This is a genomic window from Streptomyces sp. NPDC008150 (assembly GCF_042956945.1).
In the GTDB taxonomy this organism is placed as follows: Bacteria; Actinomycetota; Actinomycetes; order Streptomycetales; family Streptomycetaceae; genus Streptomyces.
Window position 1 is genome coordinate 283,249 of record NZ_JBIBHJ010000005.1, and the last position, 55,478, is coordinate 338,726.

The 55,478-nt window shown below is 73.3% G+C and carries 52 protein-coding genes and 1 pseudogene (2 of these 53 only partly in view); 17 read left to right on the forward strand and 36 right to left on the reverse strand.

Going from position 1 to position 55,478, the window contains the following annotated elements:
* The 5 genes from ACFZA0_RS15385 to ACFZA0_RS15405 all read right to left on the reverse strand — a co-directional run.
* Positions 1–406, reverse strand: partial view of an ATP/GTP-binding protein gene (locus tag ACFZA0_RS15385; RefSeq protein ID WP_391016028.1) — the 5' portion only. The gene continues 200 nt to the left of window position 1, outside the view; the window shows 406 of its 606 coding nt (coding positions 1–406); the start codon lies at positions 404–406; its stop codon lies off the left edge, out of view.
* 304 nt (positions 407–710) lie between these two features.
* Entirely contained in the window at positions 711–1,181 is a 471-nt protein-coding gene (locus ACFZA0_RS15390; protein WP_391016030.1) for a DUF742 domain-containing protein, read from the reverse strand.
* A 16-nt stretch (positions 1,182–1,197) separates the two neighbouring features.
* Positions 1,198–1,635 (reverse strand): roadblock/LC7 domain-containing protein, encoded by a 438-nt coding sequence (locus ACFZA0_RS15395; RefSeq protein ID WP_391016032.1) that lies wholly within the window; start codon positions 1,633–1,635, stop codon positions 1,198–1,200.
* Entirely contained in the window at positions 1,632–4,232 is a 2,601-nt protein-coding gene (locus ACFZA0_RS15400; protein WP_391016034.1) for a nitrate- and nitrite sensing domain-containing protein, read from the reverse strand. Before ACFZA0_RS15400 ends, ACFZA0_RS15395 begins: the two co-directional genes overlap by 4 nt.
* A complete protein-coding gene (locus tag ACFZA0_RS15405) occupies positions 4,216–5,121 on the reverse strand; it encodes an MHYT domain-containing protein (RefSeq protein WP_391016036.1) in 906 nt (301 codons plus the stop codon). The genes ACFZA0_RS15400 and ACFZA0_RS15405 overlap by 17 nt, the downstream gene beginning before the upstream one ends.
* Before the next feature lie 148 nt (positions 5,122–5,269).
* Between ACFZA0_RS15405 and ACFZA0_RS15410 the strand changes: the two genes are divergently transcribed.
* From ACFZA0_RS15410 to ACFZA0_RS15420, 3 genes are all read left to right on the forward strand, one after another.
* Positions 5,270–5,869 carry a methyltransferase domain-containing protein gene (locus tag ACFZA0_RS15410; RefSeq protein ID WP_391016038.1) on the forward strand — a complete coding sequence of 200 codons (600 nt, stop codon included), beginning with the start codon at positions 5,270–5,272 and terminating at the stop codon, positions 5,867–5,869.
* Between the two features lie 288 nt (positions 5,870–6,157).
* On the forward strand, positions 6,158–6,478 hold the full coding sequence (locus tag ACFZA0_RS15415; RefSeq protein WP_391016040.1) for a hypothetical protein: 321 nt from the start codon (positions 6,158–6,160) through the stop codon (positions 6,476–6,478).
* Between the two features lie 281 nt (positions 6,479–6,759).
* Entirely contained in the window at positions 6,760–8,007 is a 1,248-nt protein-coding gene (locus ACFZA0_RS15420) for a hypothetical protein (protein WP_391016042.1), read from the forward strand.
* A gap of 83 nt (positions 8,008–8,090) precedes the next feature.
* On the opposite strand, the gene ACFZA0_RS15425 is transcribed toward ACFZA0_RS15420, so the two are convergent.
* Together ACFZA0_RS15425 and ACFZA0_RS15430 are read right to left on the reverse strand one after the other, a co-directional pair.
* A complete protein-coding gene (locus tag ACFZA0_RS15425; protein ID WP_391016045.1) occupies positions 8,091–8,273 on the reverse strand; it encodes a hypothetical protein in 183 nt (60 codons plus the stop codon).
* A gap of 289 nt (positions 8,274–8,562) precedes the next feature.
* Complete coding sequence (locus tag ACFZA0_RS15430) at positions 8,563–9,345, reverse strand: SDR family NAD(P)-dependent oxidoreductase (RefSeq protein ID WP_391016048.1); 783 nt, start codon at positions 9,343–9,345, stop codon at positions 8,563–8,565.
* 166 nt (positions 9,346–9,511) lie between these two features.
* Here ACFZA0_RS15430 and ACFZA0_RS15435 point away from each other — a divergent pair.
* A pseudogene (locus ACFZA0_RS15435) lies at positions 9,512–10,350 on the forward strand (helix-turn-helix domain-containing protein).
* Between the two features lie 71 nt (positions 10,351–10,421).
* Here ACFZA0_RS15435 and ACFZA0_RS15440 read toward each other — a convergent pair.
* From ACFZA0_RS15440 to ACFZA0_RS15450, 3 genes are all read right to left on the reverse strand, one after another.
* Positions 10,422–10,697, reverse strand: a complete 276-nt coding sequence (locus ACFZA0_RS15440; RefSeq protein ID WP_391016559.1) for a hypothetical protein — start codon at positions 10,695–10,697, stop codon at positions 10,422–10,424.
* Between the two features lie 482 nt (positions 10,698–11,179).
* A complete protein-coding gene (locus tag ACFZA0_RS15445; protein ID WP_391016050.1) occupies positions 11,180–11,995 on the reverse strand; it encodes a nucleotidyltransferase domain-containing protein in 816 nt (271 codons plus the stop codon).
* 233 nt (positions 11,996–12,228) lie between these two features.
* Positions 12,229–13,368: a helix-turn-helix domain-containing protein gene (locus ACFZA0_RS15450; protein WP_391016052.1), complete on the reverse strand. Its 1,140-nt coding sequence runs from the start codon at positions 13,366–13,368 to the stop codon at positions 12,229–12,231.
* Positions 13,369–13,521: 153 nt separating this feature from the next.
* Between ACFZA0_RS15450 and ACFZA0_RS15455 the strand changes: the two genes are divergently transcribed.
* Positions 13,522–14,952, forward strand: a complete 1,431-nt coding sequence (locus ACFZA0_RS15455) for a DHA2 family efflux MFS transporter permease subunit (protein WP_391016054.1) — start codon at positions 13,522–13,524, stop codon at positions 14,950–14,952.
* Between the two features lie 197 nt (positions 14,953–15,149).
* Here the strand turns inward: ACFZA0_RS15455 and xylA are convergent, their stop codons facing one another.
* The gene (gene xylA / locus ACFZA0_RS15460; protein ID WP_391016056.1) at positions 15,150–16,313 is read right to left on the reverse strand and encodes a xylose isomerase; all 1,164 of its coding nucleotides are present in this window, start codon (positions 16,311–16,313) and stop codon (positions 15,150–15,152) included.
* 239 nt (positions 16,314–16,552) lie between these two features.
* Here xylA and xylB point away from each other — a divergent pair, with 239 nt between their 5' ends.
* The 6 genes from xylB to ACFZA0_RS15490 all read left to right on the forward strand — a co-directional run bounded on the left by xylB (position 16,553) and on the right by ACFZA0_RS15490 (position 27,102).
* A complete protein-coding gene (xylB, locus tag ACFZA0_RS15465) occupies positions 16,553–17,998 on the forward strand; it encodes a xylulokinase (RefSeq protein ID WP_391016059.1) in 1,446 nt (481 codons plus the stop codon).
* Positions 17,999–18,204: 206 nt separating this feature from the next.
* Positions 18,205–19,479 carry an ROK family protein gene (locus ACFZA0_RS15470; RefSeq protein WP_391016062.1) on the forward strand — a complete coding sequence of 425 codons (1,275 nt, stop codon included), beginning with the start codon at positions 18,205–18,207 and terminating at the stop codon, positions 19,477–19,479.
* A 206-nt stretch (positions 19,480–19,685) separates the two neighbouring features.
* Positions 19,686–21,026: a GAF domain-containing protein gene (locus ACFZA0_RS15475; protein ID WP_391016065.1), complete on the forward strand. Its 1,341-nt coding sequence runs from the start codon at positions 19,686–19,688 to the stop codon at positions 21,024–21,026.
* A gap of 55 nt (positions 21,027–21,081) precedes the next feature.
* Positions 21,082–22,605: an aldehyde dehydrogenase family protein gene (locus tag ACFZA0_RS15480; RefSeq protein ID WP_391016068.1), complete on the forward strand. Its 1,524-nt coding sequence runs from the start codon at positions 21,082–21,084 to the stop codon at positions 22,603–22,605.
* A 1,817-nt stretch (positions 22,606–24,422) separates the two neighbouring features.
* Positions 24,423–25,799: an alpha/beta hydrolase-fold protein gene (locus tag ACFZA0_RS15485; protein WP_391016071.1), complete on the forward strand. Its 1,377-nt coding sequence runs from the start codon at positions 24,423–24,425 to the stop codon at positions 25,797–25,799.
* A gap of 91 nt (positions 25,800–25,890) precedes the next feature.
* Entirely contained in the window at positions 25,891–27,102 is a 1,212-nt protein-coding gene (locus ACFZA0_RS15490) for an ROK family protein (RefSeq protein WP_391016073.1), read from the forward strand.
* Between the two features lie 48 nt (positions 27,103–27,150).
* Here ACFZA0_RS15490 and ACFZA0_RS15495 read toward each other — a convergent pair whose 3' ends face one another.
* The 9 genes from ACFZA0_RS15495 to ACFZA0_RS15535 all read right to left on the reverse strand — a co-directional run bounded on the left by ACFZA0_RS15495 (position 27,151) and on the right by ACFZA0_RS15535 (position 38,847).
* The gene (locus ACFZA0_RS15495) at positions 27,151–28,116 is read right to left on the reverse strand and encodes an endo alpha-1,4 polygalactosaminidase (protein ID WP_391016074.1); all 966 of its coding nucleotides are present in this window, start codon (positions 28,114–28,116) and stop codon (positions 27,151–27,153) included.
* Positions 28,113–28,775, reverse strand: a complete 663-nt coding sequence (locus ACFZA0_RS15500) for a spherulation-specific family 4 protein (protein ID WP_391016076.1) — start codon at positions 28,773–28,775, stop codon at positions 28,113–28,115. Before ACFZA0_RS15500 ends, ACFZA0_RS15495 begins: the two co-directional genes overlap by 4 nt.
* The gene (locus ACFZA0_RS15505) at positions 28,772–29,713 is read right to left on the reverse strand and encodes an NAD-dependent epimerase/dehydratase family protein (protein WP_391016079.1); all 942 of its coding nucleotides are present in this window, start codon (positions 29,711–29,713) and stop codon (positions 28,772–28,774) included. Before ACFZA0_RS15505 ends, ACFZA0_RS15500 begins: the two co-directional genes overlap by 4 nt.
* Before the next feature lie 8 nt (positions 29,714–29,721).
* Positions 29,722–30,435, reverse strand: a complete 714-nt coding sequence (locus ACFZA0_RS15510; protein WP_391016081.1) for a sugar phosphate nucleotidyltransferase — start codon at positions 30,433–30,435, stop codon at positions 29,722–29,724.
* 35 nt (positions 30,436–30,470) lie between these two features.
* A complete protein-coding gene (locus ACFZA0_RS15515) occupies positions 30,471–31,472 on the reverse strand; it encodes a GDP-mannose 4,6-dehydratase (protein ID WP_391016084.1) in 1,002 nt (333 codons plus the stop codon).
* Between the two features lie 307 nt (positions 31,473–31,779).
* Entirely contained in the window at positions 31,780–33,237 is a 1,458-nt protein-coding gene (locus ACFZA0_RS15520; protein WP_391016087.1) for a hypothetical protein, read from the reverse strand.
* The gene (gene pelF / locus ACFZA0_RS15525) at positions 33,234–34,814 is read right to left on the reverse strand and encodes a GT4 family glycosyltransferase PelF (RefSeq protein WP_391016090.1); all 1,581 of its coding nucleotides are present in this window, start codon (positions 34,812–34,814) and stop codon (positions 33,234–33,236) included. The genes ACFZA0_RS15520 and pelF overlap by 4 nt, the downstream gene beginning before the upstream one ends.
* A gap of 112 nt (positions 34,815–34,926) precedes the next feature.
* On the reverse strand, positions 34,927–37,038 hold the full coding sequence (locus ACFZA0_RS15530) for a hypothetical protein (RefSeq protein WP_391016092.1): 2,112 nt from the start codon (positions 37,036–37,038) through the stop codon (positions 34,927–34,929).
* Between the two features lie 606 nt (positions 37,039–37,644).
* Positions 37,645–38,847, reverse strand: a complete 1,203-nt coding sequence (locus tag ACFZA0_RS15535; RefSeq protein WP_391016095.1) for a cytochrome P450 — start codon at positions 38,845–38,847, stop codon at positions 37,645–37,647.
* A 432-nt stretch (positions 38,848–39,279) separates the two neighbouring features.
* Between ACFZA0_RS15535 and ACFZA0_RS15540 the strand changes: the two genes are divergently transcribed.
* The 4 genes from ACFZA0_RS15540 to ACFZA0_RS15555 all read left to right on the forward strand — a co-directional run bounded on the left by ACFZA0_RS15540 (position 39,280) and on the right by ACFZA0_RS15555 (position 42,326).
* On the forward strand, positions 39,280–40,203 hold the full coding sequence (locus ACFZA0_RS15540) for a TIGR03564 family F420-dependent LLM class oxidoreductase (protein WP_391016097.1): 924 nt from the start codon (positions 39,280–39,282) through the stop codon (positions 40,201–40,203).
* Between the two features lie 96 nt (positions 40,204–40,299).
* Positions 40,300–41,124 carry a DUF1684 domain-containing protein gene (locus ACFZA0_RS15545; RefSeq protein ID WP_391016100.1) on the forward strand — a complete coding sequence of 275 codons (825 nt, stop codon included), beginning with the start codon at positions 40,300–40,302 and terminating at the stop codon, positions 41,122–41,124.
* A gap of 363 nt (positions 41,125–41,487) precedes the next feature.
* Positions 41,488–41,859 (forward strand): phage holin family protein, encoded by a 372-nt coding sequence (locus ACFZA0_RS15550; RefSeq protein WP_391016561.1) that lies wholly within the window; start codon positions 41,488–41,490, stop codon positions 41,857–41,859.
* Complete coding sequence (locus ACFZA0_RS15555) at positions 41,856–42,326, forward strand: DUF3618 domain-containing protein (RefSeq protein WP_391016102.1); 471 nt, start codon at positions 41,856–41,858, stop codon at positions 42,324–42,326. The genes ACFZA0_RS15550 and ACFZA0_RS15555 overlap by 4 nt, the downstream gene beginning before the upstream one ends.
* A 125-nt stretch (positions 42,327–42,451) precedes the next feature.
* Here ACFZA0_RS15555 and ACFZA0_RS15560 read toward each other — a convergent pair whose 3' ends face one another.
* From ACFZA0_RS15560 to ACFZA0_RS15615, 12 genes are all read right to left on the reverse strand, one after another.
* Entirely contained in the window at positions 42,452–42,799 is a 348-nt protein-coding gene (locus ACFZA0_RS15560) for an ANTAR domain-containing protein (RefSeq protein WP_391016104.1), read from the reverse strand.
* A 276-nt stretch (positions 42,800–43,075) separates the two neighbouring features.
* The gene (locus ACFZA0_RS15565; protein WP_391016107.1) at positions 43,076–43,876 is read right to left on the reverse strand and encodes a nitrilase-related carbon-nitrogen hydrolase; all 801 of its coding nucleotides are present in this window, start codon (positions 43,874–43,876) and stop codon (positions 43,076–43,078) included.
* A gap of 118 nt (positions 43,877–43,994) precedes the next feature.
* Positions 43,995–44,288: a gas vesicle protein GvpK gene (locus tag ACFZA0_RS15570; RefSeq protein WP_391016110.1), complete on the reverse strand. Its 294-nt coding sequence runs from the start codon at positions 44,286–44,288 to the stop codon at positions 43,995–43,997.
* Positions 44,285–44,530 carry a gas vesicle protein GvpJ gene (locus ACFZA0_RS15575; RefSeq protein WP_391016113.1) on the reverse strand — a complete coding sequence of 82 codons (246 nt, stop codon included), beginning with the start codon at positions 44,528–44,530 and terminating at the stop codon, positions 44,285–44,287. Before ACFZA0_RS15575 ends, ACFZA0_RS15570 begins: the two co-directional genes overlap by 4 nt.
* The gene (locus tag ACFZA0_RS15580) at positions 44,527–45,399 is read right to left on the reverse strand and encodes a GvpL/GvpF family gas vesicle protein (RefSeq protein WP_391016115.1); all 873 of its coding nucleotides are present in this window, start codon (positions 45,397–45,399) and stop codon (positions 44,527–44,529) included. Before ACFZA0_RS15580 ends, ACFZA0_RS15575 begins: the two co-directional genes overlap by 4 nt.
* Complete coding sequence (gvpJ, locus tag ACFZA0_RS15585; RefSeq protein WP_391016118.1) at positions 45,396–45,740, reverse strand: gas vesicle protein GvpJ; 345 nt, start codon at positions 45,738–45,740, stop codon at positions 45,396–45,398. The genes ACFZA0_RS15580 and gvpJ overlap by 4 nt, the downstream gene beginning before the upstream one ends.
* 15 nt (positions 45,741–45,755) lie before the next feature.
* Positions 45,756–46,832, reverse strand: a complete 1,077-nt coding sequence (locus ACFZA0_RS15590; RefSeq protein ID WP_391016120.1) for an SRPBCC family protein — start codon at positions 46,830–46,832, stop codon at positions 45,756–45,758.
* Positions 46,833–46,838: 6 nt separating this feature from the next.
* Positions 46,839–48,446 carry a hypothetical protein gene (locus ACFZA0_RS15595; RefSeq protein WP_391016123.1) on the reverse strand — a complete coding sequence of 536 codons (1,608 nt, stop codon included), beginning with the start codon at positions 48,444–48,446 and terminating at the stop codon, positions 46,839–46,841.
* The gene (locus tag ACFZA0_RS15600) at positions 48,443–48,724 is read right to left on the reverse strand and encodes a gas vesicle protein GvpG (protein ID WP_391016125.1); all 282 of its coding nucleotides are present in this window, start codon (positions 48,722–48,724) and stop codon (positions 48,443–48,445) included. Before ACFZA0_RS15600 ends, ACFZA0_RS15595 begins: the two co-directional genes overlap by 4 nt.
* 4 nt (positions 48,725–48,728) lie before the next feature.
* A complete protein-coding gene (locus tag ACFZA0_RS15605) occupies positions 48,729–49,523 on the reverse strand; it encodes a GvpL/GvpF family gas vesicle protein (protein WP_391016127.1) in 795 nt (264 codons plus the stop codon).
* Complete coding sequence (locus ACFZA0_RS15610; RefSeq protein WP_391016563.1) at positions 49,523–50,074, reverse strand: gas vesicle protein GvpJ; 552 nt, start codon at positions 50,072–50,074, stop codon at positions 49,523–49,525. The genes ACFZA0_RS15605 and ACFZA0_RS15610 overlap by 1 nt, the downstream gene beginning before the upstream one ends.
* A gap of 46 nt (positions 50,075–50,120) precedes the next feature.
* Positions 50,121–50,447, reverse strand: coding sequence for a gas vesicle protein GvpO (locus ACFZA0_RS15615; protein ID WP_391016130.1), 327 nt, complete (start codon positions 50,445–50,447; stop codon positions 50,121–50,123).
* 188 nt (positions 50,448–50,635) lie between these two features.
* On the opposite strand from ACFZA0_RS15615, the gene ACFZA0_RS15620 reads away from it, so the two are divergent.
* A complete protein-coding gene (locus tag ACFZA0_RS15620; RefSeq protein ID WP_391016132.1) occupies positions 50,636–51,568 on the forward strand; it encodes a substrate-binding domain-containing protein in 933 nt (310 codons plus the stop codon).
* A 208-nt stretch (positions 51,569–51,776) separates the two neighbouring features.
* The gene (locus tag ACFZA0_RS15625; RefSeq protein ID WP_391016134.1) at positions 51,777–52,145 is read left to right on the forward strand and encodes a DUF779 domain-containing protein; all 369 of its coding nucleotides are present in this window, start codon (positions 51,777–51,779) and stop codon (positions 52,143–52,145) included.
* Positions 52,146–52,233: 88 nt separating this feature from the next.
* Here the strand turns inward: ACFZA0_RS15625 and ACFZA0_RS15630 are convergent, their stop codons facing one another.
* The 4 genes from ACFZA0_RS15630 to ACFZA0_RS15645 all read right to left on the reverse strand — a co-directional run.
* Positions 52,234–52,428, reverse strand: a complete 195-nt coding sequence (locus ACFZA0_RS15630) for a hypothetical protein (protein WP_391016138.1) — start codon at positions 52,426–52,428, stop codon at positions 52,234–52,236.
* Positions 52,429–52,640: 212 nt separating this feature from the next.
* Complete coding sequence (locus tag ACFZA0_RS15635) at positions 52,641–53,735, reverse strand: acyl-CoA dehydrogenase family protein (RefSeq protein WP_391016141.1); 1,095 nt, start codon at positions 53,733–53,735, stop codon at positions 52,641–52,643.
* Positions 53,732–54,928, reverse strand: a complete 1,197-nt coding sequence (locus ACFZA0_RS15640) for an acyl-CoA dehydrogenase family protein (protein ID WP_391016144.1) — start codon at positions 54,926–54,928, stop codon at positions 53,732–53,734. Before ACFZA0_RS15640 ends, ACFZA0_RS15635 begins: the two co-directional genes overlap by 4 nt.
* Positions 54,925–55,478: the 3' portion of a zinc-binding dehydrogenase gene (locus ACFZA0_RS15645; RefSeq protein WP_391016147.1), read on the reverse strand. 424 nt of this gene lie beyond the right edge of the window; 554 of the gene's 978 nt are visible here — the last part of the coding sequence; its start codon lies beyond the right edge, outside the window — the gene reads right to left on this strand; its stop codon occupies positions 54,925–54,927. Before ACFZA0_RS15645 ends, ACFZA0_RS15640 begins: the two co-directional genes overlap by 4 nt.

Sequence of the window (55,478 nt, forward strand, 5' to 3'; positions counted from 1 at the left end):
ACGGGATGCGCCGGTGCTCGAAGTAGTCCACCGCGGGGAAGCAGTCGGCGAGGCGCCGCGTGTCCGCCAGGACGACCGCTCCCAGCGCGCCCTGCGCCAGTTCGTCCCAGAGGAACCAGAAGCGGTCCTGGCCGGGCGTCCCGAAGAGGTAGAGGGACAGCCCGGAACGGATGGTGATCCGCCCGAAGTCCATGGCCACCGTGGTGGTGACCTTCCGGTCGACGCCGTCCGTGTCGTCGACGAACCGGCCCGCCTCGCTGAGCAGTTCCTCGGTGCGCAGCGGGCGGATCTCGCTGACGGCTCCGACCAGGGTGGTCTTGCCGACCCCGAAGCCGCCGGCCACGAGGATTTTCAGGGCCAGGGCGGACGTGTCGCCTTCCTCGGCGTCCACACGCTCGGAGACCATCGATCACTTCTCTCGGTCGTGTCTGCAACGGCCGGTGTCGGCCGCTGGTGCGGCGCCGGCTCACGGACGGTGCCCGTGTGCCGGGCGACGCGGTTCGCCGGGTCAGGTCAGCATCATGACGACCGGCACCGCTCCCGGCGGGCCGGGACCGCATTCCGCCGGATGTGACCGGCGCGGACCGGCCCGGACCGGTCGTGTCCGCACGGTGCGCGATTCGGGAGTGCTGCCGGACACACGTGCGCCTGTGTTCGTTTCGCGGGTCCCGCCCCGCTCCCCGGCCGCCGCATCGCGTGCGGTCGTCCGCCTACAGTGCCCGCAGCCCGTCGATCACCTCGCCCAGGATGCGTCCGTCCGGCAGCCGGGTGGGCGGCACCGGGCTGCGCACGGTGACCGTGCCGCTCTCCAGGAGGTCGCCGACCAGCACCCTGACGACACCGACGGGAAGGTCGGTACCGGCGGCGAGTTCGGCCACCGACTGCACCTCGGCGCGGCACAGTTCGACGATCGCCCGGTGTTCCGGCCCGAGCGCGGCCCCGGGCGCGAAGTCGGTGCCCGTCCCGGAACCGGCCGCTCCCGGACCGCCGGCCCGGGGCCCGCCCGTCCCGGGCCCGTCCACGACGAGTGCGACGAGCGCGATCACGTCGAACCGCGCACCCTCCGGACCGGAGCTGGTCCGCCCGCCCGTCATCGCGTACGGGCGCACGAGCGGGCCGGCCTCGCCGTCGTACCACTGGCTGCCCTGTTCGCAACGGGGCCCGGCGCTGTCCTCGGTCATGTCCGTGCCCCGCCGGTCAGCCGGCGACCGGGGGCCGGGCCACGAGGCGGGGTTCGGTGCCGAGGTGCTCACCGACGCGCCGCACCAGGCGGGCCATCTCGTAGGCGACGAGGCCCACGTCGGCCGTGACGGACGTCAGGAGGGCGAGGCAGGACCCGTCGCCCGCCGCCGCGACGAAGAGGAAGCCGTCGTCCATCTCCACCACGGTCTGGCGCACGCCGCCGGTGCCGAAGTGGCGGCCGGCGCCCTTGGCGAGACTGTGGAAGCCGGAGGCGACCGCCGACAGATGCTCGGCGTCCTCGCGCGCGAGGTCGCTGGAGGCGCCCGAGGCGAGACCGTCGCTGGACAGCACCACCGCGTGCCGTACGTCCTTCACCCGCGCCACCAGGTCGTCGAGCAGCCAGTCGAGTTCGCCCGACCGGCGGGCGGTCCGGGTGTTCGGTTCGTGGATCATGCGGGTTCTCCTTCGTCGCTCCCGCCGCCCGGCCGGGAAGCGGTGCCGCGGCCGGGCGGGCGGCCGCCTCCGCGTGCCCAGCCGGCTCGGTAGGCGGTCATGCGGTCGCGTACGGCCTCCGGTGTGCGCAGGTCGTCGTGCGGATCGTCGGGGGCGGTCTCCTTGGGGCGCGGTTCGCGCAGTTGGGGGGCGAGGTTCGCCTGGCGGACGCGGTGGGGCAGGTCCTCCGCGGTGTCGGGAAGGCCCCGGAGGGGTTCGGGGGGTTCCGACGTCCGGTGCGGGCGCAGGGCGGTGACGCCGGGCTGCGCCGCGGGCCGCTTCGGCCGCGGCGTCCGAGGTGGAGCGGCCAGCACGGACGCCGGGGCGCTGCCGGGGACGGCGCCCGGGACGGCCGTCTGCGGCGCCGCCGTCCCCACCACGCGCGCCGGGCCGAGGGACGGGGGCGGCTCCGCGCCCGCCCGCGGGTCGGGCGCCGGCGTCCGCTCCGGCGGGGCGCCGTCGTGCAGCAGGGCGGTCGGCAGCAGCACCACGGCCGTGGTGCCTCCGTACGGCGACGTCCTGAGGTGCACCTTGATGTCGCGACGGGCCGCGAGCCGGGAGACCACGAAGAGTCCCAGCCGGTCGCTGTCGAACAGGTCGAGGGTCTCGGACTCGCGGATGCGCCGGTTGGCGTCGGCGAGGGCCTCCCGGCTCATGCCGAGGCCCCGGTCCTCCACCTCGACGGCGTACCCGTTCCCTACGTGCTCGCCGGTGATGCGTACGCGCGTGTGCGGCGGGGAGAACTGCGCGGCGTTCTCGACGAGTTCGGCGAGCAGGTGGGTGAGGTCGGCCACGGCCGCGCCGACGACCGCGGCCTCGGGAAGCTCACGCACCTCCACGCGCGCGTAGTCCTCGATCTCGGAGACCGCGGCGCGCACGACGTTGGTCAGCGGGACCGGCCTGCGCCAGGCCCGGCCGGGAGCCGCGCCGGAGAGGATGATCAGGCTCTCCGCGTGGCGCCGCATCCGCGTGGTGAGGTGGTCGAGACGGAACAGGTCGCTGAGCTCGTCGGGGTCGTCGGAGCGTCGTTCCATGCTGTCCAGCAGGTTGAGCTGACGGTGCACGAGGACCTGGCTGCGGCGGGCGAGGTTCACGAAGACGCCGGAGATGCCGCCCGCGAGTTCGGCGCGTTCGGCGGCGGCGCGCAGGGCCGCGCGGTGCACGGTGGCGAGGGCCTCGGCGACCTGGCCCGTCTCGTCCTCGGCGGGCGGGCCCGCCGGTGCCTCGGCGTGGATGTCGATCTCCTCGCCCGCGCGCAGCCGGCCCATCGCGGCGGGGAGTTTGCGGCGGGCTATCTCCAGGGCGCCGTCCCGCAGGTTCACCAGTTCCACGACCAGGCCGCGCCCGATGTCCACCGAGATCACGAGGGAGGCGGCGACGGCGACGAGCCCGAACAGCACCGCCGCGCCGGACGGCGTCAGCAGGCCCCGGGTGAACGGGCCCGTCCTGCCGTGCATGCTCTGATCGGTGCCGGCGTCGATGCCCCGCATGGCGTCCTGTACGCGCGCGTGCGGCCCGTCCCAGGACGCGGTGACCGACGGGGCGAGGGCGCGGGTGCCGGGTTCCGCCGCGAGCACCTGGTTCTCCAGGCCGGTCAGCGCCGTGAACGAGCTGCTGGTGGCGAGGTCCCGCCAGGCGTCGCGTTCGTCGCCGCGCAGGTCGCCGGCGGCCGCCTCGACGAACGCGCGCCGGGCTCCCGCGGCGGCGGCGAACACCTGCCGGCGCGGCGCGTCGAAGCGGCCGGCGAGACGGGCCCCGGTGAGCGCCACGTCCTCCTGGGCCAACGCCTCGCCGGCGCGGGAGAGTTCGAGCCGCACGCGCGCGTCGGTGCCGGCGCCGGGGTCCGCCTGCGGGGTCGCCGCGGTGAGCGCGCCGACCGCGGCGAACGCGTCGGACACCGTGCGGGTGTACCGCCCGTACGCGTCGTACCAGCCCGTCCGGTGGTCGAGGACGGCCGTGCGCAGCGGGCGGAGGTCCTCCGCGCTCCTCACGAACCTGCCGAGGCGCCGGGCCGCACCGGCCGGGGTCTCGCCGCTGTCGGCCACAGTGCTGTGGCCGCCGAGCCGCAGCGCGGCCACGGCACGGTCGGTGCGGGCGGCGGTCTCCTTCAGGTCACCGGAGCGGGCCGCGGAGGGCTCCGTCGCGTACCGCACGGCGGCGGCCCGTTCGTCCTGGATCGCGGTGACCGCGTCGACGACCGGGAGCCGGATCTCCGCGTCGACCTGCTGTTCGCGGCGCAGCCGGGCGATGTCCTGTGCCGTGCTGACGGTGGCGAACGCCCACAGTGCCAGCAGCGACACGACCGGCACCATCAGGAGACAGACGACCTTGGCTCGCACGGTGCGCGGCCGCAGTCGCCACGCGCCCGTACGGGACGTCGGCGGGCGCCCGGGACGCGGGACTCGGGTGTCCGCGGGTCTCTCGTCGGCGGGTGGTCCGGCGTGCGCGCGGCGTCCCCGTACGGGCACCCGCGCGGGCGTGCCCGAGCCGTGTGCCGGGGTGGTACGCCCGTGCGCAGCCGCCGTGGCCGGCCGTGCCGCCCTAGGGGATGCGCGCATGGGCCTCTCGCCGGGACGTGGTGGGGTCGGCGTGGGCTTCGCCGGCCGCGCCGGGCATGCCGTCGGCCGGGAGGGCGGTGGCCGCTGACGGTGTGGCCGCGGAAGGTGTGGCCGCGGGCGGTGCGTCCGTGTCCGGCGGCGGCCCGTGCCGGGTGTCCGGGAGGGGCTCCGCACCGGTCGGTGACAGGGCGACGAACGCCAGGGTGAGGAAGAGGTACGAGCCCAGACCGACCGCGAGCGGGAACACGAACTGCATGGCCGTGGCGCCCGGCAGCGCGCTTCCCGACGGTGTGACGTGCACGCTCACCGCGAACATCCCGGTGTAGTGCATGCTGCTCACCGCGGCGCCCATGACGAGCGAGGCGGCCGCGACCGCGCGGGGCGAGGTGACGTACAGGCCGGCCCACAGCGCGACGGTGGCCGCGACCACGGCGACCACGACGGAGAGCACCACCAGGACGGGGTCGTAGCTCACGTCGCCGTGCAGCCGCACCGCCGCCATGCCCAGGTAGTGCATGCTCGCGATGCCGAGACCGGTGGTGAGACCGCCCAGCAGCAGGGACCGGTTGCGGTCCCGCCCGTACCCCACGGCGAACACCCCGGCGCACACGACGAGCATGGCGACAGCGAGGCTGAGCACGGTCAGCGGCACGTCGTAACGGATGGCGGTGCCGCCGACCCCGAAGCCGAGCATCGCCACGAAGTGCATCGTCCAGATACCGGTGGCGAACGCGGACGCCGCGGTGAGCAGCCAGTTGCGGCGGGCCCTCCCGGTGGCGCCCAGCGCGCGTGCGGTGCAGCGCAGGCCGAGTGCCGAACCGATGCAGGCCATGGTGTACGACAGCACGGGGGTCAGCCAGCCGAACTCGGCGTGGTCCAGGTGTCCCATGTCCGGGACGCTAGCCACGGCGGGGGCGCACGGCGGAGCGCGCTTCGAAAGGTGCCGCAATCTGACCCGTCCGTGCACCGGGGCGATCACTTCGAGGTCGAACATGCGCACCGCGGGTCGTCCTCACCGGTGAGGAATCATGCGGAACATGAGCGACGACCACACACACGTCCAGGAGTTCTTCTCGGCACGCGCCGCCGACTGGGACCGCAGGTTCCCCGACGACGGACCCGCCTACGCAGCGGCGGTGGCCTCGATGGGGCTGCGGCCGGGGGGCCACGTGCTCGACGCGGGATGCGGCACGGGCCGCGCGCTGCCGCCGCTGCGCACCGCCGTGGGCCCGGACGGGCTGGTCGTCGGCGCCGACCTCACCGAGGCGATGCTCGTCGCGGCGGCACGGGCCGGGCGCGACCGGGCGGGCCGTCTGCTGCTGACCGACGTCGCCTCGCTGCCGCTGCGGACCGCCGCACTCGACGCCGTGTTCGCGGCCGGTCTCGTGGCCCACCTCCCCCGACCCACCGAGAATCTGCGGGAGTTGGGGCGCGTGGTGCGTCCCGGTGGCACGCTGGCGCTGTTCCACCCGATCGGCCGCGCCGCGCTCGCGGCACGCCAGGGCCGCCGGCTCACCCCCGACGACCTGCGCGCCGAGCCCAACCTCCGTACGCTGCTTGCCGGTTCGGGATGGCAGATGACGTCCTACGCCGACGACCCGGACCGCTTCCTGGCGCTCGCCGTGCGCGTCGGCTGACACCGGCGCGGCGGCGGTTCACCGGCGCGGGCGGCCACGGTGCGGGACGCCGACGGCGCCGCCGGACCAGCGCGGGCGCCAGTGACGCGGGTGGCGGCGACCGGCTCGTCCGGTCCCGCCGACGGACTCGACGGGCTGCCGTGAACGGGGGCCCCGCGCGGGGCGGTTGGGGCACGGACCGCAGGCGGGACGGCCTCCCGCCCCTTATGCCACCGGCCCACCGTCTCTACGTTGAGTAGCAGTCGAGGGACTTTCGGCTACCGAGCAAAAGCAGGGAAGGTGTTTCGCATGGCCTCCGTGTTCCGCAGGCTCCGCACGTCCGTCGTCGACCTGATCGGCCCCCCGCGCCCCCGGGAGAAGCGCTCGCAAGGACCCGCACCCGCGAAACGAAGCCCGTACAACCTCTTCGAGGCGGCAGCCGCCTACGTCTCGGCGGCTGCCGAGGACGACCAGGACGGGATCGAGGAGTCGGCGTCCCGGGTGTCGCCCGAGGCGCTCTCCTTCGGAGTGCGCGAGCTCGCCTGCCGCGCGGTGCTGGCGCTGGCGCGGGAGCGCGCCCAGTCCCCGCGGACGGTGGCCCGGGAACTGCTCGGCCTGCCGACCACCTGACCCGGTGGGGCGCGGACGGGCGGGGTCAGGCCGTGCGCGGACGGGAGGAGATCTTGTGGCGACGGGGGGAAGGTGTGGGGGACGGAGAGGGCGGGCGTGGTGGGAGAGGGCGGGCGTAAGCGGGAAAGACCGCGCGAACAGGGCGCGACAGGCCATGATTTGACCCCATCCAGGCGGAAAGCCCCAGCTCCGGGACGGGTCGGGGGTCGTGACAACCCGCATCGCACGCCGTTAGGGTGCGCGCGATCGGACCAACCGGCGAGAGGGACGGGGAAACAGGGATGGCTGGGACGGAGGAGGAGACCGTCGCCGTCGCGGACGATGCGCTCTACGTACTCACCGCGGTGCTGCTGACTCCGGCGCAGTTCCCGAGCGTGCTCGGCGACGACTACCCGGAGGCGTGCGCGGCGCTGGGTCTGGGGCCGCTCGCCGACGGGTACGGCCTGGTCATCGGGCAGGACGGCGACGGCGCACGATGGACCGTGGTCATCGACGACGTGTCGCTCGTCGCCGTGGCCATCGCCTCCTGGGACTGCGGGATGGAGTACGACCTGTCGCCCGACGAACGCTCGGTCGTCGTCGCCCTGCCGGGCTGGCCGCTTCCGGTCGCCGTCGCCGCCCCCAATGTGCCCGCACCGCACGATCCCGACCCCGACGTCGCCGACGGTCCGCTGCTGTCCCCGCCGGACACCAGCACCTGGGGACCCGCGCAACGCCGCCTGGGCGCCGACGAGATCGCCCTTCAGTGGGCAGTGTGGCGCGAGCGCGTCGATGACTCGGACTTCATCACGCCGGAGACGGTCCCTGCCCCAGCCCCAGCCCCAGCCCCAGCCCCGGAGCCGGGACCCGCGGCACCAACGAAGGCGCAGGCCCAGGCGCGGAAGCAGACGGAAGCCGGGGCTGAGCCCCCGTCCGCGCCAGGTCCCGATGCTGCAACCACGCCCGACACGGCAACCGGCACGACGGCCGAACCGAGGGCGAAGACCGGCCCCGGCCCCGGAGCGGGGTCCAACGACGCGGACAAGCCTCCGGCGCAGACCGACGCCCCCGCCGCCACCGAGTCCGCCGAGTCCGCCGAGTCCGCCGAGTCCACGGACGAACCGACTCCGACAGCCGCCCCGACCCCGACCGACGAGCCGCTTAAGCGCGCCGAGCAGCCGCATGCCGATGTCGAATCCGGACCCGAGGCCGAGGTTGAGGCAGAGACCAAGCCCGCCGCAGCCGCCCCCCTCGCGGCCCGCGTGGACAGGGAGACCCGTGGCCACCTCGGCATTCGGCGCGTGCTCGCCGAGGCTCGGGCCTACGCGTCCGCTCCCCCGCCGCTCGGACGGGTCAGGTCTTCGTTCGCCCCGGGTGACGCACGCACCCTGCGGGCCGACGGGCCGGGCTGGTCGATGGTGGCCCGCACCGACGACATCGCGTTCGTACTCCTCGACGACGAGCCCGGCGAAGTACTGCCGGTCGGCCGCGGGCCCCAGCTGCCGGCTCTCCTCGAAGCCCTCGAAAGGCTTGCGGTGCGGCCGAGTTGACCGCCCCCGTGGGACGGCGGCTCACCGCGCCGCGGTGTCGGGCTCCCGTCCGCCGACCGCCAGCGCCATGGCGTCGTGGCTGCTCAGCGGCCCAGCTCCTTGCGGGTGACCCGGCGCAGCCTGCGGCGCTGCGACGGGTCGAGGGTCAGATAGGCGGCGACCGGGACACCCAGGATGATCAGGAGTGACGCCCACCAGGGCAGCCAGATCAACAGGATGAGCCCGACCGCCACACCCCCCACCGCGATCTTCGCGTTCTTCGACATCGGAGCCTCCTTCGCGGCCACTGCCGCTCTCTCTCCTGAAAACGGGCCCGCGCCCGCCGTGGTTCCGGACCGCACCCCTGACAAATCCCCGAGACACCCCCAGGATGCGCAGCCGAACCCCTACGGGTCACCTGCGGAAGGGGCACCCGCCGCGCACGCCGCTCCGCGTGCCCGGCGCGCGGAGCCTACAGGCGGCCACGGACAGTCCCAAGGGTTGCACCCCCAGGGGCGGGGGGTGCCGCCCACGCGCGTACGGGAGACTGGCACCCGCGGAGGAGCCACCCCGCGGTCAGGAACCCGCGCGGTACCGGGTCGCGAGCTCCGGGCTCTGCGCGCCGAAGGCGGCGAGGTCGGCGCGGGAGACGGCGTCGAGGAGGCTGTCGTCCTCGACGCCCGGGGCGCAGACGACCTCGCCGAGTTCCAGACCGCGCAGACCGGCCGTGACGACATCCTCGGCGGACATCCGCGGCACCGCGCTGAGGTCGAGGCCCTGCCGTTCGTGGAACTCGGTGGCGACGACCCCCGGGCACAGCACCTGCACCTTGACCCCGGTGCCTTCCAGTTCCGCGCTCAGCGTCTGGGACATGGCGACGAGGTGGGCCAGGGCGCCCGCGTAGACGGCACGCCGGGGCATCGCCGAGGCCGGTGCGGGCCCGCTGAAGGCGATCATGCCGGCGACGTTGACGATCGCGCCCTCGCCCCGTTCCTGCATGCCCGCGACGGCGGCACGGGCGAGCATCGTCGGGGCGACGACCTTGACGTGGACGAGTTCGCGCGCCTTGGCGGCGGGAAGCTCGGCGAGCGGCATGTAGTGGGCGACGCCCGCGTTGTTCACCAGCATGGTCAGGGGTTCCGAGGCGCAGATCGCCGCGACCGTGTCGATGCCCTCGTCGGTGGACAGGTCGGCCGCGACGGCCTTGACGGCGACCTCCGGATGGGCGGCGACGAACTCCGCCAGACGGTCCTCGCGCCGGCCCACCACGATCAGGTCGTGGCCCTCGGCCGCCAGCCGTTCGGCGAAGGCGCGACCGATTCCGGACGTGGCTCCCGTGACAAGTGCGAGCTTGCTCATGGCTGACTCTTCCTTCACTCACCGGAACGGGTACGCCGTACTCGCTCCGTATTGTCGACTGCCGGGTTCAACCGTCGCCCGGGACGACGCGTGCAGCCAGTCGTCCCGTCTTCCTGGGACCACTGGTACCAGGCAGGCCGGAGCGCTGCGGGGCACACTGGCCCCTATGAGTACGGCGGAGTTCGGGCAGGCGGTGCGGCGGTGGCGGGACCGGGTGCCGCCCGAGACCGCCGGGCTGCCCGCCGGGGGGCAACGGCGCGCACCCGGCCTGCGGCGCGAGGAACTGGCGTTGCTCGCCGGGATCTCCGTCGACTACGTGACCCGTCTCGAACAGGGCCGCGCGTCCAACCCGTCGGCGCAGGTCGTCGAGGCGGTCGCACGGGCACTGCGGGTGTCGACGACCGAGCGGGAGCACCTGTTCCGGCTGGCCGGCCTCGCCCCGCCCGGACCGGAGACCGTGCCCACGCACCTCACCCGAGTGTGCAGCGCCTGCTGGACCGGCTCAGCGGTACGCCCGTCGCGGTCTACGACGCCATCTGGACGCTGATGGTGGCCAACCAGCCCTTCGCGGCACTCATGGGCGACCCCTCCGGCCTGCGCGGGAACATGCGCAACGCCGTGTGGCGCACCTTCCTCCAGCCGGGTGACCGGGTCCGGTACACCGCGAAGGCACGGCTCGACCAGCAGACGGCGGTCGTCGCCGACCTGCGCAGGGCCCGGGCCCGCTATCCCGGCGACCCGCGCCTGCGGAAACTGATCGCCGAACTGCGTACGCGCAGCGAGCAGTTCGTCCGCCTGTGGGACTCCGGCGCGGTCGGCCTCCACGAGGCGGCACGCAAGACGATCGACCATCCGCAGGTGGGGGCGGTGACGCTGGACTGCGACATCCTCACGGTGGCGGGCACCGACGTGCACATCATGATCTTCACGGCCCAGCCCGGCACGACGGACGCCGAACGCCTCGCCCTGCTCACGGTCCTCGGCACACAGACGGTGGCCGGGTAACGGTCGGCGGGACCAATCACCGTGCCGTCGGCGGCACTTGTCCGTCAGGTACCGAGGTCCACCCGCCCGCGCTACTGACCGCCGCCCCCGGAAGCCGAGTTCAGCAACGACTCCAGGTCGCTCGGCAGGTCCGTCGGCAGTCCGGTCGGGAGGCCGCTCAGCAGGTCGCTGGGCAACGTGGAGGGCAGTGAAGGGAGTTCGCTCGGCAGCGTCGTGGGGATGCTCGTCGGCAGGTCGGTGGTGGGGAGTCCGCTCGGGAGGCTGAACGACGGCGTGGGCAGGCCGCTCGTCGACGTGCCGTCTCCGGGCCGCTTCGGGTCGGGCGAGTCGTCGTCGCCCCTTGCCATCAGCACGATCACCACCACCGCGACGGCGACGGCGAGTACGGCCAGTACGACGAAGAGAACCCGTCGGCCACCGCCGGACCCCCCGGGAGCCCCGGAGTCGAATCCAGGTCCACCGGGCGGCTGTTGGGGAGGCTCCGAGGGCGGCAGTCCTCCGTACGGCGGTGTCGGGGGGCCGCCGGGCGGTGGAGGACCGTAACCCTGGCTGCCTCCTCCTCCGTACGGACTGTCGGAGGGTGGCGGCCCGAAGCCGCCTCCTGCGGGCGGAGGTCCGGACTGCGGCCTGGGCGGGCGGGACGGTTCCGGCGGGATGGCCATGCCCCAAGGGTGCCGTCACCGTGCGCAAGGCGCAGCCCGTACGGGGAAGTCGGCGCCGACTCATGACAAGGACCGTGGGATTCCGCGACGTTCGGCGTCCCGTCGCCACCGCCTCTCGCCCCCTCCCCCTCCCCCACCGGCACCGCGAACTCCCGCCGGCTTGCCGTTCAGGGTTCCAGGACGCCGCACACGTCAGCCACCAGCCGGTCGGCGTCCTCGAGCACCGCGGTGAGTGCCTCCGGGGTGGTGCCGAGCGTTGCGAACAGCGCGTGGGCGCGGTCGGCGAAATCGGCCGGGGCGTCCGCCAGTTCACCTGCCGCCCTGACCGCGCCCTTCTCGTTGACGACCCAGCATCGCGCGTGTGCGTGGAGCGCGTGCACCAGTAGGCCGACCGCGCGGAAGAGGCACCCGGCGACGTAGAACGCGTCGCCGCGCGCCGCGCCCTTGCGGGCGCCCAGCAGGATGAACGGGGCCTCCCACGCCGCGTTCGCCACGAGTGCCTCGCGCAGCGGCTCCGGATAGACGCGCGTCTGTTCCCGCAGGGCTCGCAACGCACCGCCGGGGTCGGCGAGGACGCGGCCGAGGGCGACCTCGCCGGCGTACGAGTGGGAGTAGAACCCCAGGGGATGGCCGGGCTGGGTGCCGATCTCGAACCGTCCCGCCCGGCACTCGCTCCAGACGCGTCGCACCCGGTCCAGGTCACGGTAGATCCAGTCGACACGGTGGCCCTCGACGGTCAGCCAACTGCCGCCGTCGACCCACGGCCCCCAGCCGCCGGGCTCGCTGACCTCGACCGGGCCGCCGGTCACCTCCGCCGCCAGCGCGCGCAGCGCGGCGGTGTCCAGCGGGGCCCTGTAGTAGAGGCCCAGGTCGTAGTCGGAATCGGGGCTGTGCGTGCCCCGCGCCCGGCTGCCGCCCAGGCAGACACCCACGACACCGTCGACCCCGGCCAGGCGGTCCGCGATCTCCGTCAAGCGATCCATGGGCCCAGTCTGCGGATGTGAACCACGGGGGGCGACCGAATATGGCGGGGCACGGCCGCTCGGCGCGGTCATGGCCGGTCAGGATGCCGTGGTCGGCCGGCGGTGCGGCCGTGCCGGGACCCGATCCACCGGGCGGTTCCTGCGAGTTGACCGTGCCGTGCCGTGAAGGCGCCTGCCGGGCAGGGAGGTTGAGCCGACGAACGGGCACGGGCGAGCACCCGGGAAGGGCGGCGTCAGGACGCGGCGTAGGTGCCGGGAGTCTGGCCGGTGACGCGGCGGAACGTGGCGATGAACGCGCTGGGCTTGCGGTAACCCACCGCACGGGCGGTGGCGTTGACCGACGCGCCCTCGGCCAGCATCGCGACGGCGGCGCGGACACGTACGTGAGCGCGCCAGGTGGCGAAGCTGAGGCCGGTCTCGGCGCGGAACAACCGCGACAGGGTACGGACGCCGGCGTGGACGTGATCGGCCCAGGCCGTGAGTTCGCGCTGGTCGTCCGGGTGGGCGATGAGCTGCTCCGCGATCGCTCGGGCGCGCGGGTCGGTGGGCATCGTGACGTGGACGTGGTGCGCGGGCAGCGGGGTGAGCAGTTGGAACATGAGCGTCTCGGCGGCCGGACGGCTGTGGTCGTCGGGAGCGACGCGGTGCAGGTGGGTGAGGATCTCGCCCAGCAGCGATCCCACGGCGAAACAGGTGGGCCCGGTCCAGGTGATGGGGCAGCGGTCGGCGGCGAAGGTGATGGTCAGCATCTCGCCCGCGTGCAGCACGGCGCCGGCGTGCTCGACACCCCCGGGCACCCAGAGCCCGTGCCCCGGCGGGATCAGCCAGTCGCGACGGCCGACGGTCCCCATCAGCGTCGCCGTCGAACTCCACGTGAGCATCGGTTCGGGGTGCGCGTGCAGATGCAGCAGTTCGTGGTCGTGAGCGGTGTCACGGTCGACGCACAGGATGGGCGAGGCCCCCGGTTCCGCAGTCGACGACGGCTCCACCGGGGGCGCGAAGGCGGCCGCGTCCGCCGTGGCCCCCGGGCCGGACGTCTCCGCCGCACCCTTCGCGGGCCGTCCCACCGGGTTGGCCGGTTCGGGGTATCGGTTGGCCTCTACGTGCACACCGGCCAGCCTAGCTTGGGCATAACCGACCGAGGGGAGTGCGCGGCTGATGAATGACGTGATGACCGGGGCCAGGGGCCCGGCGAGGCGGTACGGGCCGACCGAGGAGACGGCCGGGGCGTGCCCGCGGGTGTCGGCCGGAGCGCTTGCGCCGGCTCTCGGCGCGCGCGGCGCCGACCGCGCGAACGCGAGGAACCGCGCGGGCAGGACGAACGGCGTGAACGTGACGAGCGGTGTGAACGCGACGAGCGGTGTGAGCGGCACGACTGCGGCGCGGGTACCGGCCACCGCGACCGGACCGGACACCGGCCGACCCGGAGCGGCCGGGCCCGAAGGGATGCGCGCGGCGCAGGCGGTGCGCGCAGCACGCGCCGTGCGCGCAGCGCGGGCGGTGCGCGCAGCGCGGGCGGTGCGGCCGTGACCGTCTCCTCCGAACCGTTCTCGCCCGCTCTGCGCCGGTCGGTCGGGGTGGTGATGATCGGCGCGACGCTGTCCTTCCTGGACTCGACGGTCGTCAACGTCGCCGTGCACACCCTCTCGGCCGACCTGCACGCCGGACTGGGGACGGTGCAGTGGGTGGTGACCGCCTACCTGCTCGCGCTCGCGGCGGTCATCCCCGTGACCGGCTGGGCGGCCCGCCGGTTCGGCGCCGCCCGGCTGTACGTCGTCGCGCTGGCGGTGTTCACCGTCGGGTCGGCGCTGTGCGCGTGCTCGCCGAGCGTGGGGACGCTGATCGCCTCACGGGTGCTGCAAGGCGTCGGCGGCGGGGCGATCATGCCGGTCGGGGCGATGATCTGGACCGCGCAGGCGTCCAAGGCGCAGATGGGGCGGGTGATGGCCCTGATCGCGGTACCGGTGGTGCTCGCCCCGACGCTCGGACCGGCCGTCGGCGGCCTGCTCGTCCAGGGCATCGGCTGGCAGGCGATCTTCTGGCTCAACGTCCCCTTCGGCGTAGTCGGTACCGCGCTCACCGTGCGCCTCCTGCCCCGGGGCCCGGCGGGGGACGCGGAACCGCTGGACGTGACCGGCCTGGTGCTGGCCTCCGCCGGGATCGTGGGCATCACGTACGGCCTGGCGGAACTCGGCACCACGGCCGGGCCGGACACGGCCGCCGCCGTTGCCCTGTCGGCCGGGTCGGCCGCACTGGCCGGCTTCGTCGTGCACGCCCTGCGGGCGAAACAGCCGCTGCTCGACCTCAGGCTGTACGGGAACCGGGCGTTCACTGCCGCGTCGGTCGCCACGTTCGCACTGGGCGCCGCGAACTTCGGCGGGATGATCCTCATGCCCCTGTACTTCCAGACGGTCCGCGGCGAGAACGTGGTCATCGCCGGGCTCCTGATCGCACCGACCGGCATCGGCGCACTGCTCGCGGCGCCGTTCACCGACCGCTACGGCGCCGGGGCAACCGCCTTCACAGGTGCGGCCGTTCTGGCGGTCGCGACCGTCCCGTTCGCGTTCCTGACCGCCACGACCTCCTACACCCTGCTGTGCCTCGTCATGGTCGTCAGGGGCATCGGGTTCGGTCTGTCGATCATCCCGGCGACGACCGCGGCCTACCGCGCCCTGCCACCGGACAAGATTCCCGACGCGACCCCACAGCTCAACGTGCTCCAGCGCGTCGGCGGCGCGATCGGCACCGCGGTGCTCATCGTCGTCCTCGACGGCCGCCTCGGCCACCGCCCCTCGCGCGCCGGGCAGGCCGGCGCGTTCGGAACGACGTTCCTGTGGGTGCTCGCGATCACGGTCGCCGCCGCCGTCCCCGCCGTCGTGCTCGCCCGCGCCGAACTCCACGCCCGCCGCCGCACCGCCGCGTCCGGGCTCGCGGAGGCCACCGGGACCGAACGCTGACCCCGACGCGGCCCCAACTCGTCGGGCACGCCTCGCCCCTCACGTCCCCGTCGACCAACCCGCGCCACCGGCGCGCGACTTGCTGTCCCGCCGCCGCACGATGAACGGCGCCGACGAGTTACGGGTGGGGCGAATGCCCGGACGGCGGCGCATCCGCCCCACCCTCAACCCCCGCTCGCAGCGGCTCCGTTGTCGTCCTAGCGGGCGCCGAGGAGGTGGTCCATGGCGAGCTGGTCGAGGTGTTCGAAGGCCATGCCGCGGGCGGCGGCGGCCTCGACGTCGAAGTCCTCGTGGGCGGTGCGGTCGGCGAGGAGGGCGGCGAGGCCGTCGGCGGCGGTGGGCCGGGCGAGTTCGTCGAGGCGGGAGGCGGTCAGCGCGGCCTGGACCTCGGGGTCGGCGCGGAAGGCTGCGGCACGGTCCTTGAGGATGAGGTAGTTGCGCATGCAGCCGGCGGCGGAGGCCCACACACCGTCCTTGTCCTCGGTGCGCGGCGGCTTGAAGTCGAAGTGCCGCGGCCCCTGGTAGCCGGCGGACTCCAGCAGGTCCACGAGCCAGAACGCGGACCGCAGGTCACCGGCGCCGAAGCGCAGGTCCTGGTCGTACTTGATGCCGGACTGGCCGTTGAGGTCGATGTGGAAGAGCTTGCCCGCCCACAGCGCCTGCGCGATGGAGTGCGTGAAGTTCAGGCCCGCCATCTGCTCGTGGCCGACCTCGGGGTTCACACCGAACAGCTCCGGGCGCTCCAGGCGCTCGATGAACGCCAGCGCGTGGCCGACGGTGGGCAGCAGGATGTCGCCGCGCGGCTCGTTCGGCTTCGGCTCGATCGCGAAGCGCAGGTCGTAGCCCTGCTCGGTGACGTACTCGGCCAGGAGGTCGAAGCCCTCCTTCATCCGGTCCAGCGCGCTGCGCACGTCCTTGGCGGCACCGGACTCCGCGCCCTCGCGCCCGCCCCAGGCGACGTAGACCGACGCGCCGAGCTCCGCGGCGAGGTCGATGTTGCGGATCGTCTTGCGCAGCGCGTAGCGGCGCACGTCCCGGTCGTTCGCGGTGAACGCGCCGTCCTTGAACACCGGGTGCGTGAACAGGTTCGTCGTCGCCATCGGCACCTTCATGCCGGTCGCGTCCAGCGCCTGGCGGAACCGCTTGACGTGCGCCTCGCGCTCGCTGTCGGAGGACCCGAACGGGATCAGGTCGTCGTCGTGGAAGGTGACACCCGCCGCGCCCAGCTCGGCCAGCCGGGTGACCGACTCCACCGGGTCCAGCGCCTCGCGGGTGGCGTCACCGAAGGGGTCCCGGCCCTGCCAGCCGACGGTCCACAGACCGAACGTGAACCTGTCCTCGGGGGTGGGCTGATAGTTCATGCCGCGGCTCCTTCGCTCGCTCCGACTATTTCGTCATGGCAGTTTACAAATTAGTATGCGACAGCATCTCTGGGAAGGGACATGACGTCTCCGACGTGATGCCGCTCCGGGCGCACGAGCCCCGGAGCGTCGAGAACACCAGGTCAGCAGTGCCGGACAACCGGCCGAAACAGCCAGGTCGACCGGCCGAGCCAGGCCGTGCAGGCCGTTTCCCGCGAGCCGCGGAAAGGGAGAACCCGATGTCAGCAGCCGAGGGTCCACTCGTCGTCGGAGTGGACTCGTCCACGCAGTCCACCAAGGCCCTGGTCGTCGACGCGGCCACCGGACGGGTCGTGGCCTCCGGTCAGGCGTCCCACACGGTCACCTCCGGCGCGGGCCGGGAGAGCGACCCCCGCCAGTGGTGGAACGCCCTGGGCGAGGCGCTGGAGCAGTGCGGTGACGCCGCGCGCGAGGCCGCCGCGGTCTCGGTCGGCGGTCAGCAGCACGGCCTGGTCACCCTGGACGCCCGCGGCGAACCGGTCCGTCCCGCCCTGCTCTGGAACGACGTGCGCTCCGCGCCGCAGGCAAGCCGGCTGGTCGAGGAGCTGGGCGGGGCGAAGGCGTGGGCCGAGCGGACCGGCAGTGTGCCGGGCGTCTCGTTCACGGTCACCAAGTGGGCCTGGCTCGCCGAGCACGAGCCCGAGGCGGTGCGCGCGACGGCCGCGGTGCGGCTGCCCCACGACTACCTCACCGAACGCCTGACCGGACAGGGCACCACCGACCGCGGCGACGCCTCGGGTACCGGCTGGTGGGCGTCCGCGACGGAGGCGTACGACGACGAGATCCTCGCCCGCGTGGGTCTCGACCCCGCGCTGCTGCCCCGCGTGGTGCGGCCCGGCGAGATCGCGGGAACCGTGCGCGACGGCCACGACCTGCCGTTCGCCAAGGGCACCCTGGTCGCCGCCGGCACCGGCGACAACGCGGCCGCCGCGCTCGGCCTCGGGCTGCGCCCCGGCACACCCGTGCTGAGCCTCGGCACGTCCGGCACCGTGTACGCGGTCTCCGAGCACCGCCCCGCCGACCCGTCCGGCACGGTGGCCGGCTTCGCCGACGCGCGCGGCGACTGGCTGCCGCTGGCCTGCACGCTGAACTGCACGCTCGCCGTGGACCGGGTCGCCGCGCTGCTCGGCCTGGACCGCGAGGCGGTGGAACCGGGCACCGCGGTCACCCTGCTGCCGTTCCTCGACGGCGAACGCACGCCGAACCTCCCGCTCGCCTCGGGCCTGCTGCACGGCCTGCGGCACGACACGACCGGCGGCCAGGTGCTCCAGGCGGCCTACGACGGTGCCGTGCACTCGCTGCTCGGCGCGCTGGACCTGGTGCTCGACGCGGACGCGGACCGCACCACGCCCCTGCTGCTGATCGGCGGCGGCGCACGCGGCACCGCGTGGCAGCAGACGGTACGGCGGCTGTCGGGCCGCCCGGTGCAGGTGCCCGTGGCCAAGGAACTGGTGGCGCTCGGCGCCGCCGCACAGGCGGCCGCCCTGCTGACCGGGGAGGACCCGGCGGCGGTGGCCCGGCGCTGGAACACCGCGGACGGCCCGGTGCTGGACGCCGTGGAACGGGACGACGCGACGCTCGCACGGATCACCGGAGTACTCTCCGACGCGGCACCGCTGCTGAACCGGGGCACCGACGCCCGCTGACGTGTGACGACGAAACCACCGCCACGGCGGTCCCGCCCCCGGCCGGGGGCGGGACCGCGGACGCCGGAGGAGGCACCAACGTCCGCACGGAAAAGGGTCGTTGACGCAACCGCGTCACCGAGCCACCCGGCGGCACCCCCGGCGGCGGAGTCGCCGACGGAGTCGAGACGGAACCACGGGCGCGCCCGCCCAGGACGGACGCAGGCATGACCGCACCACCGCACGGGGCCCGGACCCAGCCGCAGCCCCAGGGCCAACCGCAGTCCCGGCCGCAACCCCAGGGCTCCGCCACCGCCGGGCGCGCACGCTCCGACACGCAGCAGGGCATGCGGCGCCGCAATCTCGCGCGCGTCGTGCATGCCATCAGCGCGCAGGGGCCGCTGTCGCGGGCGGCGGTCGCCTCGCACATCGGGCTGACCCGCGCGGCCGTTTCGACCCTCGTCGACGAGCTCGTCCGTACGGGCCTCCTGGAGGAGCTGGGTCCCGAACACCCCGGCGCGGAACGGCAGGGCCGGGTGGGCAGGCCCGGATCGGCGCTCGCCCTCAGCGCGCACGGACCGGCCGGGATCGGCGCCGAGGTGGGCGTCGACCATCTCGCCGTGTGCGCCGTCGACCTGCGCGGCGAGGTGCGGGCGCGCGCGGTGCGGCACACCCCGAACCGCAACCGCGCCCCGGAACCCGTGGCCGCCGAACTGACCGCGCTGGTACGGCAGGTGACCGCAGAGGCCGAGCAACTGGGGTTGTGGTCGGCCGGGTTGGCCGTCGCGGTGCCCGGACTGGTCACGGGTGACAGCCGTACGGTCGTCCGCGCGCCGAACCTGGACTGGCACGACGCGGACCTCGCCGCGCTGCTGCCCGCCGGGGTGCCCCTGACCGTCGACAACGAGGCCAACTTCGGCAGCCTGGCCGAACTGTGGCTCGGCGAGGCCACGCCCCGCGACTTCCTCCACGTGTCCGCGGAGATCGGTATCGGCGCGGCGGTCGTCGTGGACGGGCGGGTCCTGCGCGGCACGCGCGGTTTCGCGGGCGAACTGGGGCACGTCCCGGTGCGGCCGGAGGGCCCCGCCTGCCCGTGCGGGGGGCGGGGCTGTCTGGAGCAGTACGCCGGCGAGGAGGCGGTGCTGCGCGCGGCGGGCCTGGAACCGGGCGCCGACCGTGTGGGGCTGCTCGCCGAACGGGCCGCCGCCGGTGACGAGAACGTACGTCGGGCCCTGCGCGACGCGGGGACCGCGCTCGGTATCGCCCTCACCGGGGCGGTCAACCTGCTCGACCCCGAGACCGTCGTCCTGGGCGGCGCGCTGGCGGCGCTCGCACCCTGGCTGCTGCCGTCCCTGGAGGCCGAGTTGGCGGGGCGGACGGCGGGGTCGGTGTGCCCGGTGTCGGTGTCCGCGCTGGGGCCCGAGGGCCCGCTGCTGGGCGCGGCGCACTCGGTGGTGCGGGCGGTGCTGGACGATCCGGCGGCGGTGGCGGAACGCGGCTGAGCCGATCCTGACGCCACGCCGACGCCCCCCGACGCCCGCGGTCGCCCGCCCGGAGGCGCGGCGCGGCGCCGCGCCGGACGGCTCCCTGTTCCCCCGGCCGCTCCCCCGCTCCCCGATTCTCGCCCCTCGTTCGAGTGACCCCCGTCGAAAAGGTTGTCGGCACCGACACCCGGAGTGACGATGTCCCCAGCCGCATGCCTGCCGCAATGCCTTTCGGGGAGGCCGAGTTGACCGAGTCGTGGGTGGCTCTGGAGCAGGGGGCCGATCCTGCCGAGCGGGTCCGGGTGCTGCGCCGGGCGCACGCCACGTTCGCCGAGGCCGGCACCGTGCCGCGCCCGGTGCGCCGGGTCGTCGCCGAGTCGTGGCGGCGTTCGGCGCGGGCGGGCGTCGGTCTCGACGGCACCGCGCGCGTGGAACTCGCGGACGGCGACCTGGGCGCGTACCGGGCCGAGCATCCGCTGGCGCGGGTGATGCCGCTGATCCGGGAACTGATGGGCGGATTCGCCTGCGACGGCGAGCACTTGGTGGCCGTGTGCGACGCGTACGGGAGACTTCTGTGGGTCGAGGGCGACCCGGCGACCCGGCGGATGGCCGGGCGCATGAACTTCGTGCCGGGAGCCCGTTGGGCGGAGACCGCGGTCGGGACGAACGCGCCCGGCACGGCGGTCGCCGTCGACCGTCCGGTGCAGGTGTTCGCGGCGGAGCACTTCGTGCGCGAGGCGCAGCCGTGGACGTGCGCGGCGGCGCCGGTGCACGATCCGCGCACCGGCCGGGTGCTCGGCGCGGTCGACATCACGGGCGGGAACGGTCTCGCGCATCCGCACAGTCTGGGTTTCGTGCAGGCCGTCGCGCGGGCCGCCGAGTCCCAACTGGCTCTGCTGCCACCGCCGTCGGGCACTCCGGCCCGGCCGGAGCTGTCCGCGCTGGGGCGCGACGAGGCGGTCCTCGTGACGGACGGCCGCAGGGTCCGGTTCAGCAGGAGGCACAGCGAGATCCTCGTGCTGCTGGCCCGGCACCCGGAAGGACTGACCGGGGACGAGCTGCTGTGCGCGCTGTACGACGACGAGTCGGTGACCCCCGTGACGCTGCGCGCCGAACTGGCCCGACTACGGCGGCACTTGGAGCCGGGAATGCTCGCGTCCCGTCCGTACCGGCTGACCGTGCCCGTCGACTCGGACGTCGGAGCCGTGGAACGCCGCCTGGAAACAGGGGCGTTGACCGCGGCCTCGGCCGCGTACGCGGGTCCGCTGCTGCCCGCGTCGCGGGCCCCCGCCGTCGTGCACCTGCGCCGGATGCTGGCGGACGGACTGCGGGCCGCGCTGATCGACCGGCACGACCCCGACCTGCTGGCGGACTGGGTGCACGCGCCGTGGGGTGCCGACGACGTGGACGCCTGGCGGGCCCTCGCCGCGCTGCGGCCGTCGTCCGGAGCCCGCGCCCGGCTGGCAGCCCTCGAAGCGGAACTGGCCGTACCGTCCACCGGCCCCGTCGGCCGCCCGTACCGCCGGACCAGCGGTGCAACGTTCCTGCAACGTGGCGGTGCCTAGCCTCGCGCCGAACGCTGTCCAACGGCGGGCAGCGCATCTCCGGGAGGCAGAGAGCATGACCCGATACACGGCGCCCGGCAGCGAGGGCGCGATCGTCTCCTACCAGGCGCGCTACGACCACTTCATCGGTGGCGAGTACGTGCCTCCGGCCCGGGGACAGTACTTCGAGAACCCGTCACCGGTGAACGGGCAGCCGTTCACCGAGGTGGCGCGCGGAACCGCCGAGGACGTGGAGCGCGCACTCGACGCCGCCCACGCGGCGGCGCCCGCGTGGGGCCGCACGTCGGTCACCGACCGCGCCAACATCCTGCTGCGCATCGCGGACCGGATGGAGGCGAACCTGGAGAAGCTGGCCGTCGCCGAGAGCTGGGAGAACGGCAAGCCGGTACGGGAGACGCTGGCCGCCGACATCCCGCTCGCCATCGACCACTTCCGCTACTTCGCGGGGGCGGTGCGCGCGCAGGAGGGCTCGATCGGCGAGGTCGACGACGACACGGTCGCCTACCACTTCCACGAGCCGCTGGGCGTCGTCGCGCAGATCATCCCGTGGAACTTCCCGATCCTGATGGCGACTTGGAAGCTGGCCCCGGCGCTCGCAGCGGGCAACGCGGTCGTCATCAAGCCGGCCGAGCAGACTCCCGCCTCCATCCACTACTGGATGAGCCTGATCGCCGACCTGCTGCCGGCGGGCGTGGTGAACATCGTCAACGGGTTCGGCGTCGAGGCGGGCAAGCCGCTGGCGTCCAGCCCGCGCGTGGCGAAGGTCGCGTTCACCGGCGAGACCACGACGGGGCGGCTGATCATGCAGTACGCCTCCGAGAACATCCGCCCGGTCACGCTGGAGCTGGGCGGCAAGTCGCCGAACATCTTCTTCGACGACGTCTGGGCGCAGGACGACGACTTCCGCGACAAGGCCCTTGAAGGGTTCACGATGTTCGCGCTCAACCAGGGCGAGGTGTGCACGTGTCCGTCGCGCGCGCTCGTCCAGCGCGGCCACTACGCCGAGTTCATGGAGGCGGCGGTCGCCCGTACCGAGCAGATCGTGCCGGGCCACCCGCTGGACACGGACACGATGATCGGCGCGCAGGCCTCCAACGACCAGCTGGAGAAGATCCTTTCGTACCTGGACATAGGGCGCCAGGAGGGCGCGAAGGTCCTCACCGGCGGTGAACGGGTCGAGCACGACGGCGATTTGAAGGGCGGCTACTACGTCCGCCCGACCATCTTCGAGGGCGACAACCGCATGCGGATCTTCCAGGAGGAGATCTTCGGCCCGGTGGTGTCGGTGGCGTCGTTCGACGACTTCGACGACGCGATCAAGACGGCCAACGACACGCTGTACGGCCTGGGCGCCGGCGTGTGGACCCGCGACATGAACACCGCGTACCGCGCGGGCCGCGCGATCCAGGCGGGCCGCGTCTGGACCAACTGCTACCACGCCTACCCGGCCCACGCGGCCTTCGGCGGCTACAAGCAGTCGGGCATCGGCAGGGAGAACCACAAGATGATGCTGGAGCACTACCAGCAAACGAAGAACCTCCTGGTCTCGTACAGCCCGAAGAAGCTCGGCTTCTTCTAGAGCCTCAAGTGGGCTGCCCGGAGGTCCTGCCGACCTCCGGGCAGCCCACTTCGGCAGGCGGTCCGGTCGGTCCTCGGGTCCTTGCATCGCAGGCAGGGCCGTGCGGCCGAGCCCGGTGTGGCGTGTCCGCCAGACCGGACGCGCTTCCCACGCGGAGCCCGCCGCGGGACCTGGTCGCGGAGACGCTCGTCGAGTCCGGTACGGAAACTCGGCCCGTCTACCGGATGATCCTTCGCCGCCACCACGGCGCTCACCACTTCAGCGGTGATCGACAACGACTCGCGGCAACTGGACCTGTCCGCAGCGAAGTTGAGGCACTGGGCACACAGGTCCTGGAGCCGGCCAGGCCCCTCTTGCCCTGGCGCACGCAGGCGTGAGAAGGCCCGAACGCCGTCACCCCGATGTTGATACATCGGATAGACCGCTCACCAACTTAGTTAAAAGGGAGCACTCGCGTCAGCCGTTCGATAATTTGCGGCCCTTACGGGGGATGCATCACTGACTCCCGCAACGGGAACTTGCATAGGGTCGTTGGACCTGCTGTCACCTGGGTACGCCCAAAGAGTGCATCCGGGATCGTACGGGCAATCGGGGTGTCCGCGAATGGTGCGGACACCCCGCCCGGTACTACTCAACATGGAGCGGAGGTCAGTGCCTGATGCGTCGCCACCACCGAATCGCCGCCCTGCGCGCGATGCGAGTCGCGCACCGCGCCAACCGCACGGCCTCTGGCGCCAAGCCACATACAAGGAAGACGAGATCGACTCGATCGACGTCGTCCCGAACCACATTCACGACCCACTCCAACAGCGTCAGGACCAGCGTGAACGCAGGCCCCCTGACGACATAGGCTCGTCCGCCCCCACGGGGCGGTACGGGATCGACCGGTAGCTCCGGTCGGCGATCGGGCATAGGGGTACCACCTGTGTCCAGATGAGCGGCACCCCTGAGGCCAAGGCCGGCAAGTCGAGATCTCAGGGGTGCCGACGTCCGCAGTGCGGTCGCATTGACCTAACGAGAAGGATGGCGGCTGGGGTACCTTCCACCCACCGAGCGCCCCAAATGGAGTGAAGGCCAAAGGTTTCTTCCGCGCCCGCTCCTGAACTCCGGTACTCTCCGCGGCTGTTCACTGTTTCTCCATACGTCGGGCAATGTGTCGACGATGGTCTGATGCGATGCCAATGTGCCTGCGGCTGGGTCTCCTTGCGAACCGATCGCGCCCGTCCACGAACAGGCTCGCTCATCGGAGATCGACGGACGAAGGGACACCGGACCCGGAGTGGCATCGGCCTACCCGTCGGCCCCTCCCGTGGTCTGTACGACGTGGCGTGGAGTCGGGAGCATGGCGGAACAGCGGACGAGATCAGGTCCCAGGGTTTCAACCTGAACGAACTGTTCCGCGAAGTGACGTACGAGATCGACTACTACCAGCGTGACCACACCTGGGACGCAGAAGAAATCCGCACGCTGCTGGGCGACTTGTGCGACGTGTTCCGCAACCGGTCGAGCGACTCCGGATACCGGCGCCGCCCACGCACCGCACCTCAGTACGTCCTGGGTCCCTTTCGGCGCGGACCCGTTGGCGTGAACCTCCCGCTCCCGCAGGCCCGTTCAGGGTTGGGCGGGCGTCCGTCGTGCCGTCGGGCGAGTATTGACAAGGTGCCTACGTAACCTTAGGTTCACATGAGCCGCTGATCTTTCTCCCTGTTTTCTCCCTCTTCACCCCGTATTTCCATGACTTGCCGGGCAACGGAGCCGCGCCGGGTGCGTGGTCGTTCCGTTGTTCCCGCAGGTGGCCGGAAAGGACCCCCAGCGCCATGCCACGGATCTCGAATCGGACGGGGGTGGTGCTGGTGAGCCTGAGCCTCTGCGCCGTTGCCGCCGGTGTCACCACCGTGAACGCCTCCGCCGCCCCGAATGCCTCGTCCCACGGCCGCTCCTCCGCCTCCGCGCAGAGTTCGCTCGCCCCGAAGGTGACCCACACCGGGACGGGCCCCACCGGCTACACGGTCACCTTCCGCTACAAGGCGCCCAAGGCCAAGAGTGTGCGGATCGAGGGCGAGTGGTACTTCGCGAACCCGTACCGGCTCTCCGCCCTGGCCGGCACCGCCACCGAGACCGTGGCCACCCCGGGCACCCTGCCGGCGCAGTGGAAGCCGGGCGACATCCCCATCGGCTCGCCCAACTCCTCGGCGGCCAACTGGCCGGTGGTGTCGATGAAGCAGGACAGGCGCACCGGCGTGTGGTCCTACACCGTGCCGCTGCCGTCCGGCACCTTCAACTACGGCTTCTACGTGGACTGCGCCACCTCCGACCAGAGCGGCTGCACCGAGGTCGCCGACCCGGCCAACCCGGCGTGGAACGTGAAGAACGGCAAGGTGACCGGCTCCGTCGAGCCGGTGAGCCAGGTGTACGTCCCCTCCGACCCCAAGTTCGGTACGGTCGACGAGAGTTGGCAGGCCCCGGCGGCCAAGCACGGCACGCTCGCCGACGTCACGTACCCGGCGCCCGCCTCGGTCACCCCGGCCGGGAAGAACTATCTGGCCGTCTACACCCCGCCCGGCTACGACCCGAAGCGGGCCAAGGCGTACCCGACCGTCTACCTCAACAGCGGCGGCAGCAACGAGCTGGACTGGAGCACGCAGGGCTCCGTCGGGAACATCCTCGACAACCTCATCGACACCGGTGAGATCCAGCCCATGGTCGTCGTGATGCCCAACACCACCGGGTTCGGCGACTCCACGACCTACGACACCTTCGACGCCAACGTCGTGAACAGCGTGATCCCGTACGTGGAGAAGCACTACCACGTCTCAACGGCCGCCTCGCAGCGGGCGATCGGCGGTCTCGGCTACGGCGCTTCCATCGCCAACTCGTTCCTCTTCGACGACACGGCCGAGTTCGGCTACTACGGCGTGCTGAGCCCCGGCCTGCACGGCAACTACGTGCTGCCGACCGCGGACCAGCTCACGGACGACCAGGTCGCGGCGCTGAAGAAGGTGCAGATCCTGGTCGGCGGCGGCTGGCAGGACCCCAGCCACTACTACCACGCCAGTGAGGTGGCCACCCTCAACCAGGTCGGCGTCCCCGTCCTGCCCGACTACACCAACGGCGGCCACGAGTGGTACGCCTGGCGGGTCGGGATCAAGGACTTCCTCACCAAGGTCGCGTTCTTCCCGCCCCTGGCGGGCTGAGGCCGCACAAGCGACCGCACGGGGGAGGCCGCCGGTGCCGGCGGCCTCCCCCGTGCGTCGTCCCGGCCGCCGACCGGCATAGGCTTTCCCGGTGGACGAGAACGCCCCGGCCCCCACCGCCGTGTCCGAACGGATCTCGACCTCCGACATCCGGGAGGCGAACGTCGCCGCGCTGTGCACGCTGCTGCGCGAGAACGGGGACATGACCCGGGCGGACCTCGGGCGGGCCAGCGGGCTGACCCGTCCCACCGTCATGGCGGTGGTGAAGCGGCTGCTGGCGCAGGGCTGGGTGACGGAACCCGGCGAGATCCGCGTCCCCGCGGGCGGCGGACGCCCCGGCTCGCTGCTGCGTTTCCGCGCCGGGGCCCGGGTGCTGGGCGCGGTCCGGTTCCGGGCGGGCGCGCTGGAGACCGTCCTCGTGGACCTGACCGGAACGGTGGTAGCCCGGTCCGTCGCGGCCCGTCCGGCGGAGGACGCCCCGTGGACCGCGCTGACGGAAGCCGTCGTACGGCAGTTGACGGAGCTGCGTGCGGCACACCCCGAGGCGGGGCCGCTGGCGGCCCTCGCGCTGGGCCTGCCCGGTTCGGTGGACCGCGTGCACGGCCGGTGGTCCAGGCCCCGGCGCGACGGGTGGCAGGACCTGCCCGTCGGACCCCGGCTCTCGGAGCTGCTGGGGGTGCCGGTCGGCGTGGTCAACATCGTCGCGGCCGCCCTCATCGGGAGCGTCACCCGGGAGCCGGTGCCGCCCGCGTCGGCCTGTCTCGTCTACGTCGGCGCAGGGGTGGGCTGCGCAACCGCCGTACGGGGCAAGCTCGTCGACGGTGCCACCGGCAGCGCGGGCGAACTGGGGCACTGCCGGCTGCCGGGGCTGACGACCGTGTGCCGCTGCGGCCGGGTCGGCTGTCTGGAGACCGTGACCTCGGCCGGCCATCTGCGGCGGCAGTACTCCCGTCTGGCCGGCGGTGACCCCGGGGCCACGCTCGCCGACATCGAGCGGCACACCGGCGGGGGCCTGCCCGAGGTCGTCGACGAGGCCGCCGACCGGCTGGCCCTGGCGGCGTCGTGGCTGGTGAACACCATCAACCCGGCCGTCGTCTACCTCGGGGGGAACCCCTTCACCGACGCCAGCACGCTCTTCGTCGACCGGTTCGCCGGGGCACTGCGCGAGTACGCCTACCCGCCCGACGCCGACGGGCTCGCGGTACGGGCCGTCAACTCGGAGGCCACGCTCTCGGGTGTCGTCCACGTCGCCGGAGAACTGCTGCCGCCCTTCCTGCGCCCGGCGCTGCGGCTCGCGCACTGAACGCGGCAGCGGCGCACGCGGGCGACGCTGCCCCGCGGCGCACGACGGTCAGCACGGCTGCCGCCACACCCCCAGTTCCAGTTTCTTCTCCATGGAGGACAGGCCCAGCCGCCGCGAGTCCGCGCAGAACCGCGAGACGGGCACGTCGTACTCGACGTGGAAGACCGCCTTGCCCGCCTTGACGAACGGCGTCAGCTCGCCGCACTCGTCGTACTGGGCGCACTCCTCGTTGACCGCGAAGTCGAAGTCCTCCAGCAGCGCGGGGATCTGCGGCAGGTCGTTCTTCAGGCCGACGGCCAGCCCCCGTTCGTGCGCCAGGTCCGCGATCATCCTGTTGTACCTGAGCTGGTCGGCGGCCGTGAGGTCGAACCCGCTGTCGTTGCTGTACGCCTCGACCAGGTCCGGTTCCACCGCGTCGAAGCCCTTGTCGCGGCACATGTCGAACCGCTTGGCCATGATCGGCCGCAGTACCGCCGTCTGCCGGATGTCGAGCCAGCGTTCGCCGTCCCAGTCGTCGCCGGAGCCCAGTACCGAGGCGGGGAAGGCGGCCTTGTCCGGGCGGAAGTCCTCCCAGGCGCCGACGTTGACGTAGCAGATCGCGCGGCGGCCGGCCCGGTGCAGGCGGGCCACGTCGGCGGCGGAGTTCTCGAAGCCGTCGATGTCGTAGACGGCGACGTCGACCGACTGGTCGGCCCGGCCGTCGAGCTGCCACTGCCAGTCCAGCCCCGGCCTCGGCCGCCACCAGCCGGCGGAGCGGGTGCCGCCGCCCTTCGCGGACGCCGACGCGGCGGGCGCGCGGGACGCCGGGGACGACGCGGGCGCGGGGCGGTGGGTCGCGGACGTCGTGGGCGTACCGGAGGCCCGCGCGGAGGCGTCCGCGCTCGGAGAGGCGGACCGACGCACGTCGCCGCCCGCCGCCCTGTCGGCGCCTGCCGTGCCGGAGCATGCCGTCAGGGCCGCCGCCGTCAGCAGCGCCACGAGGGCGGCCGGCCAGGTCGCCGTGGTCTTCCTCATCGTTCCTTCCCGGTCAGCGCGGGCGACAACGCGGCCCAGGGGTTGGGCGGTTCACCCGTGACGGGCCCGCACACCGCCGCTCCCCGTTCGGCCGCGGTGCGTACCGCGAGGGGCACGAGCGCCTCCGGCACCCCGTAGACCAGGTGACAGAGCCGGTCGGTCGTCTCCTTCGCCGTCCGGGGCGGGCGGGTGAAGGACGACACGTACGTGGACCAGGGGCCCTCGAAGGTGACGGTGAGGTCGGCGAGGCGGGTGTAACCCGGGGCGGGCTGGACACCGGGGTTCAGCACCACCGTCCGGGCCCCCGTCCGCCGGATCCGGCGGACCAGCCGGCGGCAGGCCGGCAGGTCCTGCGAGGTGGAGGTCACCTGGTCCAGGAAGCACCCGTCGACCCCGTACCACTCGCGGTGGAGCTCGACGTCGGCGAGGACCCGGTCCGCGTCGCGGGTGCCGTAGTCGGTGTCGACGTACCCGAGCAGCAGCGTGCCCGCCGCGCGCAGCGCGTCGGCGGCGGCGGCGAACGCGGGGTCCGGGAAGGTTCCGGGCCCGCTCGCCGGGTTGAGCACCACGCCGTAGGTCCGGTCGGCGGCCGTGATCAGCCGGTGCCAGGCGCCCGGGTCCTCGGCGGGGTGCACGTACAGGGGGACGAGGAGATTCACGGCGTGCGGTCGCCCTCCCCGCCCGGTGTGTCCCCGGCGTGCGGCGCGGAGGCCGCCCACAGGGCGGCCAGCGAGTCGCCGAGCGGGTGGACCGGCCGCCAGTCCAGTGCCGAGGCGGCCAGGGAGATGTCGGAGCACTGCCAGGACACCGCCGCCGAGCGTGCGGAACCGGCGGAGCCGTCGGTGGTCTCCTCGATCCGCCCCTCGAACGCGGCCAGTTCGGCCAGCCGGTACACCAGCGACCGGACCGGCACGGCCCGGCCGCCGCCGATGTTCAGCACCGGCGGCAGCGGCCCTTCGGCGGTCGTCGCGAGGGCGGTGGCCCGTGCCACGTCCCTCGCGTCCACGAAGTCCCGGTACGCGGACAGGTCGCCGAGCCGCAGCACCGCGCCGGGGTCGTCGGCGGCCTCCCGCAGCAGGGCGGCGATCCGGCCGGGCAGTCCGGCCAGCGGGGCGCGGGCGCCCACCGGGTTGCCCACCCGCAGGACCACCGCGTCGAGGCCGGAGGCGGTCACCGCGACGGTGGCGGCGAGTTTGGTGGCGCCGTACGGGGCCGACGGGCGGGTGGGGTCGGACTCGGTGACGGGGACGTCCGGGATGCCGGGCCCGTACTCCGCGGCCGACCCGAGGTGGACCAGCCGGGCGGCGGGGGCGGCGAGCTGCATCGCGGCGCAAAGGGCGGCGGTACCACGGGAGTTGACCTCGGCGAGGGTGACCGCGTCACCGCCGGTGGCTCCCGCGCAGTTGATCACGGCATCGGGTGCCGCCGCCTCCAGGGTCTTCGCCAGCCGCTTGACGCTGTCGCCGGCCAGGTCGAGATCGAACTCCGCGGCCGCGGAGCGGCCCGCGCCGAGCACCCGCACACCCGGGAGGGTGCGCAGGTGCTCGGCGACGTGGCCGCCCAGGAAGCCGGTGGGGCCCAGGACGAGAATGCGCATGGCGGGGCTCAGGCTCCCTTGAGCAGAAGCGACTTGCGGCTGGTGAACTCGGCGTTGGCCCGGTCGTAGTCGTCCGGGCGGCCGATGTCCAGCCAGTATCCGTCGAAGTCGTAGGCGTGCGGCGGGTTTCCGGTCTTCAGCAGGTCCAGGACGAGTTCGTCGAAGCCGAGCGGCAGACCGGCGGTGTACCCGTCCAGCGTCGACCGGGACAGGCCGTACACGCCCATCGAGACGCGGTAGTCCATGCTGGGCTTCTCGGTGAAGGCGACGACCTTCCTGTCGTCCGTGGTCAGCACCCCGAAGTCGATGTGCACCTTGCGGGCGTACGTGGCGATGGTCAGCGGGGCACCGGCGGACCGGTGGGTGGTGAGCACGTCGGCGAAGTCCAGGTCGGTCAGGACGTCGCCGTTCATCACCAGGAACGTCTCGGGCAGCCGGTCGCGCAGGTTGAGCAGCGGGCCCATCGTGCCCAGCGGGCTCTCCTCGGTCGCGTAGTCGATCCGCAGGCCCCACTGGGAGCCGTCGCCGACGTAGGCGCGGATGATCTCGCCGAGGTGGCCGATGGCTATCGTGCAGGAGGTGAAGCCGGCGTTGGCAAGCTGACGCAGCACGATCTCCAGGATCGCGTGCTGGTCGCCGATGGGCACCAGCGGTTTGGGCAGCGCGGTCGTGTAGGGCCGCAGCCGAACGCCCTTGCCACCGGCCAGGATCACACCATGCATGGGTCATTCCCCTTGTTGTCCGGAAGTGCGAGCGGTCAGATGTTGTAGATGCCGGTCTTGTAGCGGGCCAGGTTGGCCGGCTCGCGGAAGAACTCGACGGTGTCCGCGAGCCCTTCCTCCAGGGTGTGCGCGGGCCGCCAGCCGGTCGCCGCCGTCAGCCGGCTCGCGTCGGCGACCAGCCGCATCACCTCGGAGTTGGCCGGCCGGATGCGGGCGGTGTCCTCGCGGACGTCGAGCGGGGTGTCCATCACCTTGCCGATCAGGCCGACCAGGTCGCCGACCGAGATCTCCCCGCCGGTACCGGCGTTGAGCGTCCGGCCGACGACCTGCTCGGCGGGCGCGGTGCCCACCGCGAGGAACGCCTGCGCGGTGTCCTTGACGAAGGTGAAGTCGCGGGTCGGGCGCAGGTCGCCCAGCGTGATGGTGGTCTCGCCGGCGGCGACCTGGCCGATCACGGTGGGGATGACCGCGCGCATCGACTGGCGCGGGCCGAAGGTGTTGAAGGGGCGCAGCGTCACCACCGGAGTGCCGAAGCTCGCGTGATAGCTGTCCGCGAGCCGGTCACCTCCCGCCTTCGAAGCGGCGTACGGGGACTGGGTGTTGATCGGGTGGTCCTCGGTGATCGGCACGGTCTGCGCGGTGCCGTACGTCTCGCTGGTGGAGGTGTGCACCAGCCGCGGCGTGCCGAGGGCGCGCACCGCCTCCAGCACGTTGAGCGTGCCGGTGACGTTGGTGTCCACGTAACTGTGCGGCGCCCGGTAGGAGTACGGGATCGCGATGAGCGCCGCGAGATGGAAGGCGACGTCGGCACCCTCCAGGAGGCCGCGGACCGAACCCGGGTCGCGGACGTCGCCGAGGACGATCTCGACCTGGTCGAGGACGTCGGCGGAGAGGGTCTCCAGCCAGCCGTAGGAGGAGAAGGAGTTGTACTGCGCCATGGCTCTCACCCGGTACCCCCGGGCGACGAGTGCCTCGGTGAGGTGGGAGCCGATGAATCCTTCGGCCCCGGTGACGGCGGCGAGCGGTGGGGAGGTCAACTGAGCGTTCCTTCCGGTGTGTTGGGTCGAGGTGCCGACCGGTGACGGTGGTGCGGGCCCGTGACGGGCCGGAGTGCGTCGGGGCGTGTCCGGTCCGCCCCGGGTCGGTCCTCCGGGGCGGTGATGTTCCGGGCGGCGCCTGTTGCGGACGGCGCTGGTTCAAGTGGCGCCGTTGGCTGCGGCGTTGGTGCGCGGGACGGCGGCGCCTTCTCAGGTGGCGCCTTGCCGGGCGCCGCTGGTCCGGGTGGCGATGGTGCGGGTGGCGATGGTGCGGGTGGCGCGACGTCGCACGGAGACGGACGGCCCGTCAGACATGGGGCGAGGGACGGCCGAGCATCCGCAGGGCGCAGACGACGAGCAGGAGCGCGGCGGCGCAACAGCTCAGCGGCAACACCGCCGCGCCGGGCGGGAGTCCGAGCCGGGTGACGAGTGCCGCGGTGCCGGCCGCGAGGACGCAGATCGTCGCGGACGACCAGGCCGCGCCGAACGCCTGGAGCAGCAGGGCCGTCCACAGCGTGGCCGCGAGGGTGAGCAGGGTGGCCGGGTCCGCGCCGGTGAGGATCGCGGCCGGGAACAGCGGGCCCAGGTAGATGAACAGGCACAGTGCGAGCACGCCGGTGGAGCGCAGCAGGAACCCGGTGGGTGTCGCCGTGGCGCGCAGTGCCGCCACGGACATGCCCCGGTAGCGGTACAGCAGCCATTCCGCCGGGCCCATGCTCACCGTCAGCAGGATCACCGCGTAGGCGTTGACCGTGCCCTCCAGCAGCACCAGCGCGCCCGCCGACAGACCGAACAGGCCGTACGGCAACGACCACGCCAGCCTCGGGCTGCGTCCCTTCGCGGCGGGCGGGGTGCGCAGGCACGAGCGCAGGGCTGCTGCGCACACCACCAGCGTGCCGAGCAGCGCCAACAGCGGCAGTCCTGCCCGCAGTTCGCTCGACGGGTCCCACCACGGCAGGAGGAGGGCGCCCACGACGAGCGGGCTCAGCGCGGCCAGCAGCAGCCGTTCCCGGCCCAGCACCAGCAGTACGCCGGCCGCCGCGAGGTACACGGACTGCGCCGCCGCCACCAGCGTCACCCTGCCGTAGCCGACCGGGACTCCGGCGGCGGCCGTGGCCAGGACGACTCCCAGGGGCGCCCCGACCAGCAGGGTGCGGCCCGCCTCGCGGCGGCCCGCCGCCATCCGCAGATGCGCACGGTGGCCGAGTGCCTGCCCCCAGGCCCAGGAGACCAGCCCCGCGACCACCAGCACGGCGGTGTGCCTGCCCGCGTCCCACAGCGGCGCGGTGAGCAGGAACGCCAGTCCGGGCAGTGCGAACAGCGCGCCGCGCAGCAGGCACCGCACGGTGTCCGGCCGCCACGGATCGGCCGGCAGCGCCGGTTCCGGGAAGGTCCGCGGCACCCGCTCGTACAGCGCGGTCGCCAGGGAGAACAGGTTGGGGTGGCCGTAGCGCTCCTGGATCAGCGCGGCGGTCAGGCCCTCCGACTCCAGCAGCGCGGCGACCTCGTAGGGGTGGACGGCGGGCCCGACCCGGTCCGCGAGTTCGGCCGCCAGCATGCTGACGGCCTCCTCGTCGGGCCGGTAGCGGGGAACCCGCAGGGCCATCGTGTACTCCTCGGACACCCGCCGGGCGATGCGGCGGGTGTCGAGGGCCACGGTGTGGTCGTCCGACACCTTGCGGACGCTGCGTCCGGTGCCGGCGAGCCGTATCGCGAGCGTCTCCTGCTCGGAGCCGCCCGGTTCGAGGGACATCGGACCGCTCATCCGGCCATGCTCCTCGGGCCGGTGGGGACGGAGGAGCGCGTGCGGCGGTGAGCGCCCCGCCCGCCCTCCGGCCGGGGTGCGGCGGCGGGCACGGCTGTCTCTCCGCTGTCCGGCCGGCCGGCCCCGTCGCGCGGGGCGAGGGCGGGCAGTTCCAGGTAGATCGCCCGGAAGGTGTCGACGGTCTGCCGCAGGGTGAACTGCTCGACCACCCGCAGCCGGGCCGCCTCGCCCATCCTGCGGCGCCGGGCGGGGTCGCCCAGCAGTTCGAGCGCGGCGGCGGCCATCGCCTCCGGGTCGCGCGGCGGTACCACCAGGCCGGAGTCGCCGACCGCCTCCCGCACCCCGCCCACGTCCGTGGAGACGGTCGCCCGTCCGCAGGACATGGCCTCGATCAGGGTGAACGGGAAGCCCTCGCTGATGCTGGAGAGCATGACGACGTTCCCGGCCGCGTAGGCGTCCTTGATGTCGTCGACCCGGCCCTCGAAGACCACCGCGTCGCCGTGGCCGAGTTCGGCGGCTAGCGCCTCGCACCGCTCCCGGTACGCCTCGCCGCCGCGCGGGGTGCCGCCGAACAGCCGCAGCCGGGCGTCCGGCACCCGCTCGCGGACCAGGGCGAACGCCCGGATCAGCGTCTCCAGGTCCTTGATCGGGTCGACACGGCCGGCCCAGCTGAGGGTGGGCTCGTGCGGTTCCGGTCCGGCGATCGGGAAGGCGGCCGGGTCGACCCCGTTGTAGACGGTGCGGATGGACTCGGGGGCCGCGCCGCCCTCCTCCTCCCACAGCCGGTTGTACCGGTTGCCGGGGGTGACGAGGGAGGCACGCCGGTAGGTCTCGGCCGCGAGCAGCCGGAAGAACCCGAGGACGACCGCCTTCACCGGCCAGCGGTAGGGGGCGGTGCGGTAGCCGAGGTAGCGCTCGCGCAGATAGACGCCGTGCTCGGTCAGCAGCAGCGGGACGCCGTACTGGTCGAGGGCGGCGAGGCCGGGCAGGACCGCCACTCCCCCGCTGACCGCGTGGGACACCCCGTGCCGGGGAGGCTCCGCGGACAGCGGGCGCAGCGCATGCTCCAGGAGCGACACGGCGGTCAGCGCGTCGTGCAGGGTCGGGCCGGACTCGCGGACGGCGAGGCCGCGCCGGTTCCACACGGAGGCAAGGACGCCGATGGCCGCGTCGCCGCGCAGGAACGGGCTGAGCATGCCTGCCGAGGCGGCCCGCGCCATGGTGTAGAGGGCGGGCGCGAAACCGTCCTCGGCGGACGGGTCGACGAGCGCGGTCAGGAAGCGTTCCCAGGCCTCGGCGAGCCGGGCGCGGGCCCGTCCGCGCGGGGCCCGCCCCTGCGGGGGGTCGCCCCACATCGGGACGGAGGCGACCGTCGCCACGTGGGCGGGCAGGTCCCACACGAGGGCCTCGCGTCCGGTGCCGGTGACGGCGATGACGTCGAAGTCGATGTCGGGCATTCCCTGGACGAGTTGGTCGCACCAGACACTGACGCCGCCGTGACTGTGCGGATAGGTGCCCTCGGTGAGCAGGGTGACGTGCGTCGCGCCGGTACGGCGCCCGCCCTGATGAGCGTGCATGGCTGTGGCTCCACGGCCGAAGAGTGAGGTGGGTTCGAACCGGTCCCGGCCGACGGAGTCGGCCGGGACCGGCGACGTGTCGCGCCGGTCGGTCCTCGCGGACGTGCGCGACCTACTCGGTGACACCCGCGGGCACCGTGGTCCTGGGAGCGGTGGACGTGGTGTCGACCGTGGCCGCCGAGGCCGCCGTTCCGCTCGCCGCGACGGCCGCGGAGGGCAGCGTCAGGACGAGCGCGGAGCCCGTCGACGCCGTCCAGCCGGAACGCTCGCCGGCGTAGGCCGATCCGTACGCGGTGCCGCCGAGGGTGGTGCCGTTCGGCACGGTGGCGGTGACCTGGGTACCCGGGGGCGCCTGGACGGTCACGTCGTCACCGATGCGGTAGGCGGTCACCGTGCCGGCGGACAGGGCGCTCTTCCATGCGTTGCGGCGCTGGAGCTCGGCGCCGATGTCCTTCTGCCGCAGGTTCACGACCGGGGCGTTGTCCGCGTAGAGCGCCCGGTACTGGGCGAGCACCGAGTTCAGGACGGGGTAGAGCAGCCGGTCCTCGGTGAGGTTGGACTGGTGCACGTAGTGCGGCCGGGGGTCGTTGCTCAGGACGTGGCCGAGGGCCTGGCGGCTCTCCAGCGGCACGATGTAGTCGTCGTAGCCGGTGGTGGTGGACAGCGGGGACGCCAGGCAGGTGGTGGTGGCGGGGTTGTCGTCGCAGATGCCGCTGCCGCCCTGGGCCCGGCTGCCGTAGATGTAGTTGTACTCGTCGACCTCGTCGGCCTCGGTGCCGGCGTTGTAGTAGACGTTGAGCGGGTAGCGGGGCACGGTCAGCGCGGAGCCGACCTGGCGCTGCTGCGGGTCGCGGGAGTTGTCGGAACCGGCCCACTGGATGCCGTTGGCCGTGAGGGCGGGGCCGAGGTTCGGGTTGTCGACCGGCTGCTGCGGGGTGACGAAGAACCCGGAGTGCTCGCCGGTGATCAGCTCGTCAGTGTCGATGGGCAGGCCCTGCGCCTGGCCCCAGGCGACGTTCGTCGAGATCTCGCCGGAGATCTCCGCCTGGGAGACCCACTTGGTGGAGCCGTCCGCGTTGGTGGCGCACACCCACGGGACGACCGTGGTGTTCTGCTCGCAGCCGAGGAACTCGTGCGAGTACGTGTGGTTGATCCAGCGGAAGTCGTTCTTGTCGGCCACGAGCGATGTGGTCAGCGGATCGGAACCGCCGTGCTCCTCCTTGTAGTCCTCGCTGCCGACACCGTTGTAGGCGAGGTCGAGGGTGAAGTCGTGCGACTCCTCCCAGGACTTGGCGTAGTCGACGTCGGCGGAGGTCATGCGGATCGTCGACTCGGTGGCGCCGGGGTCGGTGCAGTCGACGTCTCCGGGCGTGCAGTTGTAGGTGCTGTTCCAGCGGTCGTCGGCGGCGAAGACGTCGTCGACGTGGACCGCGAGGTAGCTGTGCGACGCCCCGAGGTGGATGCCGTCCGTCATCCAGTCCACGATGCCGCGGGCCAGCAGCCTGAACTGCTCCTGATACTGGTTGTATACGAAGCCGACGACCAGTTCGCGTCGCCCGTCGTGCTTGTACTCGCCCACCAGCGAGGCCCGCCCGGACGAGCCGGGCACGGGTGCGTCGACGTAGGTGGTGAAGTCGGCGCCCACCACGGGCACGGCCAGGTAGCCGTAACTCTCGCTCACCGAGGCGTCGTTGTTCTCGAACGGCACGGATCCGTCGAGGTAGCCGAACGGCCCCGCCCTGCCCGCGTCGGTCACCCCCGCGGTGACACCGTCGAGGCTGCCGGCGTAACCGCCGTACACGTAGTACTGGAGCCCGACCTCGGGACGCGCGTAGGTGTAGGCGTCCACCTGGGGAATCGCGTAGGTCTGCTCGTACGCGGCCAGCGCGGCCATTTCGGCCGAACCGGTCGCGAACGGGTTGTCGTTGGGCAGCACGACCGCCTGGAACTTCGCACGCGGGCGGCCGTCGAGCGTGTCCGAGAGGAAGGCCGCGTCGATGGTGGGCCGGCTCGCGGAATTCAGGTCGACCTCGGTGTAGGGCGTTCCCTCACCGGCGAGTTCGGCCTCCACGGCCGCGGTCGCCGGACCGCCGTCACTGACCACGAGCACCCTCAGGTCTGTTCGGGGTGTGGTCGTGTCGGCCTGCGCCACTCCGGCCGGCAGGCCGACCGCGGCTATGAGCGCACAGACCGTGAGCGCGGCCGTGCGTATGGTCCGCTTCATGCGGTTGTTGTCCCTCCCCGGGCAGGGGTGGGTACGGCTCCGGGCACAGCTGTGGAGCGGACGCACCCCCTGGCGCGGCGCCGGCGTCCCCCTCAGAAGCCGGTCGCACGCATCCGTCGCACCAATAGTGAGGGCTCTGTGTAGCTTTCGCGGTCACGCTGCGGCACGTGACGGAAAAGCGCAGGCGTCCAAATGGTCGCGATCGGCACCTTCCGGCGCTTCGGTGACGGACCGGCAGGGGCTGCCCGCCGTGCGGAGAATCTGCTCCCACCCGTGCGCCGCACGGGTCGGCAGGCATACGGACGGCGCCAGTCCGCCCGGGACGGCGTCAGTGGACCAGACCTGTCGCCCGAAATGCGCATCGATCACTTTCGGACGCCGCCAAATAAATCTCCACAGTCGGAAGTTACGCTTCGATGTCCTTCAAATGGCCTACGCAGCAACGGAGTTGAGAGCCAGGCTTCGCCCTCCTCCGAGCGGACGGGCGGGGGTTGTCGCGGTGGTCCGCGGGGCGCCTTCCCCGACCCGGAAGACGATGAAGTCCCCGTCCCGGTTGCCTGCCCCGGCTCCTCGGTACGGACGGGTACTTCGCCGCCCGGCGTTCGCTCAGTCCTGCCGGGCGGGGCCCGTGGGGTCCCAACGGACGTCCAGCGCGGCCGGCTTGCGGAAGACCAGGCCGTACGGGGCCGCCGGGCGGTCGGGGTCGAGGCGCAGGCCCGGGAGGCGGGCGAGCACGTGCCGCAGGGCGATGCGGGTTTCCAGCCGGGCGAGATGGGCGGCGAGGCAGTAGTGCGGGCCGTGGGCGAAGGCCAGTTGGAGGCGCGCGTTGTCGCGGCGGACGTCGAAGGTGTCGGGGTCGGCGAAGACCTCCGGGTCACGGTTGGCGCCCGCGAGGGAGACGGTGACGAGGTCGCCGCGAGGTATCCGGGTCCCGCCGAGATCGGTGTCGCGGGTGGTGTACCGGTCGACGACCGCGGCCCCGGGCTCCAGGCGCAGCGACTCCTCGATCGCGCCGTCCAGCAGCGCCGGGTCGGCCCGGACCAGGGCGAGCTGACCGGGGTCGCGCAGCAGGTGCAGCAGCGCGTTGGTGATCATCGCCTCGGTGGTCTCGATGCCGCCGAACATCAACACCGCCGCGTTGGAGGCCACTTCGGGCACGGTCAGCCGGCCGGCGGCGGACAGGAGGAGGGAGGCGGAGTCCCGGTCCGCGACGGTCGCCTCGACGGCGGCACGCAACTCCCGGTACGCCGCGACTCCTTCGGCGCCCGCCTCGTGGCCGGCGGTGATGTCGGAGACCGACCGCACGATGGCGTCGTACCAGGCGAGCACCGTGTCGCCGCCCGCGCCGGCCAGCCCCAGGGCCTCGGTCACGACGGCCACCGCGAGCGGCCCGGCGAAGGCGCGCCGCAGGTCGGCGGTCCCCCGGTGCCCGAGCCCGGTGATCAGCCGGTCGGTCTCCCGCTCGATGAACTCCGCGAACCCGTCGTGCACGGCCCGGGGACGGAAGGGTGCCGTGAAGGGCTCGCGGTGGCGCGCGTGCCGGTCGCCGTCGAGGGACAGCATGCTGGGGCCGACGACCTGGGCGGTGGAGAACCGGGGATCGTCGACGGTGAAGGTCCCGGCGTCCCGCATCACGTCCATCGCGAGATCCCGCCGGGTCACCAGCCAGCCGTCCAGTTCGGGAATCCAGGAGACGGGTTCGCGTTCCCGCAGCAGGGCGAGCCGCGGATGCGGGTCCCGGGCGAGTTCGGCGAGGCTGGTCGCGGCACCGAGCGGGAACCGGGCGGCGCGGTCGACGAGGGTCACCATGTGCCGTGACCTGGCAGAAGGGCTTCGTACACGCTGCCGAGGCTAACTCCCCCACCGCCCGCGGGAAAGCGCGGGCCCGGCGGGCGGGGCCGGGACGGGGGCGGTGTCACCGTCCCCGGCGCGGGGTGTACATCCCCCGTCGCCGCGAACCCGCCCTCGTCGAGCACGAGTACGAGCATGGCCGGGTGCTCGTCGGGCCGGGGACGGCACGGCCTCCCCCGCCGTTCTCAACGCGGTTGCACGCCAGGCCAGTTGGCCGAGCGTCGGCGCCGAGCTTCACCGCCGCCCCTCGCACGGGGGCTCGGCGCCGTCTCCTGACTCCGCCGGCCCCACGCCACCGGACGCGGGGTCCCGCCCCGGTACACAAGATGGACAAGAACCTGTCACACAAGGACCGGAATGCGGGGGCCGGAGCGGGCCGTTCGCACAGTCATGACTGTTGGAGTAGCGCTCAACTCGTCCGACGCCGGGAACCAGGTCGACGCCTCCGTACAACTGGCCCGCGAGGCCGCCGAGGCCGGGCTGCGCTCGGCCTGGTTCGGGCAGACCTTCGGTGCGGACTCGCCGCAGCTCGCGGCGATCGTCGGACGCGAGGTCCCCGGGCTCCACGTGGGCACTTCCGCGATCCCCGTCTTCGGCCGGCACCCCCTGCTGGTCTCCAGCCAGGCGCAGACCGCCCAGGCGGCGACCCACGGCCGCTACCACCTGGGGCTGGCCCTGGGCACCAAGTTCCTCACCGAGGGCGGCTTCGGCCTGCCCTTCGAGCGGCCCGTCGCGCGGCTGCGTGAATTCCTCACCGCGCTGCGGCAGTTGACGCAGGACGGCGAGGCCGACTTCCACGGTGAACTGCTCACCGCCGTCACCCCCGTCCCCGCGCGTGTGCCCGGCGCCGAGAACGGGGTCCCGCTGCTGGTCGCGGCGATGGGGCCGCAGGCCCTGCGGGTCAGCGGCGAACTGGCGGACGGGATCCTGCCGTACCTCGCGGGCCCGCGCGCGCTGGAGGAGCACATCGTGCCGGCCGTCACGGCCGCCGCCGAGGCCGCGGGGCGCCCCGCACCGCGGATCGTGGCCCTGGTGTCGGGTGTGGTCACGGACGACGTCGACGCCGTACGGGAGAGGGCCACCGAACAGCTCGCGTTCTACGAGCAGATCCCTTCCTACGCACGCGTCGTGGAACTCTCCGGCGGCCGGCGGGCGTCCGACGTCGCGGTGATCGGCGACGAGAAGACCGTCGCCGCCGAGGTGCGGCGCTACCGGGACGCGGGCGCGACGGAGGTGGTGTTCACCGGCACGGAGATCGCGGGCGAGGCGGACCGCCGGCGTACCTGGGCGCTGCTCGGCGAACTCGCCGGCTGAGCGCCGTCCTCCCCCGCATCGATCTGACACAGCACCGTCCGACGCCCGCGCACGCGGAACAGCGAAACAGCAGAACAGCGGAACAAAGGAGTAGGCATGACGACCGAGGTCACGACGACCGAGCTCCAGGCGTTCACCAACGACTGGCTGGACTGGTACCGCGCGCAGGAGGAGCGCCTGGCCGACCCGCACGGCTTCCTCGCCATCACCGGCCTGCACTGGCTCGACGAGAGCCCGCAGCGCTTCCCCGACGCCCCCGGAACCTGGCGGACCGGGCCCGACGGGATCACCGTGGTGCTCGACGAGGGCGAGGAACTGGTCGTGGACGGCACCCCCGTGCGCGGCGAGCACCGCTTCGGGGTGCTCCCGGAGCGGGCGAGCGTGAACGCCGTCTGGGGCGACGCGGTCATCGAGGTCGCCAAGCGCGGCGGCAACGACATCGTGCGCCCCCGGCACCCGGACGCACCCCTGCGCACCGGGTTCACGGGGACTCCCGCCTACGCGCCGCATCCCCGCTGGGCGGTGACCGGCCGTTACGTCGCGTTCGACGAGCCCCGGCCGACGACGGTGGGCGCCGCGGTCGAGGGACTTGAGCACGTGTACGAGGCGCCGGGCCGGATCGAGTTCGAACTGGACGGGCGTCCGCTGTCCCTGACCGCGTTCCCCGGCCACGGCGAGGGCCGGCTCTCGGTGCTGTTCACCGACGCGACCTCGGGCGTCACCACCTACGCGGCGAACCGCTCCGTCACCGTGGAGGCGCCGGGCGCGGACGGCACGGTCCTGGTGGACTTCAACCGCGCGGCGAACCTGCCCTGCGCCTACACGGACCTCGCCACCTGCCCGCTTCCGCCCGCGGAGAACCGGCTGCCGGTGGCGGTCGAGGCGGGGCAGAAGATCCCCCGGGAGCGGGGCGGCGCCTGAGTCCCGGTTGCGGCGGGGCGGTTCCGCGGCGCCCCGGCCCCGGCGCACCGCACCCGTTCCGGCCGGCCGTGCCCACCCGCGACCGGGCACGAGCCGGTGGGCGCGAGCGCGCGGTGAGCGTCCTGCACTGAGCCCCCGAGGGGGAGTTGGGCACCGAGTGGTGAAAACGGTGTGCCGGATCGCGTCCGCCCGTCCTGAAAGGCCCGGTTGGGGGTACCCGGCCTGATGCCGACCCCCGACGCCCTCGCGACGCGTCGGCGGGACAGACGGAACGGAGAGAAACGGGAGGTGGTTGCCGTGTCGAGTACGACACCGCACTCCACGAGCGTACGAGGCGACGGGCCGGCGGCCGGTGACGAGCAGGTGGGCGCGCTGGTGCAGCGGGCCTCGCAGCAGCTCACGGAGCTGGTCCGCGGCGAACTGCGCCTGGCGCAGGCGGAGATGAAGGAGAAGGGCAAGCGGTACGGCAAGGGCGGCGGCCTGTTCGGCGGCGCCGGGCTGTTCGGCTTCGTGACCCTCCAGGCGCTGGTGGCCACGGCGATCGCGGCGCTGGCCGTCCCGCTGCCGCTGTGGGCGGCGGCGTTGATCGTCACCGCGGTGCTCGCGCTGGTCACGGCGGTCATGGCGCTGACCGGCAAGAAGGAGATCGGCAGGGCGGCACCGCCCGCCCCCGAGCAGACGATCGAAAACGTGAAGGCCGACGTGGCCGAGATCAAGGAGAGTGCGCACCGATGAGCAATCCGTCCGACGGAGACCGGTCCGCCGCCACCCCCGAGGAACTGCGCAGGCAGGTGGAGGAGACCCGCGAGGAGCTCGGGCAGACCGTCGAGGCGCTCGCGGCCAAGGCGGACGTCAAGGCCCGCGCCAAGGAGAAGGCGGCCGAGGCGAAGGTGAAGGCTGTCGAGGCCAAGGAGCAAGCGACCGTCAAGGCAACGGAGTTGAAGGCCAAGGCGGCCGAGACGGCGCACCAGGTCAAGGACCGGCTGCCCGAGCCGGTCAAGGACAGGGCGGCGCAGGCCGCCGTCCAGGCGAAGGCCAAGGTCGCCCAGGCGGAGGCCGTCTGGGAGGACAAGGCACCCGAGCCGGTGCGCCAGAAGGCGGCGCAGGGCGCGCAGGTGGCGCGCGACAACCGGTCCGCGCTGTACGTGGCGGGCGGTGTCGCGGTCCTCACCTGGCTGCTGTGGCGCAAGAAGAAGTCGTGAGCGTGTAGCCCGCCGGAACGCGCGGCGGTGACGGCGTCCGTGCCGGGCGTGCCCCGGGTGGGGGCACGCCCGGCAGCCGTGTGCCGGAGCGCCCGGCCGCCCGCGCGCCGCCCCGCCGGACCGCGCTAGGGGCCCGGCGGTCCCTCCGGCACCCGCCGGCGCAGCGCCGCGTCCAGTTCCGTGCGCAGCCGCTCGTCCAGCCTGCCGTCCCGGGCGAAGGCGAGGACGTTCTCGGCGACCGTGCGCAGTTTGGTGTTGGTGCGCTGGGAGACCTCGCGCAGCACGTTCCATCCGTCCTCGGTGGTGACCCGGGCGAGGGCGACAAGGACACCGATGGCCTGGTCCGCGAGCGCGTGCGAGTCGACCGCGCGGCGCAGTTGGGCGTTCTCGGTGCGCAGCCGTTCGATCTCGCGGGCGAGGTCGGACGTGGAGTCGAGACGCAGCGGGTTCGTGGAGAGCGCGAAGAAGGTCATGGGTGGTTTCACCGGGTTCCGGGGCTTGTGATGACGCCGGGCCGGTGCCCGCCTCATCTTCTCCAGTTCTCCAGGTCCGGCCCCCGCGCGCGGCACGCCGGCACGGCGTGCGGGCGTCGCGGGAGGACCGCAGCCGGAACGGCCCGGCCGCGGGGTACCTGGCGGGTCTGCCTGCCGAAACCCGCATCATCCACCTGTCCACGCTCGTGCCGGGTACGCCCGCGGATGAGAAAGCCCACGTCACAGGGGCGCGTGAAGGGGGCGGATCAGGGGCGCTCAGCCCAGCGGGAGCCGCCTGTTGGCGAGGACCGGGATGTTCGCGCGCACGGATCCCGCCTCGGCCGGATCGACGTCGACGAACCGGAGTTCGGGCCCGGGACCCGCCACGTCGCGCACGGTTCCGTCCGGGCCGGCCACGAGGCTGTACCCGATGCCCGTCGGCGCCCGGCCCGAGCGGGTGCCGCCGCTCGCCTCCGGGTCGGCCTGGTCGACGGCGGCGATCCACAGGGTGGCGTCGAGGGCGCGGGCACGCACCAGCAGTTCCCACTGCTCGCGCTTGCCGGGGCCCGCGCCCCAGGAGGCGGGCAGGATGCTCAGCACGGCGCCCGCGTCGGCGTGCGCCCGGAACAGCTCGGGGAAGCGCACGTCGTAGCAGGTCGCGAGGCCGGTGCGGACGCCGTCGACGTCGACGGTGACGACCTCGGCGCCGGGCGCCACGGTGTCGGACTCGGCGAAGCCGAAGGCGTCGAAGAGATGGATCTTGTCGTAGGCGGCCTCGACGCCCGGCCCGGTGGCGAGCAGGGTGTTCGTGACGCGTCCGTCGGGCGCCGGGGTGAACATCCCGGCGACGACCACGATCCCGCACTCCGCGGCGACCGCCCTGACCGCCTGCGCCCACGGCCCGTCGAGAGGTTCGGCGACCGGGCCGAGCGGGATGCCGAAGCGGGCCATCGTCGCCTCCGGGAAGACCACGAGGCGTGCGCCGCCCGCCGCCGCACGGCGGGTCTGTTCCCGCACCAGCTCCAGGTTCTTCGCGGGCTCGGTTCCCGAGGTGAGCTGGCTCAGCGCGATCCTCATCGGTTGCCGTCCTCCTGTCCGCCGCCGCGACGGCGTTCGCCGTGAACTCTCCGCCTCCCATGGTCCACCCGTGCGCCCCCGGCCGGCCCGCGGGGGCCGGGGGGCGGACGGGGTGCGGCTACGGGCAGGGGTCGGCGAGCAGTGAACCGAGGGGGCCGAGGTCGAGGTTGAGGTCGGACCGCTGAAGGCCGTGCCGGGCGCACAGCTCGTCCATGCGGCTGTCGAGGAGCATGAGCGCCGTGCCGAGCCGGTCCTCCTGCTCCTCGCTCAGGGTGCCCTCGTCGAAGCGGCGCACGGCCTGGCGCTCCATGAGCTGGCGCAGCAGTTCGACCACCGTGAGGACCAGGGCGGCCAGGTCGTTCGCGACGCGCTCCGGATCGAGGTCCAGGGAGGCGGAACGGGGCGCCGTCACAGCGGCCCGCTGTCGGACCAGGGCGCGGGCACCTTGTCGTTGACGGACGACAGCAGGGCGTGCAGGGAGATCCGCACCAGCGGCACGTCGGCCACGGCGAGGACCAGGTCCCCGCTGATCACGACACCGGTGGCGAGCACCCGGTCCAGCAGGTCCACGAACGGCACCCCGACGGGGGCGTACGGCGCGGACCCGTCCCACGGGACGGGGTGCGGGGCGTTGCGCGCCCGGGGCGTCGTCATACGCGCACCTCCGTCGCCACCCGGTCGAAGGGGGCGTCCAGGCCGGCGAAGGAGTACGGGATCCAGGGGCCGGAGGCGACGATCTCGACACCGGCGCACCGCTCGTCCGCGCGCAGCCGGTCCAGCGCGGAGCGGAAGTACCGCAGGTGCTCGTCGTCCACGAGGTAGGCGGCGTTGAGGAGTTGGGCGGTGGGGCGGCCCGTGAGCTGTTCGCTCTGCGCCCGGTGCCGGGTGGCGGCGACGGCGTGCCGGCGCAGGACCAGGTCGACGGTGTGCGCGGCGGAACGGGCGATCTCGTGCCGGTCCCGGCTCTCGCGCTGCCGCGCGCTGGCGCGGCTCAGGTAGCCGCGGCCGTCGGGCGGCGCGGGCGCGCCGCCGGGCGCGTCCGCCGCGTCCCCGGCCGCGGGTCCCGAGGGGCTGATGTGCACCTTGACCGCCATCTCGGTGCGTGAGCGCAGCCGGCCGAGGACCGCGCGCAGGTCGGCCTCCCGGCGTTCCACCGCCTCGACGGCGTTGGCGTCGCTGAGGTACAGGGTGGCCATCGGCAGCGGGACGACCGCGCCACGCCCACCGGAACCCTCCACCCCGCGATGATGGGCGAGGACACAACGCTCTAGCTCCTGCGGGTCGTTGAGGCGCGCGGCGAGGGCCTGTTCGTCGAACCGGGCGGCGGGCACGTCCTGGACGACGAGGCTCAGCCCTCCGGCCGCCGCCACGGCGCGCAGCGGACCGCCGCCCTCGTGACCGGCGACCGCCGCCAGTTCGCCGGCGGACGGCGGCGAGTCGGTGACGACGAAGACGTACGTGACGAAGTCGCCCTCGGCGGTGCGTCGTTCGGCGTGCGGAAGCTCCGCGCTGTCGGTGCTCACGAGGTCTCCTGTGCGGTGCGGGACGTGCCGCTCTCCAGCGCGTCCAGACGGGCGCGCAGTTGTGCGTTCTCCTCGGTGAGGGCGTCGCGGGCCGCCCGGGAGGACAGCGCCGGGTCGGTCTCCCACCAGTCGATGCCCGCCTTCTTCGCGGTGTCGACCGACGCGATGAACAACCTCAGCCGGATGGTGAGGAGTTCGATGTCCAGCAGGTCGATCTTGATGTCGCCCGCGATGACGATCCCCTTGTCGAGGACGCGTTCCAGCAGGTCGGCGAGGCTTCCACTGAGGGGTGCCGGGTGCTGCTCGCCCGGCCCGGCACCCCAGGTGCTGACGTCCGTCACCGTGCTCCTCCGGGATCAGCGACGAGCGTGGGCACGGCGGCCGCGGCCGGACGACCGCCTGCGGCCGCGTCGGTCGTCGTCCTCGTCCTCGTCGTCGTCATCGGCTTCCTCGTCCTCGTCCGCTTCCTCCTCGTCCTCGTCCTCCTCGTCGTACGGGCCGTCGTCCTCGTCCTCATCGGCCGGTTCGTCGTCCCCGTCGTCGTAGCCCTCGGGGTCGTCGTCGTAGGAGTCCTCGTCGTCGCGCTCGTTCTCCTCGTCCTCCAGGAACTCCTCGTGGCTCTTGACCACCTCGCCGTCGCGGATCTCGCCGAGCCAGCCCTCCAGCTCGTCGTCGGAGTGCAGGGTGACGTGCCGCGCGAAGTGCTTGAGGTCCAGGCGCAGTCGGCGGCCCTGGGCCCGCCACAGGTTGCCCGTCTTCTCGAAGAAGCCGGCCGGGTAGTACTCGACGACCACGACGATGCGCGTGAGGGAGGGCGCCAGTTCGTGGAACGTGATGGCGCCGTTGGTGCTGCCCTTGGCGCCCTCCGACGTCCACACGATCCGCTCGTCGGGCACCTGCTCCTGGACGGTCGCCTTCCAACTGCGGCTGGAGGGGCCGACCTTGATGTTCCAGTCCGATTCCGTCTCGTCGGACATGCTGACGCTGCGGACACCCTTGGTGATGCCGCTGAAGTCCTCGAACTGCGTCCACTGCGCGTACGCGGTGCGCAGGGGCACGCCGACGTCGACGATCTCCACGATGTTCGTGGCCTTGATGCTGCTGCCGCCGGAGCCGCCACCGCCTCCGGAGCCGCCGGTGACCTTCTCGACCACGTTGTCCTTGACGCTCTTGGCCTTCTCCGCGACCAGGGACTTCAGGGGCGAGTCGCCCTTGAGCACCCGCTGCGCGACACGGCCCAGCGTGCCGCCGGGTCCGTCCGCGGAGCCCGTGAGGTGTCCGGCCAGGTCGCCGACGGCCCCACTCGCCTTGTCGGCGAGACTGCTGCCCATCGCCGAGATGTACTCGCCCAGCGCGTCCTTGACGTCGTCGAAGGGCGATTCCTCGCTCTTGTCGGAGCCGCTCGGCTTCTTCTTCTCCTGCGTGGTTGCCATGCCCACTCACCTCCCCCGCCGCGAGCCGGCCGTCCGGCGGCCGCTGGCGGATTCACGGGTCTGCGACGCCTTGCGCGTACGCGACGACGGACCGGCCGACTTCTTGGCGGCGGTCTTCCTGCCCGGCGCGGACTTGGCGGCCGACGCGGTCTTCTTCGCGGCCGACTTGTTCGCGGCGGTCCTGCTCGACGTGTTCCTGCTGGCGGTGCCACCGCTCGCGGAACTCTTCTTCGCCGGAGTCTTCTTCGCCGCCGTCTTCTTGGCGGGCGCCTTCTTCGCGGTGTTCCTACCGGCTGCGGTGTTCTTACTGGCTGCGGTCTTCTTCGCGGGCGCCTTCGCCGGAGCCTTGGCGGGCGCCTTCTTCGCGGCGGTCTTCTTCGCGGCGGTCTTCTTCGCGGGTGCCCTACTGGCCGACGCCTTCTTCGCGGAGGAGCCGCCGGCCGGAGCCTTCTTCGCGGAAGAACCGCCCGCCGCCGTCTTCTTCGCCGGAGCCTTCTTCGCCGCCGACTTCTCGGCGGGCGCCTTCTTCGCGGGAGAGCCGCTCGCCGCCGTCTTCTTCGCGGGCGCCTTCGCGGGAGCCTTGGCGGGCGCCTTCTTCGCCGCGGAGCGCTTCGTCACCGCGGATTCACCGCCGGACTCCGCGGCCTTCCGGGACGCGCGGGCCTCCTTGGCGGAAGCCTTCTTCGCGGCCGTCTTCTCGGCGGCGCTCTTCTTCGCCGCCATCTTCTTCTGCGCGGCCCTCTGCTCGGGAGCTGCTTCCTGCCGCGTGGCGACCTTCCTCGCGAGCGCCCTCCGGGCGGGCCTCTCGCCCTGCTCCGGTGCCCGTCGCGCGTCCGGCTGCCGCGCGTCTCCCGCCGGGCGGGAACCGGCCCCCCTGCCGGGCGGTCCGTCTGCGGATCCCTCCCGGGCGGAACGGGCGGCGCGCTTGGTGTGCCGCCCCGTCCGCCGCTTCGCGGTCCGGGCCCGGTTGCGCGCGCCGCGGCCGTGTTCGGGACGCTTCTCGCCGCGGCTCTCCCGGGTGTGCGGACCGCGGTGCCCGCGTCCCTCGTCGCCCGGGTAGGGCTCAGGACCGCCCTCGTCCTCGTCGTCGTAATCGTCCTGGTCCTCGTCGTAGGCGGCGTGGTCGTCGTAGTCGTACTCGTCGTCGAAGTCGTCGTCGCGATCGTCGCGGGGAGCGCCCTCGTCGTCCTCGGCGTCGTACGCCTCGTCCTCGTCCTCGTCCTGGTCCTCGTAGGAGTCGTCGGCCTCGTCGTCGTAGGAGTCGGCGTCGTCGTCCTCGCCGTCGTCGCCGCCCTTCGCCACGCCGTTCAGCGCGTCGGTGCGGTCGCGGAGCAGGTCGGTCACCGAGTCGAGGCGGCGGTTGGCCGCGGCGGAGACCGCGGCCCGGCCGGCGGTGAGCAGTTCGCCGCGCAACTGGTCGCTGAGCTCCTGGAACTGCGGCGTCTCCTGGAGCTTCGCCAGCCCCTGCTGGACGAGTTGCTGGGGCGAGAGGCTGAACCGGCGCCCCGCCAGGTACGTTCCGACGGCGAAGGCCAGCTTGGCCTTCTTCGTACGGCCGAGGATGTATCCGCCGGCCACGGCGGCGGCCAGGGCCGCCTTGCAGCTGTCGTTCATGAAAGCCCTTCCTGGGAGGAGACCTCTGACGGAACCGGACGGACCGCCCGGTGAACGGGCGGCGCGAGGAGGTCGAGGAGACGGTCCTCCTCCGCCTCGAAGGCGTCCTCGTCGATCAGTCCCTCGTCGAACGCCCGGTTGAGCGCGGCCAGTTGCTCCTGCACCACGCGTGGGTCGCGGACCTGCCGCTCGGCCTCCTGGACGAGGCGGTCGGCGATCCACATCGTGCCGCGCACGGGGGCGAGCGGCAGGAGCAGCAGCCCGGTCACGAGTCCCACGGCGTCACGCCCCGGCCGGCGCGGACACGGAGACCGGTGCCGGCGTGGACAGGGACGCGGGTGCCGCGGCCGTGGTGTCGACGAAGCTGTAGCAGGGCAGCGGGCCCGTCACCCGGAGCGCGAGCCGGTCGCCGTAGCGCCGGGCACCGCGGTCGACCGCCTTGCGGAAGCGGACCAGCTCCTCGCGCGGGACGAGGAAGGAGGTGCTGAGGACCTGGGCGCCGTCGACGGTGCCGTGCGTGACGCGCCGCGCCAGCGGGGTCAGCCGCGAGAGCACGTCGTCGGCCGCGCGCCGGGCCTCGCGGCGCACCGCCTGGGCGAGCGCCTCGCCGAGCCGGACGTTCGCCTCGTAGTCGGGGCGCTGCCGGGTGCGGCGGGCCAGGGCGCGCAACTCGTCGTCGGTGCGCACGAGTTGCTCGAAGAAGCCGGGCACGCTGTCGCCCTTGACGTTCATCTCGACGCAGCCTCGGAGGGATTCGAGCTGTTCGCCGAAGTACGTGCGCCTGTCGCGGAGTTGGTGACGCAGTTCGTCCTCGCCGGGTACGAGCGTCGCGAACCGCATGGGCAGCACGGGCCCCTGTTCGGCCAGTTCGTCGAGCACGGCCTGATGAGCCGTCAGGTCGCGGCGCCGCGCGCGCAGCCCCTCGGGGGCGGCCGACACGGCGGCGCACAGGTTGAGGCCCGTGACCAGCCGCACGGCGGCCCCGCCCACCCCGCTCGCGCGGGGCGCGCGGGTCCCCTTCGCCACGATGCCGTACACGTACAGGGAGCCGTCCGCGGTGGGTGGCGTCGCGGCCATCAGCCGTCCACCTCCGCACGGCGGCGCGGGCGGGAGCGGTGCCGGCCGTCGTCGTCGCGGTCGCCGGACGAGCGGGACGAGCGGCGTGCGGGGGCCTCGCGGCGCTGGGCGGAGCGGCGGGCGGGCTGCCTGCGCTCGGCGTCGGCACGCTCGTCGCCGTCGTCCTCGTACCCCTCGTAGTCCTCGCCGGCGTCGTCCTCGTCGTCGCCGGGGCTGAGGACGTCCTTCACCTTGTCGGTGAGGGACCGCGCGGTCTTCTTCGCGCCGGTCTTGGCCACGCTCCCGGCGACGGAGCCGCCGAACAGTTCGGGGACGGTCTTGCTGCGCGCGTCGTGGTCGAGGTCGAGCCTGTTGCACGCCTCGGCGAACCGCAGGTACGTGTCGACGCTCGCCACCACGATCCGCGCGTCGATCTTCAGGATCTCGATGCCGACGAGGGAGACGCGCAGGAAGACGTCGATGACCATGCCGCGGTCGAGGATGAGTTCCAGGACGTCGTAGAGATTGCCGGAGCGCGGCGCGCAGACTATCTCGTCGCTGTACGTGGTCATGGTCATGCGGCGGTCCTCTCAGGTTGCCGGCGCCGGGGTGCGCCTGTCACTGGTCGGCCCCGCCGCGCCGGTAGCGGGCGGTCCTGCGGTACTGCGACAGCTCGCCGTCGGCGTCCAGTTCGACCTCGTAGGTGGCGAGCAGGCTGGTGGTGTCGGGGATGCGTGCCACTTCGAGGACGTCCACGTCGACGATCCAGCCGCCGTCCTTGCTCTTGCGGACGCCGGAGACGCCCTCCAGGTGGTGGTCGACCAGTTCGCGCAGCGCGTCCCCCGCGCGGCGCGCCGCGTCCTGGGCGCCGCGCACCCGGGGTTCGCGTGTCCGCTGCCGGGTGGAGGTGCCGGACCCTCGCCGCCGCTCGCCGTTCTCTGCCATGTGCACCACTCTGGGCGCGGAGCCGGTCGCGTGCCGTGCTCAGTTGGGCCATCCGGGCAACCCGGCGGTGCTCACGGACGCGGAACCGGGGTCGGTGCCCCCGGTCACGGCCCGCGGACACGGCCTAGACTGGGCGTTCGGTCCGGCCGGGCGGCCGGGCCCGGGACGTCGAGGCTGGAGCGGGGTCGATGGGCGGATCGGGAAGAGTCACCCTCAGCGACGTCGCGGCCGCCAGCGGCGTCTCCCGCGCCACGGTCAGCTTCGTGCTCAACAACGACCCCCGTCAGACCATCTCGGCGGCCACCCGCGACCGCGTTCGGCAGGCCGCGAGCGACCTCGGGTACGTGCCGCACGGCGTGGCGAGGGCGCTGCGCGAGGGGAACTCCCGGGTCGTCGTGCTCAACGTCGACTGGGGCCTCGAAGGCAACTACTCGCGCAGTTACGTCCGCGGCCTGGACGCCGAACTCGCCGCGCACGAGCACGTGTTGCTCGTGCGCCACGGGCATCACACGGCCGCGGCGACCCAGCAGGTGCTGGACGCGATCGTGCCGCGCGCGGTGCTGCGGTTCGGCGACCCGTACCTGACCGGGCACGACCTCGACGACGGGGGCGGCGGCTGGCGCGACGGCCTCGCCGCCCACGCCGCGCTCCAGGTCGGCCATCTCGCCTCGCGCGGACACACGCGTGTCGCGCTGGCCCTGCCGGCCGCGGACACGCCGCTCGCCGAGACCAGGCTGCGCTTCACCCGGCACAGCGCCGAGGCGCTGGGGCTCGCGGCGCCGGTGTCCCTGGTCGTGCCCCGGCCGCGGCAGGCGGGCGCGGACGCCCTGGCGGAGTTCCGCGCGGCGCACCCCGGGGTGACCGCGGTCGCCGCGTACAACGACGACGTCGCCCTGCGCACCCTCACCGCCCTGCACGACCTCGGCGTCGCCGTGCCGGACGACCTGGCCGTGATCGGGTTCGACGACACCGAGTACGGGGCGCTCGTCACGCCGGCGCTGACGACCGTGCACATCGACGCGGAGGCCCACGGCCGCCTCGCCGCGCGGGCGGTCCTGGGCCTCGACGCGAGCGGGCTGACCCCCACTCCGGCCCGGATCATCGTCCGCGACTCCGCCTGACGCGGCCCGGTTCCGGAAGCGGGCCCCGGTCCCGGCGGGGCCCCGGCTCGGCCCCGCCCCGGTGACATCCCGTTCAACTCGTATCCCGAAAGCCGCTTTTGGCGGACAATGGCACGATCGGCGAACCGGATCGCGCGGGCCCGGGAGCGGCCCCGCGACGGTCCGGTCCGCCGGACCACCGTCGGGCCCCGACCTCAGGATGATGACCATGCACGAGGAGTACGAGGAAGTCCCCCGCGTCGAGCTGACTCCGGAGGCGGCCGGTCTGCTGCGCCGGCTGCGGGACGCGCACGGGCCGCTGATGTTCCACCAGTCCGGCGGCTGCTGCGACGGCAGCGCGCCGATGTGCTACCCCGAGGGCGAGTTCCGCACGGGCGGCTCGGACATCCTGCTCGCCGAGCTGGCCGTCGAGGGCGTGGCGGAGACGGTGCCGTTCTGGATGTCCAAGAGTCAGTACGCGGCGTGGGCGCACACCCGGCTGATCGTCGACGTGGTTCCCGGGCGGGGCAGCGGCTTCTCGCTGGAGGCGCCCGAGGGGGTGCGCTTCCTGATCCGGTCGCGGGTTCTGGAGTCCTGAACGGTTCGCCGCACGAGGGCCGGCGCGGGCCCCGCTGTCCGGAGCCCCGGGGCGGACCCGGGAGCCTCCGGACGGGAGGGACCGCCGGTCAGGGCTTGAGCCCGGCGACGAGGTCAGCGGTCGCGGTCGCGGCGTTGTCGATGGCCGGACCCACCGCCGATCCCGCCAGGAAGAACCCCAGGAGCACGCAGAGCAGCGCATGGCCGGCCTTCAGTGCCTTGTTGCGCACGAACACCGCCACCAGGACCAGCAGGAGCACGACCACAGAGATGGACACGGCCATCGACTACCTCCCTAGGCCGCGCCCGTTTCGCGGCAATCGGCCGCAAGTGTGACGCGGCGAGGGCCGCTCCGGGGGCGCCGACCCGCCCGCCGAACGTGTGGTTTTCGCAGATCGGGGCCCTGCGGGCCCTCCGGCAGGTCGCGCAGGGGACGCGCGTCCGGCCCGCACCCGGGAGTGCGGGTGCGGGCCGGACGGGGAGCGGGCGGAGGGGGTCAGGGTGCCCGGAGGTCCACCAGTTCGGCGAGGGCCTCCCGGTGGGCGCCCGCGGTGCCGTGGGCGATCGAGTCGGCCTTGGCCCGCTTGAGGTAGAGGTGGATCGGGTGTTCCCACGTCATGCCGATGCCGCCGTGCAGTTGCAGGGCCTCCTCCGCCGCGCGCACGGCGACGGGTGCCGCGTACGCGGCGGCCACGGCGACCGCCACGTCCGCGTCGGCGCTGTCGGTGGCGAGGGCGTCGGCGGCGTTGCGGGCCACCGCCCGCAGGTTGACGACGTCGAGCCACAGTGCGGCGAGGCGGTGCTTGACCGCCTGGAAGCCGCCGACCGGCCGGTTGAACTGCCTGCGCTCCTTCAGGTAGCGCACGGTCTCCGTCAACAGCCATTCGGACAGGCCGAGTTGCTCGGATGCCAAGGCCGCGGCCCCGGCCCGCAGCGCCCGCCGCACGGCGGGCTCCGCGTCGCCCAGCAGACGGGCCGGGGCACCGTCGAACCGGACCGTCGCGACGGGCCGGGTCAGGTCCAGGGAGACCTGCGCCTGCACCGCCACGGTGTCCGCACCCCGCGTCTCGACCGCGTACAGGGCGCCGTCCGACGCCGGTACGAGCAGGACGTCGGCGGCGGTCGCGTCGGCGATGCCGGTCAACTCGCCGTGCAGGGCGCCCGCTTCGTACCGGACGGTCTTGAAGTGGCCCCCCGGGGCGGTGTTCTGGGCGACCGCGAGGGCAGCGACCGCGCGTCCGGAGGCGAGTCGGGCGAGCAGGGCCCCGGCGTCGTCGCCGGAGCAGGCGAGCAGTGCCTCGGTCGCGACCACCGCGCTCGCCAGATAGGGCACGGGGGCGACAGCACGCCCCAACTCCTCCATCACGACGGCCACTTCGCGGTGGGTGGCGCCATGGCCAGCGCGCTCCTCGGGCACCAGCAGCCCGGCCAGGCCCATGCCCTCGGCGAGCGACTTCCACAGGGCGGGGTCGTGCGGCGTGCCGGACTCGGTACGGGTGATCACGTCCGGTGCGGCGCAGTGGTCGGTGAGCAGGTCCCGGACGGCGGCGCGCAGCGCCTCCTCCTCCTCGGAGTAGAGCAGGTCGGTCATCGGGACAGGTCCTTCCAGGCGACGTCCTTGTCGGTGCGGGGTTCGGCGGGCAGGCCGAGCACCCGTTCGGCGACGATGTTGAGCAGGACCTCGCTGGTGCCGCCCTCGATGCTGTTGCCCTTGGAGCGCAGGTAGCGGTAACCGGCGTCACGGCCGGTGAAGTCGACCAGTTCGGGCCGGCGCATGGTCCAGTCGTCGTACAACAGGCCCTCCTCACCGAGGAGTTCGACCTCAAGGCCGCTGATCTCCTGGTTCAGGCGGGCGAAGGAGAGCTTCAGCCCCGAGCCCTCGGGGCCGGGTTCGCCGACGGCGAGCTGCTGGCGCACCCGCTCCCCGGTGAGGCGGGCGGCCTCGGCCTCCACCCACAGCCGCAGCAGCCGCTGGTGCAGGTCGTGGGTGCGCAGTTCGGGCCGCTCGCGCCAGGTGCGCGAGACCGGGCCGATCATGCCGCCCTCGCGGGGCAGGCGCGAACCGCCGATGGAGACACGCTCGTTCATGAGCGTGGTCTGCGCGACGCGCCAGCCGTCGCCGACCTCGCCGAGGCGGTGCGCGTCGGGGACGCGGACGCCGGTGAGGAAGACCTCGTTGAACTCCGCCTCGCCGGTGATCTGGCGCAGCGGCCTGACCTCGACACCGGGGTCGGTCATGTCGCAGACGAAGTACGTGATGCCGCGGTGCTTGGGGACGTCCGGGTCGGTGCGGGCGATGAGGATGGCCCAGCGGGCGAGGTGCGCGCTGGAGGTCCACACCTTCTGCCCGTCGACGATCCAGTCGCCGTCGTCCTGGCGCACGGCGCGGGTGCCGAGGGCCGCCAGGTCGGAGCCGGCGCCGGGTTCGCTGAAGAGCTGGCACCACACCTCCTCCCCCAGCCACAGCGGGCGCAGGAAGCGGCGCTTCTGCTCGTCGGTGCCGAAGCCGAGGACGGTCGGGGCGGCCATGCCGAGGCCGATGCCGATGCGCCGCGGGTCGTTGTCGGGGGCGCCGGCGGCGGCCAGTTCGGTGTCCACGACGGCCTGGAGGGACCGGGACGCGCCGAGGCCGCCGAGGCCCTCCGGGTAGTGCACCCAGGCGAGTCCCGCGTCGAAGCGGGCGGCCAGGAAGTCCTCGCGGGACGTGGTGGCCGGCGGGTGCGCGGCCAGCAACTCCTTGGTGCGGCGCGCCAGTTCGGCGGCGTCGAGGGTGGTCGCGGTCATGCGGCGGCTCCGTTCTCCGCGCCGGGCAGCACGACGACCCGGCCGGTGGTGACGCCGTCGGCGACGCGCTGGACGGCCGCGGCGGCACCGGACAGCGGTACCCGCTCGCTCACCAGCGGCTTGACGGCGCCCCGCGCGGCCAGTTCGGTGAGCTGCTCGTGGCAGTGCTGGACCAGCTTCGGGTTCTTGGTGTTGTAGAGGCCCCAGTGCAGGCCGAGGATCGCGTAGTTCTTCACCAGGGCGTGATTGAGCGCGGCGCTCGGGATGGTGCCGCTCGCGAAGCCGACCACGACGATGCGGCCCTCGAAGGCGACGACCTTGGTGGACTGCGTGTACGCGGTGCCGCCCACCGGGTCGTAGATCACGTCGGCCCCCCGGCCGCCGGTGACCTCCTTGACGGTGGCGATGACGTCCTCGGAGTGCCGGTCGATCACCGTGTCGCAGCCGAGTCGGCGGGCGACCGCGGCCTTGTCGGGGCCGCCCACGACACCGATGACGGTGGCGCCCGCGGCCTTGCCGAGCTGGACGGCCGCGCTGCCGACACCGCCGG

Bases quoted from the DNA above. Each gene is read 5' to 3' on its own strand.
- ACFZA0_RS15510 (WP_391016081.1), bottom strand. From the start codon at position 30,435: ATGCATGGTGTGATCCTGGCCGGTGGCAAGGGCGTTCGGCTGCGGCCC.
- ACFZA0_RS15440 (WP_391016559.1), bottom strand. From the start codon at position 10,697: ATGGCAAGGGGCGACGACGACTCGCCCGACCCGAAGCGGCCCGGAGAC.
- ACFZA0_RS15400 (WP_391016034.1), bottom strand. From the start codon at position 4,232: ATGCGCGCATCCCCTAGGGCGGCACGGCCGGCCACGGCGGCTGCGCAC.
- ACFZA0_RS15625 (WP_391016134.1), top strand. From the start codon at position 51,777: ATGCACGAGGAGTACGAGGAAGTCCCCCGCGTCGAGCTGACTCCGGAG.
- ACFZA0_RS15395 (WP_391016032.1), bottom strand. From the start codon at position 1,635: ATGATCCACGAACCGAACACCCGGACCGCCCGCCGGTCGGGCGAACTC.
- ACFZA0_RS15610 (WP_391016563.1), bottom strand. From the start codon at position 50,074: ATGACCACGTACAGCGACGAGATAGTCTGCGCGCCGCGCTCCGGCAAT.
- ACFZA0_RS15420 (WP_391016042.1), top strand. From the start codon at position 6,760: ATGGCTGGGACGGAGGAGGAGACCGTCGCCGTCGCGGACGATGCGCTC.
- ACFZA0_RS15410 (WP_391016038.1), top strand. From the start codon at position 5,270: ATGAGCGACGACCACACACACGTCCAGGAGTTCTTCTCGGCACGCGCC.
- ACFZA0_RS15635 (WP_391016141.1), bottom strand. From the start codon at position 53,735: ATGACCGACCTGCTCTACTCCGAGGAGGAGGAGGCGCTGCGCGCCGCC.
- ACFZA0_RS15445 (WP_391016050.1), bottom strand. From the start codon at position 11,995: ATGGATCGCTTGACGGAGATCGCGGACCGCCTGGCCGGGGTCGACGGT.
- ACFZA0_RS15390 (WP_391016030.1), bottom strand. From the start codon at position 1,181: ATGACCGAGGACAGCGCCGGGCCCCGTTGCGAACAGGGCAGCCAGTGG.
- ACFZA0_RS15555 (WP_391016102.1), top strand. From the start codon at position 41,856: ATGAGCAATCCGTCCGACGGAGACCGGTCCGCCGCCACCCCCGAGGAA.
- ACFZA0_RS15505 (WP_391016079.1), bottom strand. From the start codon at position 29,713: ATGCGCATTCTCGTCCTGGGCCCCACCGGCTTCCTGGGCGGCCACGTC.
- ACFZA0_RS15640 (WP_391016144.1), bottom strand. From the start codon at position 54,928: ATGACCGCGACCACCCTCGACGCCGCCGAACTGGCGCGCCGCACCAAG.
- xylB (WP_391016059.1), top strand. From the start codon at position 16,553: ATGTCAGCAGCCGAGGGTCCACTCGTCGTCGGAGTGGACTCGTCCACG.
- ACFZA0_RS15605 (WP_391016127.1), bottom strand. From the start codon at position 49,523: ATGGCCGCGACGCCACCCACCGCGGACGGCTCCCTGTACGTGTACGGC.
- ACFZA0_RS15535 (WP_391016095.1), bottom strand. From the start codon at position 38,847: ATGGTGACCCTCGTCGACCGCGCCGCCCGGTTCCCGCTCGGTGCCGCG.
- ACFZA0_RS15495 (WP_391016074.1), bottom strand. From the start codon at position 28,116: ATGAGGAAGACCACGGCGACCTGGCCGGCCGCCCTCGTGGCGCTGCTG.
- pelF (WP_391016090.1), bottom strand. From the start codon at position 34,814: ATGCACGCTCATCAGGGCGGGCGCCGTACCGGCGCGACGCACGTCACC.
- ACFZA0_RS15540 (WP_391016097.1), top strand. From the start codon at position 39,280: ATGACTGTTGGAGTAGCGCTCAACTCGTCCGACGCCGGGAACCAGGTC.
- ACFZA0_RS15630 (WP_391016138.1), bottom strand. From the start codon at position 52,428: ATGGCCGTGTCCATCTCTGTGGTCGTGCTCCTGCTGGTCCTGGTGGCG.
- xylA (WP_391016056.1), bottom strand. From the start codon at position 16,313: ATGAACTATCAGCCCACCCCCGAGGACAGGTTCACGTTCGGTCTGTGG.
- ACFZA0_RS15415 (WP_391016040.1), top strand. From the start codon at position 6,158: ATGGCCTCCGTGTTCCGCAGGCTCCGCACGTCCGTCGTCGACCTGATC.
- ACFZA0_RS15530 (WP_391016092.1), bottom strand. From the start codon at position 37,038: ATGAAGCGGACCATACGCACGGCCGCGCTCACGGTCTGTGCGCTCATA.
- ACFZA0_RS15545 (WP_391016100.1), top strand. From the start codon at position 40,300: ATGACGACCGAGGTCACGACGACCGAGCTCCAGGCGTTCACCAACGAC.
- ACFZA0_RS15470 (WP_391016062.1), top strand. From the start codon at position 18,205: ATGACCGCACCACCGCACGGGGCCCGGACCCAGCCGCAGCCCCAGGGC.
- ACFZA0_RS15615 (WP_391016130.1), bottom strand. From the start codon at position 50,447: ATGGCAGAGAACGGCGAGCGGCGGCGAGGGTCCGGCACCTCCACCCGG.
- ACFZA0_RS15520 (WP_391016087.1), bottom strand. From the start codon at position 33,237: ATGAGCGGTCCGATGTCCCTCGAACCGGGCGGCTCCGAGCAGGAGACG.
- ACFZA0_RS15595 (WP_391016123.1), bottom strand. From the start codon at position 48,446: ATGAACGACAGCTGCAAGGCGGCCCTGGCCGCCGCCGTGGCCGGCGGA.
- ACFZA0_RS15565 (WP_391016107.1), bottom strand. From the start codon at position 43,876: ATGAGGATCGCGCTGAGCCAGCTCACCTCGGGAACCGAGCCCGCGAAG.
- ACFZA0_RS15560 (WP_391016104.1), bottom strand. From the start codon at position 42,799: ATGACCTTCTTCGCGCTCTCCACGAACCCGCTGCGTCTCGACTCCACG.
- ACFZA0_RS15430 (WP_391016048.1), bottom strand. From the start codon at position 9,345: ATGAGCAAGCTCGCACTTGTCACGGGAGCCACGTCCGGAATCGGTCGC.
- ACFZA0_RS15475 (WP_391016065.1), top strand. From the start codon at position 19,686: ATGCCTTTCGGGGAGGCCGAGTTGACCGAGTCGTGGGTGGCTCTGGAG.
- ACFZA0_RS15485 (WP_391016071.1), top strand. From the start codon at position 24,423: ATGCCACGGATCTCGAATCGGACGGGGGTGGTGCTGGTGAGCCTGAGC.
- ACFZA0_RS15575 (WP_391016113.1), bottom strand. From the start codon at position 44,530: ATGACGACGCCCCGGGCGCGCAACGCCCCGCACCCCGTCCCGTGGGAC.
- ACFZA0_RS15590 (WP_391016120.1), bottom strand. From the start codon at position 46,832: ATGGCAACCACGCAGGAGAAGAAGAAGCCGAGCGGCTCCGACAAGAGC.
- ACFZA0_RS15480 (WP_391016068.1), top strand. From the start codon at position 21,082: ATGACCCGATACACGGCGCCCGGCAGCGAGGGCGCGATCGTCTCCTAC.
- ACFZA0_RS15620 (WP_391016132.1), top strand. From the start codon at position 50,636: ATGGGCGGATCGGGAAGAGTCACCCTCAGCGACGTCGCGGCCGCCAGC.
- ACFZA0_RS15405 (WP_391016036.1), bottom strand. From the start codon at position 5,121: ATGGGACACCTGGACCACGCCGAGTTCGGCTGGCTGACCCCCGTGCTG.
- ACFZA0_RS15425 (WP_391016045.1), bottom strand. From the start codon at position 8,273: ATGTCGAAGAACGCGAAGATCGCGGTGGGGGGTGTGGCGGTCGGGCTC.